This window comes from Pseudarthrobacter sp. TE3704, assembly GCF_056279405.1.
In genome coordinates this window covers 1-56,312 of sequence record NZ_JBWCCJ010000012.1, presented here as the reverse complement: position 1 = coordinate 56,312, position 56,312 = coordinate 1, and the positions used below count along the sequence as shown (strand labels likewise).

At 66.3% G+C, this 56,312-nt stretch carries 50 protein-coding genes and 1 pseudogene (1 of these 51 running past the window's edge); 26 read left to right on the top strand and 25 right to left on the bottom strand.

What is annotated here, in order from left to right; translation table 11 throughout:
• Positions 1 to 1,218, bottom strand: the 5' portion of a protein-coding gene (locus ACZ9BC_RS21795) for an alkaline phosphatase D family protein (protein WP_476247782.1). Its footprint begins 363 nt before the window's first position; 1,218 of the gene's 1,581 nt are visible here — the first part of the coding sequence; it begins with the start codon at positions 1,216 to 1,218; its stop codon lies beyond the left edge, outside the window.
• Between the two features lie 98 nt (positions 1,219 to 1,316).
• Positions 1,317 to 2,609, bottom strand: coding sequence for a GAF domain-containing protein (locus ACZ9BC_RS21790; protein WP_476247781.1), 1,293 nt, complete (start codon positions 2,607 to 2,609; stop codon positions 1,317 to 1,319).
• 149 nt (positions 2,610 to 2,758) lie between these two features.
• Between ACZ9BC_RS21790 and ACZ9BC_RS21785 the strand changes: the two genes are divergently transcribed.
• Genes ACZ9BC_RS21785 through ACZ9BC_RS21775 form a run of 3 tightly spaced genes read left to right on the top strand, consistent with a single transcriptional unit; the run spans position 2,759 to position 6,360 of the window.
• Positions 2,759 to 4,558: an NAD(P)-binding domain-containing protein gene (locus ACZ9BC_RS21785; RefSeq protein ID WP_476247780.1), complete on the top strand. Its 1,800-nt coding sequence runs from the start codon at positions 2,759 to 2,761 to the stop codon at positions 4,556 to 4,558.
• Positions 4,559 to 4,572: 14 nt separating this feature from the next.
• Entirely contained in the window at positions 4,573 to 5,628 is a 1,056-nt protein-coding gene (locus ACZ9BC_RS21780; RefSeq protein ID WP_476247779.1) for a 2,3-butanediol dehydrogenase, read from the top strand.
• A gap of 36 nt (positions 5,629 to 5,664) precedes the next feature.
• A complete protein-coding gene (locus ACZ9BC_RS21775; protein WP_476247778.1) occupies positions 5,665 to 6,360 on the top strand; it encodes an aspartate/glutamate racemase family protein in 696 nt (231 codons plus the stop codon).
• Positions 6,361 to 6,401: 41 nt separating this feature from the next.
• Here ACZ9BC_RS21775 and ACZ9BC_RS21770 read toward each other — a convergent pair whose 3' ends face one another.
• The 3 genes from ACZ9BC_RS21770 to ACZ9BC_RS21760 all read right to left on the bottom strand — a co-directional run bounded on the left by ACZ9BC_RS21770 (position 6,402) and on the right by ACZ9BC_RS21760 (position 7,791).
• Positions 6,402 to 6,800, bottom strand: coding sequence for a TfoX/Sxy family protein (locus ACZ9BC_RS21770; protein ID WP_476247777.1), 399 nt, complete (start codon positions 6,798 to 6,800; stop codon positions 6,402 to 6,404).
• Between the two features lie 90 nt (positions 6,801 to 6,890).
• On the bottom strand, positions 6,891 to 7,160 hold the full coding sequence (locus ACZ9BC_RS21765) for a hypothetical protein (RefSeq protein WP_476247776.1): 270 nt from the start codon (positions 7,158 to 7,160) through the stop codon (positions 6,891 to 6,893).
• A gap of 64 nt (positions 7,161 to 7,224) precedes the next feature.
• Complete coding sequence (locus tag ACZ9BC_RS21760) at positions 7,225 to 7,791, bottom strand: C2 family cysteine protease (RefSeq protein ID WP_476247798.1); 567 nt, start codon at positions 7,789 to 7,791, stop codon at positions 7,225 to 7,227.
• 305 nt (positions 7,792 to 8,096) lie between these two features.
• Here ACZ9BC_RS21760 and ACZ9BC_RS21755 point away from each other — a divergent pair, with 305 nt between their 5' ends.
• Entirely contained in the window at positions 8,097 to 8,300 is a 204-nt protein-coding gene (locus ACZ9BC_RS21755; RefSeq protein ID WP_009372930.1) for a cold-shock protein, read from the top strand.
• Between the two features lie 197 nt (positions 8,301 to 8,497).
• On the opposite strand, the gene ACZ9BC_RS21750 is transcribed toward ACZ9BC_RS21755, so the two are convergent.
• The gene (locus ACZ9BC_RS21750; protein ID WP_476247775.1) at positions 8,498 to 9,232 is read right to left on the bottom strand and encodes a FadR/GntR family transcriptional regulator; all 735 of its coding nucleotides are present in this window, start codon (positions 9,230 to 9,232) and stop codon (positions 8,498 to 8,500) included.
• 191 nt (positions 9,233 to 9,423) lie between these two features.
• Here ACZ9BC_RS21750 and ACZ9BC_RS21745 point away from each other — a divergent pair, with 191 nt between their 5' ends.
• The 3 genes from ACZ9BC_RS21745 to ACZ9BC_RS21735 all read left to right on the top strand — a co-directional run bounded on the left by ACZ9BC_RS21745 (position 9,424) and on the right by ACZ9BC_RS21735 (position 12,395).
• Positions 9,424 to 9,969, top strand: coding sequence for a gluconokinase (locus tag ACZ9BC_RS21745; protein WP_476247774.1), 546 nt, complete (start codon positions 9,424 to 9,426; stop codon positions 9,967 to 9,969).
• Positions 9,970 to 10,016: 47 nt separating this feature from the next.
• Positions 10,017 to 11,420 carry a GntP family permease gene (locus tag ACZ9BC_RS21740; RefSeq protein WP_476247773.1) on the top strand — a complete coding sequence of 468 codons (1,404 nt, stop codon included), beginning with the start codon at positions 10,017 to 10,019 and terminating at the stop codon, positions 11,418 to 11,420.
• A 156-nt stretch (positions 11,421 to 11,576) separates the two neighbouring features.
• On the top strand, positions 11,577 to 12,395 hold the full coding sequence (locus ACZ9BC_RS21735; RefSeq protein ID WP_476247772.1) for an SDR family NAD(P)-dependent oxidoreductase: 819 nt from the start codon (positions 11,577 to 11,579) through the stop codon (positions 12,393 to 12,395).
• Here ACZ9BC_RS21735 and ACZ9BC_RS21730 read toward each other — a convergent pair.
• The gene (locus ACZ9BC_RS21730; protein WP_476247771.1) at positions 12,392 to 13,801 is read right to left on the bottom strand and encodes an aminotransferase-like domain-containing protein; all 1,410 of its coding nucleotides are present in this window, start codon (positions 13,799 to 13,801) and stop codon (positions 12,392 to 12,394) included. The two genes, ACZ9BC_RS21735 and ACZ9BC_RS21730, sit on opposite strands and share 4 nt — an antisense overlap.
• Here ACZ9BC_RS21730 and ACZ9BC_RS21725 point away from each other — a divergent pair.
• The 4 genes from ACZ9BC_RS21725 to ACZ9BC_RS21710 all read left to right on the top strand — a co-directional run bounded on the left by ACZ9BC_RS21725 (position 13,800) and on the right by ACZ9BC_RS21710 (position 18,005).
• Positions 13,800 to 14,735 carry a DMT family transporter gene (locus tag ACZ9BC_RS21725; protein ID WP_476247770.1) on the top strand — a complete coding sequence of 312 codons (936 nt, stop codon included), beginning with the start codon at positions 13,800 to 13,802 and terminating at the stop codon, positions 14,733 to 14,735. The two genes, ACZ9BC_RS21730 and ACZ9BC_RS21725, sit on opposite strands and share 2 nt — an antisense overlap.
• A 17-nt stretch (positions 14,736 to 14,752) precedes the next feature.
• Positions 14,753 to 15,373, top strand: coding sequence for an FMN-binding negative transcriptional regulator (locus ACZ9BC_RS21720; protein WP_476247769.1), 621 nt, complete (start codon positions 14,753 to 14,755; stop codon positions 15,371 to 15,373).
• Positions 15,374 to 15,625: 252 nt separating this feature from the next.
• On the top strand, positions 15,626 to 17,074 hold the full coding sequence (locus ACZ9BC_RS21715; protein ID WP_476247768.1) for an amino acid permease: 1,449 nt from the start codon (positions 15,626 to 15,628) through the stop codon (positions 17,072 to 17,074).
• Between the two features lie 169 nt (positions 17,075 to 17,243).
• Complete coding sequence (locus tag ACZ9BC_RS21710; protein ID WP_476247797.1) at positions 17,244 to 18,005, top strand: IclR family transcriptional regulator; 762 nt, start codon at positions 17,244 to 17,246, stop codon at positions 18,003 to 18,005.
• Here the strand turns inward: ACZ9BC_RS21710 and ACZ9BC_RS21705 are convergent.
• From ACZ9BC_RS21705 to ACZ9BC_RS21695, 3 genes are all read right to left on the bottom strand, one after another.
• Positions 18,002 to 18,769: an IclR family transcriptional regulator gene (locus ACZ9BC_RS21705; RefSeq protein ID WP_476247767.1), complete on the bottom strand. Its 768-nt coding sequence runs from the start codon at positions 18,767 to 18,769 to the stop codon at positions 18,002 to 18,004. The two genes, ACZ9BC_RS21710 and ACZ9BC_RS21705, sit on opposite strands and share 4 nt — an antisense overlap.
• Positions 18,770 to 18,941: 172 nt before the next feature.
• On the bottom strand, positions 18,942 to 19,697 hold the full coding sequence (locus ACZ9BC_RS21700; protein ID WP_476247766.1) for a cyclase family protein: 756 nt from the start codon (positions 19,695 to 19,697) through the stop codon (positions 18,942 to 18,944).
• Entirely contained in the window at positions 19,694 to 20,188 is a 495-nt protein-coding gene (locus ACZ9BC_RS21695) for a hypothetical protein (RefSeq protein WP_476247765.1), read from the bottom strand. Before ACZ9BC_RS21695 ends, ACZ9BC_RS21700 begins: the two co-directional genes overlap by 4 nt.
• A 55-nt stretch (positions 20,189 to 20,243) precedes the next feature.
• Between ACZ9BC_RS21695 and mmuM the strand changes: the two genes are divergently transcribed.
• Positions 20,244 to 21,215 (top strand): homocysteine S-methyltransferase, encoded by a 972-nt coding sequence (gene mmuM, locus ACZ9BC_RS21690; RefSeq protein WP_476247796.1) that lies wholly within the window; start codon positions 20,244 to 20,246, stop codon positions 21,213 to 21,215.
• Between the two features lie 16 nt (positions 21,216 to 21,231).
• On the opposite strand, the gene ACZ9BC_RS21685 is transcribed toward mmuM, so the two are convergent.
• Positions 21,232 to 21,783, bottom strand: a complete 552-nt coding sequence (locus tag ACZ9BC_RS21685; protein ID WP_476247764.1) for a dihydrofolate reductase family protein — start codon at positions 21,781 to 21,783, stop codon at positions 21,232 to 21,234.
• A 226-nt stretch (positions 21,784 to 22,009) separates the two neighbouring features.
• On the opposite strand from ACZ9BC_RS21685, the gene ACZ9BC_RS21680 reads away from it, so the two are divergent.
• A complete protein-coding gene (locus ACZ9BC_RS21680) occupies positions 22,010 to 22,522 on the top strand; it encodes a hypothetical protein (RefSeq protein ID WP_476247763.1) in 513 nt (170 codons plus the stop codon).
• Between the two features lie 31 nt (positions 22,523 to 22,553).
• On the opposite strand, the gene ACZ9BC_RS21675 is transcribed toward ACZ9BC_RS21680, so the two are convergent.
• The 4 genes from ACZ9BC_RS21675 to ACZ9BC_RS21660 form a co-directional block, all read right to left on the bottom strand.
• On the bottom strand, positions 22,554 to 23,462 hold the full coding sequence (locus tag ACZ9BC_RS21675) for a GGDEF domain-containing response regulator (protein ID WP_476247762.1): 909 nt from the start codon (positions 23,460 to 23,462) through the stop codon (positions 22,554 to 22,556).
• Positions 23,459 to 26,488 carry a hybrid sensor histidine kinase/response regulator gene (locus ACZ9BC_RS21670; RefSeq protein WP_476247761.1) on the bottom strand — a complete coding sequence of 1,010 codons (3,030 nt, stop codon included), beginning with the start codon at positions 26,486 to 26,488 and terminating at the stop codon, positions 23,459 to 23,461. Before ACZ9BC_RS21670 ends, ACZ9BC_RS21675 begins: the two co-directional genes overlap by 4 nt.
• Positions 26,489 to 26,629: 141 nt before the next feature.
• The gene (locus ACZ9BC_RS21665) at positions 26,630 to 28,831 is read right to left on the bottom strand and encodes a sensor domain-containing protein (RefSeq protein WP_476247760.1); all 2,202 of its coding nucleotides are present in this window, start codon (positions 28,829 to 28,831) and stop codon (positions 26,630 to 26,632) included.
• 174 nt (positions 28,832 to 29,005) lie between these two features.
• Positions 29,006 to 29,275 carry a GlsB/YeaQ/YmgE family stress response membrane protein gene (locus tag ACZ9BC_RS21660; RefSeq protein WP_079595779.1) on the bottom strand — a complete coding sequence of 90 codons (270 nt, stop codon included), beginning with the start codon at positions 29,273 to 29,275 and terminating at the stop codon, positions 29,006 to 29,008.
• Between the two features lie 209 nt (positions 29,276 to 29,484).
• On the opposite strand from ACZ9BC_RS21660, the gene ACZ9BC_RS21655 reads away from it, so the two are divergent.
• Positions 29,485 to 30,351: an HAD hydrolase family protein gene (locus tag ACZ9BC_RS21655; protein WP_476247759.1), complete on the top strand. Its 867-nt coding sequence runs from the start codon at positions 29,485 to 29,487 to the stop codon at positions 30,349 to 30,351.
• A 10-nt stretch (positions 30,352 to 30,361) separates the two neighbouring features.
• Here the strand turns inward: ACZ9BC_RS21655 and ACZ9BC_RS21650 are convergent, their stop codons facing one another.
• Together ACZ9BC_RS21650 and ACZ9BC_RS21645 are read right to left on the bottom strand one after the other, a co-directional pair.
• Positions 30,362 to 31,735 carry a UDP-glucose dehydrogenase family protein gene (locus ACZ9BC_RS21650; protein WP_476247758.1) on the bottom strand — a complete coding sequence of 458 codons (1,374 nt, stop codon included), beginning with the start codon at positions 31,733 to 31,735 and terminating at the stop codon, positions 30,362 to 30,364.
• On the bottom strand, positions 31,732 to 32,889 hold the full coding sequence (locus ACZ9BC_RS21645; protein WP_476247757.1) for a glycosyltransferase family 4 protein: 1,158 nt from the start codon (positions 32,887 to 32,889) through the stop codon (positions 31,732 to 31,734). The genes ACZ9BC_RS21650 and ACZ9BC_RS21645 overlap by 4 nt, the downstream gene beginning before the upstream one ends.
• Before the next feature lie 280 nt (positions 32,890 to 33,169).
• Here ACZ9BC_RS21645 and ACZ9BC_RS21640 point away from each other — a divergent pair, with 280 nt between their 5' ends.
• The 7 genes from ACZ9BC_RS21640 (at position 33,170) to ACZ9BC_RS21610 (ending at position 42,315) form a co-directional block, all read left to right on the top strand.
• Positions 33,170 to 34,720, top strand: coding sequence for a sugar ABC transporter ATP-binding protein (locus ACZ9BC_RS21640; RefSeq protein ID WP_476247756.1), 1,551 nt, complete (start codon positions 33,170 to 33,172; stop codon positions 34,718 to 34,720).
• A complete protein-coding gene (locus tag ACZ9BC_RS21635) occupies positions 34,717 to 35,760 on the top strand; it encodes an ABC transporter permease (RefSeq protein ID WP_476247755.1) in 1,044 nt (347 codons plus the stop codon). The genes ACZ9BC_RS21640 and ACZ9BC_RS21635 overlap by 4 nt, the downstream gene beginning before the upstream one ends.
• On the top strand, positions 35,753 to 36,910 hold the full coding sequence (locus tag ACZ9BC_RS21630) for an ABC transporter permease (protein WP_476247754.1): 1,158 nt from the start codon (positions 35,753 to 35,755) through the stop codon (positions 36,908 to 36,910). The genes ACZ9BC_RS21635 and ACZ9BC_RS21630 overlap by 8 nt, the downstream gene beginning before the upstream one ends.
• Positions 36,900 to 37,958 (top strand): rhamnose ABC transporter substrate-binding protein, encoded by a 1,059-nt coding sequence (gene rhaS / locus ACZ9BC_RS21625; RefSeq protein ID WP_476247753.1) that lies wholly within the window; start codon positions 36,900 to 36,902, stop codon positions 37,956 to 37,958. Before ACZ9BC_RS21630 ends, rhaS begins: the two co-directional genes overlap by 11 nt.
• A gap of 102 nt (positions 37,959 to 38,060) precedes the next feature.
• Complete coding sequence (locus ACZ9BC_RS21620) at positions 38,061 to 39,509, top strand: arabinose isomerase (protein WP_476247752.1); 1,449 nt, start codon at positions 38,061 to 38,063, stop codon at positions 39,507 to 39,509.
• A gap of 171 nt (positions 39,510 to 39,680) precedes the next feature.
• Entirely contained in the window at positions 39,681 to 40,544 is an 864-nt protein-coding gene (locus tag ACZ9BC_RS21615; protein WP_476247751.1) for a PRC and DUF2382 domain-containing protein, read from the top strand.
• 454 nt (positions 40,545 to 40,998) lie between these two features.
• Positions 40,999 to 42,315 (top strand): cell division protein PerM, encoded by a 1,317-nt coding sequence (locus tag ACZ9BC_RS21610; RefSeq protein WP_476247750.1) that lies wholly within the window; start codon positions 40,999 to 41,001, stop codon positions 42,313 to 42,315.
• Positions 42,316 to 42,339: 24 nt separating this feature from the next.
• Here ACZ9BC_RS21610 and ACZ9BC_RS21605 read toward each other — a convergent pair whose 3' ends face one another.
• Positions 42,340 to 42,771, bottom strand: coding sequence for a hypothetical protein (locus ACZ9BC_RS21605; RefSeq protein WP_476247749.1), 432 nt, complete (start codon positions 42,769 to 42,771; stop codon positions 42,340 to 42,342).
• A gap of 39 nt (positions 42,772 to 42,810) precedes the next feature.
• Here ACZ9BC_RS21605 and purN point away from each other — a divergent pair, with 39 nt between their 5' ends.
• Positions 42,811 to 43,383, top strand: a complete 573-nt coding sequence (gene purN / locus ACZ9BC_RS21600; protein ID WP_476247748.1) for a phosphoribosylglycinamide formyltransferase — start codon at positions 42,811 to 42,813, stop codon at positions 43,381 to 43,383.
• A gap of 132 nt (positions 43,384 to 43,515) precedes the next feature.
• A complete protein-coding gene (locus tag ACZ9BC_RS21595) occupies positions 43,516 to 44,454 on the top strand; it encodes a hypothetical protein (protein ID WP_476247747.1) in 939 nt (312 codons plus the stop codon).
• Between the two features lie 65 nt (positions 44,455 to 44,519).
• Here ACZ9BC_RS21595 and ACZ9BC_RS21590 read toward each other — a convergent pair whose 3' ends face one another.
• On the bottom strand, positions 44,520 to 45,872 hold the full coding sequence (locus tag ACZ9BC_RS21590; RefSeq protein WP_476247746.1) for an MFS transporter: 1,353 nt from the start codon (positions 45,870 to 45,872) through the stop codon (positions 44,520 to 44,522).
• Between the two features lie 142 nt (positions 45,873 to 46,014).
• Between ACZ9BC_RS21590 and purH the strand changes: the two genes are divergently transcribed.
• Positions 46,015 to 47,700, top strand: coding sequence for a bifunctional phosphoribosylaminoimidazolecarboxamide formyltransferase/IMP cyclohydrolase (purH, locus tag ACZ9BC_RS21585; RefSeq protein WP_476247745.1), 1,686 nt, complete (start codon positions 46,015 to 46,017; stop codon positions 47,698 to 47,700).
• A gap of 165 nt (positions 47,701 to 47,865) precedes the next feature.
• Here the strand turns inward: purH and ACZ9BC_RS21580 are convergent, their stop codons facing one another.
• Both ACZ9BC_RS21580 and ACZ9BC_RS21575 read right to left on the bottom strand, forming a co-directional pair.
• Positions 47,866 to 48,081 (bottom strand): hypothetical protein, encoded by a 216-nt coding sequence (locus tag ACZ9BC_RS21580; protein WP_476247744.1) that lies wholly within the window; start codon positions 48,079 to 48,081, stop codon positions 47,866 to 47,868.
• Positions 48,062 to 49,015 carry a trypsin-like serine peptidase gene (locus tag ACZ9BC_RS21575; RefSeq protein WP_476247743.1) on the bottom strand — a complete coding sequence of 318 codons (954 nt, stop codon included), beginning with the start codon at positions 49,013 to 49,015 and terminating at the stop codon, positions 48,062 to 48,064. The genes ACZ9BC_RS21580 and ACZ9BC_RS21575 overlap by 20 nt, the downstream gene beginning before the upstream one ends.
• Before the next feature lie 332 nt (positions 49,016 to 49,347).
• Between ACZ9BC_RS21575 and ACZ9BC_RS21570 the strand changes: the two genes are divergently transcribed.
• The gene (locus tag ACZ9BC_RS21570; protein ID WP_476247742.1) at positions 49,348 to 51,567 is read left to right on the top strand and encodes an NADP-dependent isocitrate dehydrogenase; all 2,220 of its coding nucleotides are present in this window, start codon (positions 49,348 to 49,350) and stop codon (positions 51,565 to 51,567) included.
• 81 nt (positions 51,568 to 51,648) lie between these two features.
• On the opposite strand, the gene ACZ9BC_RS21565 is transcribed toward ACZ9BC_RS21570, so the two are convergent.
• On the bottom strand, positions 51,649 to 52,572 hold the full coding sequence (locus tag ACZ9BC_RS21565) for an EamA family transporter (RefSeq protein ID WP_476247741.1): 924 nt from the start codon (positions 52,570 to 52,572) through the stop codon (positions 51,649 to 51,651).
• Between the two features lie 83 nt (positions 52,573 to 52,655).
• Between ACZ9BC_RS21565 and ACZ9BC_RS21560 the strand changes: the two genes are divergently transcribed.
• Positions 52,656 to 53,555: a LysR family transcriptional regulator gene (locus tag ACZ9BC_RS21560; protein WP_476247740.1), complete on the top strand. Its 900-nt coding sequence runs from the start codon at positions 52,656 to 52,658 to the stop codon at positions 53,553 to 53,555.
• Positions 53,556 to 53,605: 50 nt separating this feature from the next.
• On the opposite strand, the gene ACZ9BC_RS21555 is transcribed toward ACZ9BC_RS21560, so the two are convergent.
• The 3 genes and pseudogenes from ACZ9BC_RS21555 to ACZ9BC_RS21545 all read right to left on the bottom strand — a co-directional run.
• Complete coding sequence (locus tag ACZ9BC_RS21555) at positions 53,606 to 54,121, bottom strand: hypothetical protein (RefSeq protein ID WP_476247739.1); 516 nt, start codon at positions 54,119 to 54,121, stop codon at positions 53,606 to 53,608.
• Positions 54,118 to 55,341 (bottom strand): serine/threonine-protein kinase, encoded by a 1,224-nt coding sequence (locus tag ACZ9BC_RS21550; RefSeq protein ID WP_476247738.1) that lies wholly within the window; start codon positions 55,339 to 55,341, stop codon positions 54,118 to 54,120. The genes ACZ9BC_RS21555 and ACZ9BC_RS21550 overlap by 4 nt, the downstream gene beginning before the upstream one ends.
• A 284-nt stretch (positions 55,342 to 55,625) precedes the next feature.
• Positions 55,626 to 56,312 (bottom strand): annotated as a pseudogene (locus tag ACZ9BC_RS21545) (hypothetical protein); the annotation flags it as partial.

Below are 56,312 nucleotides of genomic sequence, written 5' to 3'. Positions count from 1 at the left end.
CGTGATGCGGCGGCGGGAGGCTGCATACCCGTCCCAGCCGTCCATCGACACGTCGTCCACCGCAGTGGCCTGCGCCCGGTCACGTTCGGCGAAGAACACCTGCTGGCCCAGGATGTCCCAGCGCTGCGTGGAATTCCTGAACCCGTCCAGCAGCCACTTCTCCTGCTCGGCGCCGGTGATGGTGCGGTCCTCGGCTAGGCGTTCGGCCACGTTCTTCTTCCAGCCGTCCCCGGCGAGCTGGTCGTCGCGGTACTGCCGGGTATCCATCATGTGGAAGTTGGCCAGCTGGCCCCACTGGATGGTGCGGTAGATCTTCATGTCGAACCCGGCCGGCACGGACGACGCCCGCAGCGGCATGTTCTCGTAGTACGCCTGGAACGCGGCGGCACGGCGCTGCCGGAACCGCTCCGTTGTGTCGTTCAGCTGCCCGGCGTCGGTGTTCTCCGGGACCTCGTCCGCCCAGTTGTTGTCCACCTCGTGGTCATCCCACACCACCAGCCATGGTGCGATCGCGTGCGCGGCCTGCAGGTCGGCGTCGGACTTGTACTGCGCGTGCCGCTGCCGGTAGCCCTGCAGGGTGCTGGTCTCCGGGCCCTGGTGGTCGCGCGGGTTGCCGCCGCCGATCACGTAGCTGTCCTTCTTGTATTCGTACAGGTAGTCGCCCAGATGCAGCACCAGGTCCGGGCGGTCTTCGGCCAGGCGGGTGTAGGCGGTGAAGTAGCCGTGCTCGTACTGCGAGCAGCTGGCGAAGGCCATGGCCAGCGCGGCGGGCGTCTCGTGCAGTGCCGGGCTGGTGAGGGTGCGGCCCACGGCGCTGACGTGGCGGCCGGTGCGGAACCGGTAGAAGTACTCGCGGCCCGGGCGCAGGCCGCGGAGCTCCACGTGAACGGAGTGGGCGGTTTCGATCCGGGCGTGTTCGACGCCGCGGGCAACGATGGTGCGCATGCCGGCGTCCTCTGCCACTTCCCAGGCGACCGCGACGTTGCGGGAGGGCATGCCGCCCAGGCCGTCTTCGGCCAGCGGGTCCAGGGCGAGCCGGGTCCAGATCACGAAGCCGTCCGGCCATGGTTCGCCGGAGGCGATGCCGAGCAGGAAGGGATCGGTGTGGAGGCCGGCGTCGTCGGCTGTTGAAACAGCTACGGCGGCAGTGGGCAGGGCGGCGACAAGGCCGGCCCCGAGGCCAGCGGAGATCAGGGATCTGCGTGAGATGTTGTCCATGGCTTCGACCGTAGGAAGGCGGGTTGGACAGGTCCTGAGGAGGATATGAATGAACGGTTAACGGCGTGACAAGGGCTGTTGATGTGCGCTTCTGCGGGTTAGCCACCGCAGGAGGCCAGGAACGCCAGGTACCGCGGATCGCCGCGTCCCACCAGTTGTCCGAGCGCCTCAACAGCGGCAAAATCATTGGCGCCCATGTCCGTGGACAGCCAGTGGACCAGGAGCCCGGCGTCACCGCTGGACCGCACGGCCGAGCCCACCGCGAGATCCAGCTGGTCGCGGAGCAGCTGCACCGACAGAACACCGGACCGGCTGAGCAGGGGAGCGCGGTAGGCCTGCAGCGCGTCGGAGACCCGCCCTTCATGCAGCAGCCGAAGCACCCGCCCCGAGTCCGAACTGCCGGCCAGGCCGGCAGCCAGCCGGTAAGGGTTCGACTCCACGGCCTCACCCAGCAGGGAGCGGACCCGGAACATCTCCGTGCGGATCGCCACCGGCGTGCCCGCGTCGCCGTGAAGCTCGTAGGCAAGTTCCTCCGCGCTCCAGCCCTGGTGCCGGGAATCCAGCAACGCCAGGATCTCCGCGCGGCGCAGCGTCAGCGGCACCCGGCTGCCGTCCCGGAACAGGGCGGCAGGCCGGTCGCCCAGCAGCTCCAGCGACTCGACGGCGGCCGCTGGCCGCAGGGACTGCCGGCGCGGGGACTGCCGGGACGCGCGGACCGGAGAAGGGGCACCTGCCGGCTTCCCGCCGTCGGGCGCCACCAGCAGCGACTCGGCAACCCGGACCGCGCACCGCACCATCCGCAGCGTGTCCGCGGTGAGGGTGTCCAGAGGGCCGGAGACGTCAAGTACGCCGAGCAGGCGGCCGGTGGCCGGGTCCGTGATGGGCGCCGCCGTGCAGGCCCACTCATGGTGGGTCCGGACCAGGTGCTCGGCGGAGAACAACTGCACGGGCCGCCCGGTCACCAGCGCCTCGCTGATGGCGTTGGTGCCGATGCCGGCCTCGGACCAGTCCGCCCCTTCGAAAAACTCCAGCCGGTCAGCCCGCCGCAACACTTCAGGGCTGCCAACACGCCACAGGATCTCGCCACTGGCATCCGTAAGCACCAGCAGGTGCCTGCCGGAACTCGAGGAATCCGCCAGCAGCTCGTCAAGGGCCGGCATGACCTGCTGCAGCCGGTGCTCCCGGCGGAGCTCAAGCACCTCGGCTGCGTCATGCAGGTGCCGCGGACTGTGCTGGTCCGGGCTGATGCCCAGGGCCATGGAACGGCGCCACGAATCGGCCAGGACGTCCGGGATTTCCGGGCGCGGGACGCCGGAGATCACCAGCTCGTGGGCACGGCGCAGCGCACGTGCATACTTTGCCGGATCCGAAAACCTCAGGCCGTAGTCCACAGCTTCCTCCTGCCAGCGCCGTTGCCTGCAGTGTGTAACGCGGTTGAAACCCCCGCGGAGTTCCAATGGTGATGCAGCTCACGCCCGGTCCAGCATATCGCAGGGGATTCCACGGACGGAGCTACACGGACCAACACAAAGGAGTGGACATGACCGAAACACCCACGGCAGCCGCGCAGGCCTGGCTGGCGGGTTTGGACGCCGCCCTGCAGCGGGGCGACGTGGACGCCGCGCTGGAGCTCTTCGAGGACGAGTGCTTCTGGCGGGACTTCGTGGCGTTCACCTGGAACCTCAAAACCCTTGAAGGAAAGGCCGACATCCGGCGGATGCTCGAGGCCACGCTGGACCACGTGCAGCCTTCTGGTTGGACCCTGTCTGAGGACGCAACCGGAAGCGACGGCGCTAACGGCACTGTGGAAGCCTGGATCACGTTCGAAACCGGTGCTGCCCGCGGCTACGGCCACCTCCGAATCCGGAATGGCAAATGCTGGACCCTGCTCACCACCATGCAGGAGCTGAAAGGCTTCGAAGAGAAAAAGGGGCCGCGCCGCGACCAGGGTGTGGCGCACGAAATCATCAAAGGCCGCCGTTCCTGGCTGGAGCTCAAGGAGGAACGGGAGGCCCGGCTCGGCTACGACGAACAGCCGTACTGCGTGATTGTGGGCGGCGGGCAGGGCGGCATCGGCCTCGCCGCGAGGCTGCGGCGCCTCGGCGTCCCCACCCTGGTCATCGAGAAAAACGAGAAGCCGGGCGACTCCTGGCGCAACCGCTACAAGTCCCTGCACCTGCACGACCCCGTCTGGTACGACCACCTGCCCTATATGAAGTTCCCGGACGACTGGCCCGTCTTCGCGGCTAAGGACAAGATCGGCGACTGGCTGGAGCACTACACCCGGATCATGGAGCTGAGCTACTGGGGCGGCACAGAGTGCGTGGGCGCAGAGTACGACGACGGCACGCAGGAATGGGTGGTCAGAGTCCTTCGCGACGGGGAGCCTGTGACGCTGCGGCCCAGGCAGCTGGTGTTCGCCCTGGGCGTGTCCGGCTACCCGAATATCCCAACCTTCGACGGCGCGGAGTCCTTCCTGGGGGAGCAGCGGCATTCCTCGCAGCATCCGGGCGGCGGGGACTGGACCGGGAAGAAGGCGGTGGTGATCGGTTCGAACAACTCCGCGCACGATATCTGTGCTGACCTGTGGGAGCACGGTGCCGACGTCACCATGGTGCAGCGCTCGTCCACCCACATCGCCCGGAGCGAGTCACTGATGGACCTGGCACTCGGCGACCTGTATTCGGAGAAGGCGCTGGCTGCCGGAGTGACCACGGAGAAGGCAGACCTGCTGTTCGCGTCGCTGCCCATGCGGATCCTGCCCGTGGCGCAGGTGCCCGTGTACCAGGCGATGGCTAAACGGGATGCCGACTTTTACTCGCAACTGGAGGCCGCCGGGTTCGACCTGGACTTCGGGGTGGACGGGTCCGGATTGTTCGTGAAGTACCTGCGGCGCGGCTCCGGCTACTACATCGACGTTGGCGCATCCCAGCTGATCATCGATGGCCGGGTCAAGCTGAAATCCGGGCAGGTCTCCAAGATCACGGGCAATGCGGTGGTTATGGATGACGGGACTGAGCTCGAAGCGGACCTGATCGTCTACGCCACCGGCTACGGCTCCATGAACGGCTGGCTGGCGGATCTGGTCTCTCCCGAGGTGGCGGACCGGGTGGGCAAGTGCTGGGGCTACGGCTCGGACACCCCGAAGGACCCCGGCCCGTGGGAGGGGGAGCTGCGCAACATGTGGAAGCCCACCAATGTGCCCAACCTTTGGATCCACGGCGGCAACCTGCACCAGAGCCGCCATTACTCCTCCTACCTGGCTCTGCAGCTCAAGGCGCGGATGGAAGGACTGGAGACGCCTGTGTATGAACTGCAGCCCAGCCACCACACCCGCTGAAAGGAAGGACCATCATGAAGGCAGCACGTTTCCATGGCCGCGAGGACGTCCGGATCGAGGACATTCCGGAACCGGAACTCCGCGCCGGGGCGGTGAAGATCGACGTCGCGTGGTGCGGCATCTGCGGCAGCGACCTGCACGAGTACCTGGAAGGGCCCATCTTCGTCCCCGCCCCGGGGCACCCGCACCCGCTTTCCCACGAGGATGCGCCTGTAACCATGGGGCACGAATTCTCCGGGACCGTATCTGAAGTCGGCGAAGGGGTGGAGGGGTTCGCGGTGGGTGACAACGTCGTCGTCGAGCCGTACTTCGTGGATGACGAATGCGACATGTGCCAGGCGGGCAGCTACCACCTGTGCCGGCAGATGGGCTTCATCGGGCTCTCCGGCGGCGGCGGGGGCCTGAGCGAGAAGATCGTGGTTGACAGGAGGTGGGTGCATCCCATCGGCAGCATTCCCCTCGACGAGGCAGCCCTGATCGAGCCGCTGTCCGTGGCGCACCATGCGGTGGAGCGCAGCGGCGTGAAGGCGGGCGACACGGCGCTGGTGGGCGGATCGGGGCCGATCGGGCTGCTGACCGCAGCAGTGCTGAAGGGCATGGGCGTGACCACGATCGTCAGCGAACTGACCCAGGCCCGGAAGGAGAAGGCCACGTCCAGCGGGGTGGCGGACCATGTGCTGGACCCCAGCCGGGAGGACGTGCCGGCGCGGGTGCTGGAGCTGACCGGCGGCACCGGGGCCGACGTCGCGTTCGAATGCGCCGGAGTTAACGCCGTTCTCGACACCATGCTGGACGCCGTCCGGCCCGGGGGAGTGGTGGTCAACGTGGCAATCTGGGGCGCGCCGGCCACCGTGGACATGCAGAAGCTGGTGCTCAAGGAGATCGACCTGCGCGGCACCATCGCCTATGTCCGGGACCACCCCGCCGTGATCAGGATGGTGCAGGAAGGCAGGGTGGACCTCAAGCCGTTCATCACGGGCCGGATCGCCTTGGAGGACCTGGTGGAGCAGGGCTTCGACACCCTCATCAACCACAAGGACACGGCGGTGAAGGTTCTGGTGCACCCGTAGTCGGCGCCCGTCCATGCCCTGATACAGTCAGGCTCCATGACCGAACTTCGCGCCGATGCTGCCGGCACGGTTGGCTTTCTCCACACGGCGCAGGTCCACGTGGCGACATTCGAAGACCTGTCCCGGGAACACCTGCCCAATGCCGCCACGGTCCACCGCGTGGATCCCGGGGCTTTGGAGCTTGCGCGGCAGGAGGGGACGGCGAAAAGCGTTGGGGCTATCGTAGCCGCCCATCTCGTGGAGCTTCGGGATGCTGGATGCGAGGTGGTCCTGTGCACCTGCTCCACGCTCGGCGAGGTGGCGGAGGAACTGTCGGGCAATGGGATGCCGGTAATCCGTATCGATCGGCCGATGCTTCGCCGGGCGGTAGGTCTCGGTCCACGCGTGGGTGTCCTTGTCGCGCTGACGAGCACCGTCGAGCCAACTACCCGCGTCCTCGCTGAGGAAGCCGCAGACGCAGAATCAGATATCTCGGTTGAAGTCAGTGTCGTCGATGGTGCGTGGGACGCGTTCCTGGCCGGCGATGCGGACGCTTACCACTCGCTTGTTGCCCAGGCGGCGTGTGCGCTCGCAGGCCGCTGCGACGTCGTCGTCCTGGCCCAGGCGAGCATGGAACCCGCTGCCGCCCTGCTCAGCGGACTCACGGTCCCTGTCCTCACAAGCCCGCGCTCCGCCGTCGAAGCGGTCGCGGCCGCTATGCCGACAGGGACTGAAACGCTGGACGTGGTTTAGTCCCCGCCCGGCGGCACGGCGTCGCCGGGGTTTCGACAGGCTCAACCACCGGAGCTCGTCTTGGCAGACTTGGCCTTTGGTGCCTTCGGCTCCTTGGGCGGCAGCGTGGCAGCGTACTCATAAGCCTTCGTGACCCATGCCTTTGCCCGGGCGTCGTCGCCGTCGCCCTCTTCATTCCACATCTCAGGCAGGCCGGAGTAACCGGCCATGGGACGCTCCGCAGGGCCGAACGGCAGGGTCCTCTCGGAGGACTCCAGCAGCACCCGGTCGTCCTCGGACAGTTTGACGCCGACGGTGGATCCGAAGAGGCCGGCGAACATGTTGCCGTTCACGAACGCGCCCAGGTTGCCGAACATCGGCTTCACCACCACGTCCGGATGGTCGGGGACAATCGAGCGGAAGCGTTGTTTGTCGGCGTCGGACGCCTTGGGCATCTCCATGGTTATTTCTCCCGTCAGCTGGGCAGTCTGGTTTGCAGGATATGCCTGCACCGCCGCCGGGGTACAGAGGCTTGGGCCTCCTGCCGCAGGTCAGGCGGACGCGACGGCGTCGTAGGCCAGGACGGCCGATGCTGCGGTGCCGGCCCCGGCAGGGCTAATCGAAGCAAAACGCAGGGTCCCGGCGCCGGGCAGGGCCACGGACTGGCCTTCGCGGAACGCCTGCTTGCGTTCCTGCTCCTCAGTCCGGATCCAGACCTGGATGGCCGGGGCGCCGTCGGCCACGCCGATCTTCACGATCCCCACCAGGACATCGCCGAACCTGGGCTGCATGCCCTGTTTCACTGTGACGAGCTGTTCCACGGCCATCCTTACTTCGTGTCCACGGAGTACACGGAGTCGAAGTTTTCCTTGTACTCATCCTCGGTCAGTTCCAGCGTTCCGGACTTGTGGTCGTCGTCGCCGCCCATGTATCCGCCGGAGGGGCCCATGGGTTGGCCAGGACGATGACCTTCTCGCCGTCGTCGTTGGTTTTCACGTCGACTACAACGTAGGCGTGGTTGGGGACAACGTCGGTCCGGTTGACCTCATCGGATTCCCAGACCCAGTCGAAGTCGTCATCCTTGGTGTCTTCGGTCCCCACGGACACGGCCTGGCCATTACCAAGCCTGTCCTCGATCTCATCCAGGTCCAGCTCGCCGTCCCTGTCGGCGGACCTTCCCGTCATGAGCTCCATTGCCTCGTGGCTGAAGCCGCCGTCGATGTCGTCGTAGGAACCGCCCCGGTGTTCCGCCGCCGCGCGTTCGTAGATGGACAGCCAGTTCGGCTGGCCGTCCGCACCCCGGACGCCGCCCTCGGTGGATTTGGCCTCGACGGTGACCTCCACGGGCTCGCCGTCCTCGTAGAGGGTCACCACCCAGTGCGTGGGTGCATCTCCGACAGGTTTCAGGTGTTCGGCGAGGAACTCATCAAGTTTGCCTTCCCGCTCCAGCATCTGGGCCACCGAGCCGATTCCTGGACCTGCTGAACGGCCCCCAGGAAATGCTTTCACAGCTGCCGCGGATATGGCGATGGGGACAACAATCCTGATGGCGGGAGGGCGCCCTGTGACGTAGTTGGCTCGACGCCGGTGGAATCTCCTGTAGTGTGGTTCCTGTTGTTGTGTTTATGCAGTTGGTAGTTCAGGCAGTACGCGCGGTCGAAAGTCCGCGTTCTTCTGAAGTAGCGGTTTTTGAACACCCCACGCCGGAGGGCCCGAAAGTCGGGATTTTCCCTCCACCTTCACGAAGGACAAAAATAATGGCTACTGGTACCGTCAAATGGTTTAACGCTGAAAAGGGCTTCGGCTTCATTTCCCCCGATGACTCCTCACAGGATGTTTTCGCACACTACTCTGCGATCAACTCCAACGGTTTCCGCTCCCTCGAAGAGAACCAGAAGGTTTCCTTCGACACCGAGCAGGGCCCCAAGGGTCCCCAGGCAACCAACATCCAGGCTCTCTAATTTCCTAGAGTTCCGGGACCGTTAGGTTTCTTCAAGCAGGGTCTGCCTCCGGGCAGGCCCTGCTTTTGTTAACCCGGGTGTGCCGAAAGGCAAATGGCATCAGCGGCCCCAAACCGCACAAGCGGCGCTGGGCAGCACCGTTCATGCGGTTCAGGGCCGTTCGTGGTTTCAACAGGCTCAACCACAGTTCAGTCGGGCTACCCCAGCCCCATGGCGTTCCGGACCTCGTCCAGGATGTGGTGCATGGCCCGTTCGGCCACCACCGTATCGCCGCGGGCCACCGCCGCAGCCACATCCTCATGCGCCTGCAGTGCTTCGTTCCGCGGCTTGAACGGCATCAGCCCCTGCTGGGTGCGGCTGGTGAGCACCTCGGCCACCATGCCCTCCAGCGCCCGGAACATCTCGTTGCCGCAGCTCCGGAGCAGCAGCTGGTGGAACTCGATGTCCGCCGCCAGGAAGGCCTGAAGATCACCGGCCTCGCCCAGCCGTCGGAGCTCTGCTCCCAGGGCCACCAGTTGTGCGCGTTCGGCGGCGCTGGCCCTACGCGCCGCCCCGGCCGCGGCGATGGGTTCGACGGCGATGCGCAGCTCCGTCAGGCTGCTGTACTGGATCTCTCGCCGGTCCGACGCCAGGCGCCAGCGCACCAGCTTGGGATCAAAGACGTTCCACTGTTCGGGCTCCTGCACCACGATGCCCACCCGCCGGCGCGAATAGACCAGGTTCATCGATTCCAGGACTTTCATGGTGTCCCGCGCCACCGTGCGGGAAATTCCGTACTCCTGCTGCAGCCCCTCGAGCGTCAGCCTGCTCCCGGGCGGGAGGCTCCCGGACGCGACGGCGATGCCAACCGCCTCCAGGACCCGTTCATGCATTGCGGGGGAGGCCCCGCCCTCGTACGCGTTATCCGCGTCCCCTGCTGTCGCCGTCGACATCGTTTTCGCCGCCTCTCTCCGCGCCGCAGCGCCCTTACAGGATAGCGAAAATCACGAAAGGTATGACTTGTGACACGGAAAGATAGTATCTTTAGATCCAAAAGGTGATACCTTATGGCGTAGCCCACTTCACCACGGGCACGCAGCGAGCTTCTTCGAAAGCCAAAGACGTCTTCTCCGGAGGTATGAACATGCAGTATCCACCCACGCATCTTGTGGTCATGGGCGTTGCCGGGTCCGGCAAATCCACCCTGGCGGCGGCCCTGTCCAAGCAGCTGGGCTGGACCTGCGCCGAGGCTGACGAGTTCCACCCGGAGAGCAACATCGCCAAGATGTCTCAAGGCATTCCGCTGCAGGACGAGGACCGCTGGCCCTGGCTCCGGGAAATCCGCGACTGGATGACCGCCCAGGCCCAAGCCGGCTGCAGTACCGTTCTCACCTGCTCCGCGCTCAAGAAGAGCTACCGCCAGCTCCTGTCCGAAGCCGAAGGCCGTGTCCTCTTCCTCCACCTCGACGGCGGCGCTGACCTGATCAGCCAGCGCATGCAGAATCGCGAAGGCCACTTCATGCCGCCCACCCTGCTGCCCAGCCAGCTGGCCACGCTCGAGGCGCTCAGCCAGGAAGAGCTCGACGCCGGCAGCCTCCGCCTGGATATCTCGCGCTCACCCGAGGAGCTGGTCGCCGCCGTCGTGGAGGCTTTGAAGCTTCCTCACGGCCAGGCGCCCTGCACCCCCTAAGTACCCCCCTAGATCCCCCAACAACAGTTCTGTTTCAAAGGAGAACCATGACCATCGAAGGATGGACCCAGACGCTGGGAGCAGGCCCCCTGCTGCTCATCGCCGCAGCCGCGATCGTCGCCCTGCTGTTCCTGATCATCAAGCTGCGCGTGCACGCCCTGCTCGCCCTGATCCTGGTCAGCCTCGCCACCGCCTTCGCCACCGGCATCCCCGCCAACCAGGTGGTCCCGGTGCTGATCAACGGCTTCGGCACAACCCTTGGCACCGTGGCACTCCTGGTGGGCCTGGGCGCAATGCTCGGCCGTGTTGTGGAGACGAGCGGCGGCGCGAAGGTGCTGGCCGACTACCTCATCGGCGTCTTCGGTGAAAAGCGCGCCCCGTTCGCATTGGGCCTGGCCTCCCTGATCTTCGGCTTCCCCATCTTCTTCGACGCCGGCCTGGTGGTCATGCTGCCCGTCGTCTTCGCCGTCGCCCACCGGCTGGGCGGGGGAGTGCTCCGCTACGGCCTGCCCGCCGCCGGCGCATTCTCCGTGATGCACATCTTCCTGCCGCCGCACCCGGGCCCGGTCTCCGCGTCCGCGTTCTTCGAAGCCAACGTTGGCCTGGTGACCATCGCCGGCCTCATCGTCGCCATCCCCACCTGGTACGTCACCGCCTACCTCTACGGCCTCTACACCGGCAAGAAGCTGGTCCTGCCCGTGCCGGAAATCCTGGGCCACGCCACCGCCGAAGCCGAATCCCACCCGCCGCGCTTCCGCACCATCGTTGGCCTGCTGCTCCTGCCGCTGGTCCTGATCTTCATCAACACCGGCCTGAACACCCTGGCCTCCTCCGGTGTCCTGTCCGACGAGGTCAAGAACGAACAGTGGTTCCAGATCCTGCGCACCATCGGTGAAACCCCGGTGGCCCTGCTGATCGCCGTGCTCGTGGCCATGTTCGTCCTGGGCGCCAAGCGCGGCAAGGACGCCGGCGCGCTGGAGAAGCTGCTCGAGTCCTCCCTGGGCCCGGTCTGCTCCGTCATCCTGATCACCGGCGCCGGCGGCATGTTCGGTGGCGTGCTCCGCACCTCGGGCATCGGCCAGGCCCTGGCCGACGTGCTCGGAAACCTGGGCATTCCGCTCCTCCTGGCCGGCTTCCTGATCTCCGCCATCCTCCGCATCGCCCAGGGCTCCGCCACCGTTGCACTCACCACCACCGCCGGCCTGATCGCACCGGCCGTGGCCTCCGCTGGACTGAACGGCATGCAGGTGGCCGCGATGGTCATTGCCGTGGCGGCCGGCTCCGTGGTGGTCTCCCACGTCAACGACTCCGGCTTCTGGCTGGTGGGCCGCTTCTTCGGCATGGACGTTAAGACCACGCTGAAGACCTGGACCGTGATGGAAACGCTGATCGGTGTGATGGGCTTCGCCATCGCCGCAGTCATCTTCCTGGTGGCCGGGGCAGTGGGCTAGCCTCCCATCCCCAACTAGGTAGCGCCAAGTGCCGTTTTGACCCCTCAGAACGACACTTGGCGCTACTTGCATGTGGGGCCAGGGGAACGCCGGCCGGCCCGGCGTCGTTGTGCCAGAGTCACCCCTACCGGGATTGAACCGACCAAAGGACACCCCTTGACCCAACGCACCATCGTGATCACCGGCGCCAGCGACGGCATCGGCGCAGCAGCCGCGCGGACGCTGAGCGAGGCAGGGGAGCAGGTGGTCGTCGTCGGCCGTTCCGAGGAAAAGACCCGAGCCGTTGCCAAGGAGATCAACGCCGACTACTTCGTGGCTGACTTCGCAGAACTGGGCCAGGTCCGCACCCTCGCCGCGCAGTTGACCTCCGACTATCCGCGCATCGACGTCCTGGCCAACAATGCCGGTGGCATCATGGGCAAGCGCCAACTCACGGTGGACGGCAACGAGTCCACGTTCCAGATCAACCACCTGGCGCCGTTCCTGCTCACCACGCTGCTGATGGAAACCCTCACCGCCAGCAACGCCAAGGTCATCAACACCGCCAGCGGCGCCAACGGCATCGGCAAGCTGGACCTGTTCGACCTCAACTCCGAGCACAGCTACTCCACCAACCGCGCCTACGGCACGGGCAAGCTGGCCAACATCCTCTTCACCTCGGAGCTGCACCGCCGCTTCAGCGAGCAGGGAATTACGACGGCGGCCTTCCACCCGGGCGTGGTCCGCACCAACTTCGCGGCCGAGTCCACCAGCCCGTTCCGGCACGCGTACAAGACGCTGCTGAACCGCTTTATGCTCACCCCGGACCAGGGCGCCGACACCATGCTCTGGCTGATCAACGGCACCCCGGGCACCGACTGGATCTCGGGGGCCTACTACGCCAAGCGCGCTCTGGCCAAGGCCAACCCGCAGGCGTACGACGCCGAGCTGGCGCGCGGCCTGTGGGAGAAGAGCGAAGAGCTGGTCACGCCTTAGGACTGCCTGGCTAACGCCTCCCCGATAATCCGTGCACCTTCCGGGTACGCGCCGGGGTTCGGGCCGGAGTAGTTGAGCCGCACGAACGGGCCGGCAGGCTCGGCCGGGAACCATTCGGTACCGGCGGCAATCATCACGCCGGCGTCCTCACAGTCCCGCGTCAGCCGCGGCAGGTCCGTCCCGTCCGGCATCCGCAGCCACAGGTTCAGTCCGCCCTTCGGCAGCAGCTCGATATGCGCCTGCGGAACATGCTCCCGCACACTGGTCACCAGCAGATCCCGCCGCGACTGCAGCTGCTGCCGCAGGCTTCGCAGGTGTGTCTGCCACCCCGGCTGCGTCACCACATCCAGCGCCGCGGCCTGCAGCAGCCCGCTCACATACATCGACTCCGCTGCCCGGTGGGCAAGGATGCGCTCGCGGGCGGGACCGCGCGCTATCACCGCCGCGACGCGGATGGCCGTGGAGACGCTCTTAGTCAGGGAACGGACGTAAATGACATGCCCGGAGTCGTCCCGTGTGGCCACCGGCACCGGGTTGGAGGTGATCCCAAAATCATGCGCCCAATCGTCCTCCACCAGGAACGCCCCGTGCCGGCGCATCACCTCCAGGACCTCCTCGCCACGTCCCGGGGCCCACTGCGCTCCCGTGGGATTCGCATAGTTGGGTTGCGCGTAAAAAGCCCGGGCGCCGGTCTCCTCAAAAGCACGGTCCAAAGCCACAGGATCAGGACCATCAGGCCCGCTGGGCACCGGAACTACCCGGACCCCCGTCTGCGCCGCCGCCAGAATCGCACCCCAGTATGTGGGCGACTCCATCAGCAGCGGCTGGCCCGCGCCGACCAGCGCCCGGAAAATCGAGCTCAGCCCACTCTGGCTTCCCGGCAGCACAATCACATCGCTCGGCGTCGGGGGAGAGACCCCGGCCGGCGTGGCGGACCCGAGCTCCTGCGCAAACCACTGCTGAAGCTCCGGCATGCCGGCTGCTGGCGGGCGAGACAGGGCAGCATCACCCCGGGCCGCACGGGTCAGGGCCGCCCTGACAAGGCGCTCCGGCAACAGTTCCCGGTCCGGGTAGCCGGAGTGGAACGCCATGACGCTGTTGGGAACGTCCCGCATGGTGCCGGACGCGGAGGGAAGGGCCGACGGCGGTGCCCCCAGCGCCGCAGTCTGCCAGCCGTAGTCGGCCGGCCGCGCAGTACGGACCGCCCGCACGAACGTCCCCACTCCGGGCCGGCTCTCGATCAGCCCCTGAGAGGTCAGGGTCTGTAGCGCCTTCTGCACTGTCACGGGGCTCGCCTGGTACTCGGCCACCAATGACCGCGTGGACGGCAGCTTGGCCCCAGGGGCAGCTGCAGAAATCCACTGCCTTAGTGCCAAAACGATGCGGGAACTGCTATCGTTGTTCATGAAAGAATATAGTAGCGCTACTGTCGCCGAACGGCCAGTGATACTGCCCGACACCCCGACGGGGATCTGGTGGGGGCTCCTGGGCGTGGCGGCCTTTTCATTCACGGTACCCTTCACCCGTGTGGCGGTAGCCGGCCTGTCTCCGCTGTTCATCGGATCCGGCCGGGCCGTCATCGCAGCGACCCTCGCCGCCGCAGCCCTCCTGCTGGCCAAGCAGCGACTCCCGTCCGCCCGCACCTGGGCGAGGCTGTCACTCGTGGCCGGGGGCGTCGTCGTCGGCTTTCCGCTACTCACTTCGTATGCCCTCACCGCTGTTCCCGCCGGACATGGCGCCGTGGTCATCGCCCTCCTGCCCGCCGCGACGGCGACGGCCGCTGTGCTCCGCACCCGTGAGCGTCCGCCCGCAGCCTTCTGGGCCGTCATGGTGCTTGGCTCACTGGCCGCCATCAGCTTCGCTTTCCTGCAGTCCGGCGGGTTCGGGCATCTGCACTGGGCCGACTTGTTGCTGCTGGGTGCTGTCATTTGCGCCGCCGTCGGGTACGCCGAGGGCGGCCTGCTGGCGAGGGAAGTCGGGTCGTGGCAGACCATTGCCTGGGCGCTCGTCCTCGCCCTGCCGCTGATGCTGGTCCTCGCCGTTATCTCGGTTGCAGCCCAGCCGCCGTCAGCCACTCCGGCCGAATGGGCCGCCTTCGCCTACCTCGCCGTGGTCAGCATGTTCCTCGGCTTCTTCGCCTGGTACCGCGGACTCGCCATTGGACCCATCGCGCAGGTCAGCCAGATCCAGCTCCTCCAGCCCGTCCTCAGCATCTGCTGGGCCGCGCTCCTGCTGGGCGAGGCGCTGACCTGGACCACCATCATCGGCGGCCTGGCCGTGATCGCGTGCGCCGGCGCCGCGGTCCGTGTCCGGCTCAGCCGGCCCGCCCCCATCTCGTAACCCAAAAGGACCACACCATGTACATTCCCGCCCACTTCGCAGCAGACGCCGACGCCGTCCGCCATCTCCTCACAAGCCCCGGCGCCGCCAACCTGGTCACCATGACGGACCAGGGCCTGCTGGCCACCCTGCTCCCCTTCGTCTACGAGCCCACAGTGGGGGAGCGTGGGGCACTGCACGCCCACGCCGCACGGAACAACCCACAGTTTTCCGCCCTGCCCCACGGTGAAGCGCTCGCCATCATCGAGGGCCCGGACGCCTACATCTCGCCTTCCTGGTACCCCTCCAAAGCCGAGCACGGCCGCGTGGTGCCCACCTGGAACTACTCAACCGCGCACGTCTACGGCGAATTGATCATCCATGACGACGCCGACTGGCTGGGACGGCACGTCCGCCGCCTGACGGGGCTGCACGAGGGCGGCCGGGAGCAGCCCTGGGCCGTTGACGACGCCCCAGAGCGGTTCATCACCGGGCAACTGCGCGCCATTGTGGGCGTCGAGCTGCTGATCACACGGATCGAGGCCAAGGAAAAGCTCAGCCAAAACCGCTCCGCCGCGGACGCCGCAGGGGTAGTCCAGGGACTTCGGGCCAGCGGGCAGGAAGCCAGCGCCGCCGCGGTCGAGCGCGTGCGCGGCTGACCTGCCGGGAGGGACGCACGACGGCGCCGCCCGCCTCCACGCGATGGGCAGGTGGCGCCGTCGTACTTCAGCATGGGTGGGTCACCGAACGTCATAGCGTGCAACATAAGCATGCCCTTATGTCTTTAGTGACTGAAAATTCGGCAGACGTGCTACTTTCAGCACTGTCGACGTGCACTTCTTCGTTTCCCGGGGGCGGAACCAAAGGACTGTGCGCGCCCCATCGCACCGACCCCCACCTTGGAGAAGCCCGTGGAACCCTCAGCACCGCTCACGCTGGATGAGCAGTCCGCCGGATCACAGCCGGCAACGCAACAACAGGCAGAATCAGGGCTCCGCCGGTCCATGGGGCCGCGCCACCTGGTGATGATCGCCATGGGCGGCGTCATCGGCTCCGGGTTGTTCCTCAGCTCCGGGTACACCACCTCCCAGGCCGGCCCGCTCGGCGCCGTGATCGCCTACCTGGTAGGCGCCTTCGTGGTGTACCTGGTAATGGCCTGCCTGGGTGAACTCGCCATCGCCTACCCGGTCTCCGGCGCGTTCCACATCTACGCTGCCCGCTCCATCGGCCCCGCCACCGGCTTCGCCACCGCCTGGCTGTACTGGCTGTGCTGGGCGGTGGCCATCGGCTCGGAATTCACCGCCTCCGGCCTGCTCATGCAGCGATGGTTCCCGGACGTCGATGTCTGGGTCTGGTGCCTCATTTTTGCTGCATTGCTCTTCGGCTTCAACGCCGTGTCCTCCAGGTTCTTCGGCGAGTCCGAGTTCTGGTTCGCCATCGTGAAAGTTGCCGCGATCATCGTCCTCATCGTCCTGGGCGGCGCGGCCCTCTTCGGATTCCGGCCGCTCAGCGGCGGGGGAGAGCACCCGTTCCTCTTCGAAAACTTCGCCACCGAGGCCGGCCTGTTCCCCAACGGCTTCACCGGCGTCCTGGTCACCGTGCTCGCCGTTTTCTACGCCTTCTCCGGCTCCGAACTCATCGGCGTCGCGGCAGGCGAAACCAAGGACCCCGCCACCAGCATCCCCAAGGCCATGCGCACCACCGTGCTCCGGCTGCTCATCTTCTTCGTCGGCGCCATCGCGGTCATCGCCGCCACCATCCCGTACAGCGAGGTGGGCCTGGACGAGAGCCCGTTCGTGACGGTCTTCTCCGCCATCGGCCTGCCGTTCGCCGCCGACATCATGAACTTCGTCATCATCACCGCCCTCCTGTCCGCCGGCAACAGCGGTCTCTTCTCCTGCGCCCGCATGCTCTACTCGCTCGCCGATGAAGGCCACGCGCCGCGGGCGTTCAAAAAGCTGACCCGCCGCGGCATCCCTCTGATCGCGCTCTCGGTGAGTATGGTGGGCGGCCTCGCTTCCCTGATCAGCAGCGTGGTTGCCCCGGAAACGGTCTACCTGGTCCTGGTCTCCGTGGCCGGCTTCGCCGTGGTGGGCGTGTGGATGTCCATCACCGCATCGCACTTCTTCCACCGCCGCGCCTTCGTCCGCAATGGCGGCGACGTCTCCGCCCTGGCCTACAAGGCCCCGCTGTTCCCGCTGGTGCCCATCCTGGCGTTCTCGCTCTGCGTCGTCTCCCTGATCGGCATCGCCCTCGATCCCACCCAAGCCGCCGCGCTCTACTTCGGCATCCCCTTCGTGGCCGCCTGCTACATCTGGTTCCACTTCCGGCACGGCCGCAAGGCACTGCCGGCGAAGTAACCGCGCGCCAAGTAACGGAAGTGGACGACGGCGGCAGTCCGGCAGGTGCGTTGCGCACCTTCCCGGACGGCCGCCGTCGTTCCTTCCTGGCCGGTTCCCGGCTCGCCGTTTGGGGAGTGGCGCCGTGGAAGAATGGGGCGAGGTTACCGGCCGGGAGGGGCAGATAAGCGTGGATTCGTCCGCTGAGGCGTCGTCGATGGCGCAGGGGCTCCGCATCGTCCGGTTGGTGGCCGACCGGGAGAAACGGGGCCGTCAACTGCTGGGCGTTTCGCAGCTGGCCGCCGAGCTGGACATGGAGCAAAGCCGGGTCTCCCGGCTGACCCAGGAACTGTGCGATCTTGGGATGCTGGAGCGCGTGGACCGCGGGCCCTTCCGGACCGGGCAGCGCTTTTTCAGCCTCGCCGCGTCACTGAACACCGGCTGGGTACGGGAAGCCAAGAGCGAACTAGAGGCGCTGGTGGCCGCCCTGGGTCTCCGCGCACGGCTCTCCGTCCGCGACGGATACCGCGTTATCCTCGTCCGGAGTTCAAGCAATGACGCGGTTCCCGGAAGCTTCGTGAAGCCGGGCATGGTGACTCCGGTCTGGTGCACCGGCGCCGGCCGGGCGTTGCTGTGGGACCTTGACCGTCCCGCCCTCGAGTCCCTGCTGGCCGACGTAAACTACATCGGCATCGGCGGCCCGGGTGCTGCCCACTCAACAAGTGAAGTCTGGGACCTGATGGTCCGGGACCGTGCCGGCGGGTTCATTGCCGCCGACGAAGAATTCGAGCACGAGGTAGTGGAACTCGCCGTGCCCGTCCGGGACTCCGGCGGCACCATCCTCGCGTCGCTCAGTGTGCTGGGACGCCGGGCCGAGATCGGGCCCGGTGCCGAAGCTGCCGCGGCAGTGCTTCACCAGGCCGCCGACCGGATCGGAGCCCATCGGGCTTAATCCTGCGGCTGGTACCCGAGCCTCTGCTCGAGCCACTCACCCTGGGCCACAAGCGCGGCCGCGCATTCTTCCCGGCGCGGCTCCATCCGGTCCTTGATGCCCACGATCTGGAGCGCCGCCACCACATCGCCCTTGAAATCGTGGATGGGAACGGCCAGCGAGTAGAGGCCCGGTTCGGCCTCCTCATCCACGATCGAGTAACCCCTCGCGCGGGCTGCCTCGCGCCGTGCCAGGAAGTCGTCCACGTCGCCCGGCGTGTTCGGGCCGTGCTGCACGAAGGCGACATCCGCGAACACGGTGCGCACCTCTGCCTCCGACGCCTCCCACAGGACTGCCTGCCCGGCGTCGCTGCAGTAGGCGGGGTACGGCCTGCCCAGCCAGGAGCCCACCAGGTTGCTGCTGGCCGGGACGCTTTCGCCGATGGTCACCGTGCTGTCTGCGTCGAGCACCCCAAGGAAGCAGGCCTCATCGGTTTCGCGGGCCAGCGCGTCCAGGGCGGTGCCGCCGTCGGTCTCTAAGCGGCGCTCAGTCAGCAGTTGCGCATCGGTGAGGACGGACCAGTCCAGGCTGTAGGTGCGCTGGTTGGTGCGGGTGAGGAACCCCTCCAGCTCCGCGCCACGCAGATAACGCGACACCTGGCTGCGGTCCTTGCCCAGGCCGGCGGCGATGTCAGCCACCGTTCCGCCGGCATGTCCGGCCTCATGGCGGGAACCAACAGCCAGGACGGCCATGATTCCGCGGCCCATGCTGGAGGTTTTTGACATGGGGTTGAGTCTAGTGGAGCCGGCTTCCCGGTCCAGATTTCCGTGGAGCGTCGGAATCGCCGGAATGCTGCCAGGACGCCGGAATGTTCCGGCGACCTCGCAGTGTTCCGGCGACTTCGGCGCGGTGATGCGGCTTCGGTGGAGCGGAAACGGGACGGCCCGGCAGCCACGTTCAGCAGATGGCGAATACCCGCGCCGGAAAGCCGCTGCCGCCCTGCGGTTTGGCCCATGTGGCGACGACGGCGGCGCCCGCCTCGGGCAGCCCGTCGAGGTTGGCCAGCAGCTCAATTTGCCAGCAGTCCTGCTCCAGGACGTAGGTTTCCAGGCTGAAATCCTGGCGGGAGGTGGCGAGGCCCGGGTCCGTGTCGGTTTGCTCGTGGCCCACTGCCGCAACGGACCGCTCGTTGATCAGGAAGGACAGTACCTCGAGGGACCAGCCGGGCGTGTGGCTCAACCCGTCGCTGTCCCGGTTGGCCATGGCCGCGGCGTCAGGCCAGCGGCGGCTCCATCCGGTGCGCAAGGCTACGAAGGCGCCCGAGGGGATGGCGCCGTTGCGGCTTTCCCAGTCCCGCACGTCCTGCAGTGTGGGGGTGGCATCAGGATTGCCGGCCACCCGTGAGGTGATGTCCAGGACCACCAGCGGAAGGATCATTTCCTTCACCGGGATCTCGTCGAGGGTCCTGCCGCCGCGAATGAAATGCGACGGCGGGTCCACGTGGGTTCCCCACTGGCCCACAATCGAATAGCGGTGGACGGTGAACCCGTCGCCCCGCTCCATGTCGAAGAGGGCTTCCCGCTCCTCATCAGGGAACGCGGCGAAACGGGGCTGGCCCGGGTGGAAAGCATGCGTCAGGTCCACGAACCGCCTGCCTGCGAGGACGGACTGCAGGCCTTCCCACAAGGATGCGGTGATGGTGGTTTCCGTCATGATGCTGCACTTCCTTCGGTGGTCGGTGCCAGTGCCGTGCTGGAGACGCTAATGGGTCCGGTGAGTTCAATCACCGGGACCTCCCACGGGTGGATGTCCACAATCTGACGCATAAAGCGCTCGACGGCGGCGTCTTCCAGGGAAGCGTCAAAGTACGTGGTGAAAACGAAGGTGGGGGACAGGGTCTGCTCGCCGACACGTCCCAGGGTGGGGTTGGCGCCCTCCGCGGTGGTGAAGCCCTCGAAGCCAAGTCCCGACTCAAACACGTGCTTGTAGTTGCCGAAGTCGCCCAGCTCCCGGAACTGCGTCAGGGCCTGGAGCAGATGGGCGATGCCCGGATCATCCCGGAAGGCACTCGCTTTCCCCTTGGCCAGCTGCGCAAAGGTGGTGCCGCTGATGGGCCAGTGCACGCGCAGCTTGCGTACCGGATGCAGTTGAACGTCCAAGAACCTGTCCTCTTTCCTCCCGCCGGGCTGACGGATGCCTGCCATCGTGACAGAAAGAAATAATCATTACAAGCATATGAAAATGCGTATTATGACTACTATGCCTTCAACCGCGCCGTTGTCCTCCTTGCTGCAATCCGGGGAGCACCTTCCCGCCGATGGCGCCCTGGCCACCGAACTTGAGTCTCGCGGCTGCAGTTTGGACGATCCCTTGTGGTCAGCGAAGGTCCTGCTGGAACAGCCCCACCTAATCAAGGACGTCCACCGCGACTACTTCGCGGCGGGCGCCAGGATTGCCACCACCGCCAGCTACCAGGCCACGCCCCAGGGGTTTGCACAGCGGGGGCTGGGAGACCAAGAGGCCTTGGAGCTCGTGGCGTTGTCCGTACGGCTGGCAGACGAGGCCCGCCGCGAACACCTGGCGGTCAATCCTGACGCCGGGCCCTTGCTGGTGGCCGGATCTGTTGGCCCCTACGGCGCATACCTGGCGGACGGCTCTGAATACAGGGGCGACTACGTCCTGACGCCGGCGGAGTTCCGGGACTTCCACCGCCCCCGGATCGCGGCGCTCGTGGAAGCCGGTGCGGACTTCCTCGCGTGTGAAACACTCCCGTCCTACGCCGAAGCCCAGGCGCTGCTGGCACTGACGCAGGAATACGACGTCGAATCCTGGTTCTCCTTCTCGCTGCGGGATGGCGCACACATCAGCGACGGAACGCCCCTGGCGGCCGTGGCTGAACTCTTTGACGCGCAGCCGCAGGTTGCGGCGGTCGGCGTGAACTGCGTGCCGCTCCACCTGGTCACCCCTGCACTCACAGCGCTGCGCGGGGCAACCGACAAACCCCTTGTCGCCTACCCGAACTCCGGCGAAACCTACGACGCCGGTACCAAGACCTGGAGCCCTGCCACACCGTCCGGGAGCGCGGCCTGGGAGGGGAATCCGGCCACCCTCGCCGAGGGCGCCGCAACCTGGCAGGCCCTTGGCGCCCGCATCATCGGCGGCTGCTGCCGGACCACCCCCGGCGACATCTCCGCCGTCGAACGCGTTCTTACCTCAGCCCGCCAGGCGTAGTCGCGGCCGGGCGGTCCTAGCCTTCCAGCCGACTGTAGGTGCTGATGACGTTGCCCTTGCTGGTGCTCCGCTGGTCCTGAAGCACCAGCCGGGTGGTCGGGTCACCGTCCTCGAACAGGCGGCGCCCGGTGCCGGCCACCACGGGGTGGGTCATCAGGGTGAGCGAGTCCAGGAGCCCGGCGAACAGCAGCTGGCGGGTCACGGAGATGCTGCCGCACACGGCGATCTCGCCGCCGTCGCGCTCCTTCAGCTTCGCCACGAACTCCTCCAGCGGGGCGTCCATCAGGCGCGAGTTCTGCCAGTCCAGCGGCCCGGTGAGCGTCCGGGAGGCCACATACTTTTCCACCGGGTTGATGAAGGCGGCGAAGTCCTCGTCCACGGACGCGTTCGGCCAGTAGCCTGCCCACTCCTGGTAGCTCACGCGCCCCAGCACCACGGTGTCCACTGTTTCCATCATCTTGGTGAGGCCTTCGCCCAGTTCGTCGTCGAAGCTGTCGAACTGGAACTTGTAGGGGTCCGACACCACGCCGTCAACGGAATGGAACAGGCCTGCGGTCACTTTGCGCATTCAAAAACCTCCAGAAATCGAGTGGACAAAACCAACCGTAACGGGGCGTCCGGACGGGCGGAAGACGCGCCGAAAAATGCACGACGGCGGCGCGTTCAGTTAGCTTCATCACTCGCGGTGGCGTCTTGCAGAGTTTTCGTGATAACCGGCTTCATACTGGTGTTGATGCGGCCACTTTCGGCAGCCGCCGGTGTTCGGCCATTTTGCGCCAGGCAGGAGGAAGTGCATGGAAACCCTGAAAAAGATCGTGAGCAACCAGTATTTTCCCGCCGGCGCCGTCCTCACGGCGGTGATCCTTTTTTGGGCCGTGGGAATGCTGGGAGGGCTGTCCCTCCTGCACAACAACCAGCCGCCACTGACCACTCTGACCTGGATGTTGTTCGTTTACATGGCCGCCGTCCTCACCCCGATCGCGGGCCTGATGGCCGCCGTCGACCTTTACCGTCGCTGGCGCCGCAACCGCGCCGCAGCCGAAAGCGCTGCGGCCGAAAACGCCGCGGCCGAAACAAGTCCGGCAGCTTCAACCGCCAGCACGGAGGCCATCCTGGTCGGCAGCCAGCGGGCGGAAGCGCAGGTCCCTGCCGAGGCGGCCGGGCCGCACGCCCAGCAGCAGCCCGTCGCAGAGCAGCCCGCGCGGCAGCCGCCGGTTCAGAATAAGCCCGCGCAGCAGTCGCCGGTTCAGAATAAGCCGGCCCCGAAGAAGCCCATCCAGAAGAAGCAAGGCAAAAAGGCCGCCTGACCCGCCGCCAACCCGGCCTGCGGACCTGCGGCTACCCGGCCACCTCAACCCGGTTCCGGCCGGCCGCCTTCGCCGCATAGAGGGCGGCGTCTGCCTCACCCAGCAGCGTGTCGGCGTCGGCGGGGTGCTGTGCCGAGAAAGTGGAGATTCCCGCGCTGAGCCGCAGCTGGCCGGACGGGTCGCCCACATGGGGGATTCCCAGCTCCCGCACGGCAGCCAGCGTCCGTTCCATCAAAGCCTTCGCCCCGGGCAGGCCTTGTTTGGGCAGCACCAGCAGGAACTCCTCGCCCCCGTACCGGTAAACGCCGTCGCTCTTCCGTGCGTGGCGTGCCAGCGCGGCTGCCACGGCCCGCAATGCAAGGTCCCCCGCCTGGTGGCCATAAATGTCGTTGTAGGCCTTGAAGTTGTCCACGTCGCACATGGCCAGGCTGTATTCCTCGCCGTAGCGGGCGCTGCGGGCGTGCAGCTGCTCCAGGTCCTCGGCGAGTTTCAGCCGGTTGTGCAGCCCGGTCAGGGGATCAGTCCGCGCCTGCTGCGAGAGCACCTTCCGGTAGTGGGCCAGGTCCGCGTGCAGGGTGGTGATCCGCAGGGCCACCAGGAGCCGGGCCCGCAGCACGAACGGGTCAAGCGGCTTGGTCACGTAGTCGTCCGCGCCGGCCTCGAGGCCCGCCAGCACATCGTCCCGGGACCCCTGCGAGGTCAGCAGCACAATGTAAGTGTAAAGGTCCGTCTCCCGCGCCCGGATGGCCCGGCACAGCGCCAACCCGTCCATGCCGGGCATCATCCAGTCGGTGACCACCACGTCCGGCTGGTGTTCCAGGAACAGGGCCCAAGCCTCGTCACCGTCCGCGGCCGCCAGGCAGTCGTGTCCCGAGCGTTCGACGGCGGCTCTGGCCACCAGCAGCGAGCCCGGGTCGTCATCGGCCACCAGCACTTTCACTTCGGCACCTCCAGCGTGATCTCCAGTTCGGTGTCCACCTGCAGCAGTTCCGCTTCCAGCCGGGCGAGAAGATCCGTGGCGCCGCCGCTTGTTCCGCTGCGGCCCACGCCTTCCAGCTCCGCACAGGTGGCGGCGACGGCGCTGGCGCCGATGTTGGCTGCGGATCCTTTCAGGGCGTGGGCGGCCTGCACCAGTGCCGGCCCGCCGCCGCCGTCGTCAACCGCTCTGCGGATCGCCGCGATGCGTCCCGGCGCGTCCTTGCGGAATGCTTCCGCCGCCGCCCGCAGCAGCCCGTCGCCGGGCCCAAGCTCCCGCAGCATGGCGAGCCGGTCCTGGTCGAGCGCCGGGCGGCTGCTCCCCGCGGTTGCCGGGCGCCCGCCCGTCACGGCCAGCGGCTGGGGGACCTGCTCCGGAACCCAGCGCGTCAGTGCCGCCTGCAGCGCTGCGGCATCCACCGGTTTGGCCAGGTAATCGTCCATGCCTGCTGCCAGGCAGCGTTCCCTGTCCCCGTCAAGTGCGCCTGCGGTCATGGCGATGATCGGCAGCCGGTAACCCAGCTCCCGGCCCCGGATCACCCGGGTGGCCTCAAAGCCGTCCATCACGGGCATGTGGCAGTCCATCAGGACGGCGGCATAACGGGTGGCATCGGTGGCGGCAACGGCTTCGGCGCCGTTGGCCACCACGTCCACCGCATACCCGAACTTGCTGACCGTTGCCTTGGCCACCAGCTGGTTCACTTCGTTGTCCTCCACCACCAGGATGCGTCCACGGGCGGGTCCGTTCATCGGGTCGGCGACCCGGGCAAGGTGGCTGGCCCCGCCTGCCGGGAGCGCAGGGTCCCGGGTGGACATCAGGCGGACCAGGCGGTTGTAGAACTCGGAACTGCGGACCGGCTTCATCAGCCACTCGCGCACCCCTGCACCCGCTATCTCCGCCGGGTCCACCTGCATCGTGGAGGTCAGCATGATGAGCTCGATCCCCGCCAGCCCGCCGTCGGCCTTCATCTGCCGGGCCAGCTCCAGACCGTCGGTGTCCGGCATGCAGAAGTCCAGCACGGCCAGGTGGAACGGTTTTCCGGCCGCGTTCGCCTCCCGCGCCCTGGCCAGCGCCGAACCGGCATCCGGCACGGCTTCGGGCTGCATCCGCCAGCCCCGCAGCTGGGATTCGAGCACCAGCCGGTTGGTGGCGTTATCGTCCACCACCAGCACCCGCAGGCCGTTGAGGAAACCCGCGGCGGGCACGGGGTCCGTGGACGGCGGAGCCACCGGCAGCGGCAGCCGGAACCAGAACGTGCTGCCCTCTCCCGGCACGCTCTGCAGGCCCACCTCGCCGTCCATCGCTTCCGTCAGCCGGCGCGAGATAGCCAGGCCCAGGCCGGTCCCGCCGTAGCGGCGCGTGGTGGAGGCATCCGCCTGGGAGAAGGACTGAAAAAGCTTCGGGTGGTGGGCGGGGTCGATGCCGATGCCGGTATCCCGCACCTCGAAGTACACAGCGGCGGTGCTGCCGGGACCCGCGCCGGGGTTCTCCGTCGTCACCCGGATGGCAACTTCGCCGGATGCGGTGAACTTCACCGCGTTGGAGGCAAGGTTCAGCAGGATCTGCCGGATCCGGCCGGAGTCGCCCTGCAGCCGCGCCGGGACCTCCGGCTCGCAGTAGGCGATCAGCTCCAGGTTCTTTGCCAGCGCCGGTTCGGCAAGCAGCCCCGCCACTTCCTCCACCAGGACGCGCGGATCGAAGGGGCGGATATCCAGGTCCACCTTGCCGGCCTCCAGCTTGGAGAAGTCCAGGATGTCGTTGATGAGTGCCAGCAGCGCCTCGCCCGCGCCCTTGACGCCCTGGGCGTACTGCTTCTGCGTCTCATTCAGAGGGGTTTCCAGCAGCAGGGCCGTCAGGCCCACCACGCCGTTCATGGGAGTGCGGATCTCGTGGCTCATGGTGGCCAGGAACTCGGACTTGAGCCGGCTTGCCTCCAGGGCCGCTTCCCGGGCGGCCTCCAACTCCCGGGTGCGGACCGCCACTTCCTCCTCGAGGCCGCTGGTGAGCCGGATGTTCTCGAAGACGATCAGTACCTGCCGGATCAATACGCACACCAGTACCGCGGCCCCCACACCCAGCAGGAACGGTTCCAGCTCCTCAAGATGCGGCCCGGCGAACATGATCACCGCAACCAGCAGCGGCGCGTAGGGCAGCAGCTCCAGCGCCAGCGTGTAACCCTGCCGGTCCGGCCCGGCGCTCTCCACGGACGGTGCCAGGGGCGACAAGGCGATGAGGAGGAAGGCGATGATCCAACCGAGGGCGAGCGGCGAACCCGTGGCGCCCGTGACGCCGTCGAACGTCATCCTCACGTAGATGCTGTCCGTGACGGCGAGGACCAGCAGGCCGCCGCCGAAACACAGCCACGGAAGTCGCTCACCCGGCTGGCGCCGCATGGCAAGGACCAGCACCAGGGACGTGATGATCGCGTCCACCACCGGGTAGGCCATCCCGGTGAGGCGGGCCAGCGGGTCACCCACTGAACTGAACGCGGGCCCCAGCGCCGTGTACCAGCTGACCACCAGCACCGAGCCGGCGATGACCGCTGCGTCCATCACCGCCCGGTACAGCGCCACCGGGCTTCCGGCGCGCCTCTTGAAGGAAAAGAGCGCGGCGACGGCGGGCACCGAGTACGCGATGAACCCGGCGTCCGCAAGCGACGGGAAGGGATAGACGTGGCTGTAGGCGAGGCCATAGTAGGTATAAAGGGCCATGCCCGCGGCCCACACGAAGGCAGCCACGGACATGAACATCCAGGCCCTGGCGTTGACTCCGCCACGCGCGGCAGCACGGGCACAACTTGTCCCGGCCAGCAGGGAAGCCGCGAGGATGAGGACATCCCCCGTCACCAGTGCTGGGGGAGTGCCGCTGTTGGCTGCGAAATACAGGACAAGCGCGGCCAGCGCCACGGCAGTCAGCAAAGCCGGCAACCCCAGCCGGACCCCCCTGTTACCGATGGCAGGCCGGTGCTCGAAAAGACCGGTGCGAGACACGAAGGTCCCCTTCCCTCCAGCTGCGCCCAGAACCCCCAAACCTGAGACCGGAGCCCGCCCGAGACCTGGGCGGAGACGCACCCCCCATGATATCCCTCACACCCCTCGGCGGGGGTGGCCGGCAGGCGCCCGTATGCCCCGCTACCGCGCCTTGAGGGCGTTCAGGGCTTCCTCGGCATGGTGCAGGGCGTGTTCCAGCCTTTCGCCCGGCTCGGGAAGGGAGAAAAGGTATCCCTGCAGGGAATCGCAATCCAGTGCCGTGAGGTAGTCCGCCTGGGCGGCCGTTTCGATGCCTTCTGCGATGACTGCAAGGCCCAGGCTCTGGGCCATGTTGATCATGGAGCTGAGGATGGGCAGCCGCTCGGTGCCGGTACGCACCATGGAAACGAAGGTTTTGTCGATTTTTACGGTATCCACGGGCAGGTCCTGCAGCCTGCCCAGCGAGGAATAGCCGGTGCCGAAGTCATCCAGGGCTACCCGGGCTCCGGCGTCCCGCAACGTGCTGAGCTGCTTGATCAGGCTGCAGTCGGCATCAAAAAATACGCTCTCGGTGACTTCCAGGACCAGCTGGAAGGGCGCCACCCCGGCCGCTTCCGCCAGGCGCAGGACAGTGTCTGCAAAGTCCCGCTCCTGCAGCTGCACACCGGAGACGTTCACGGCGAGGGACCGCGACGGATCCTCGCTCAGCCAGCCTGCCAGCTGGACCATGCCGGCTGCCATGACTTCCGACCCGATTTCGCTGATCAGGCCGGTCCGCTCAGCGAGCGGGATGAAGACCGACGGCGGCACCCGCTCGCCGCCGCGGTCCCACCGTGCCAGCGCCTCGAACATGACCACCTGGCCCATGCGGTGCGAAACGATGGGCTGATAGTCCACGGTGATCTCGCCATTCGCCACAGCCTGCTGCAGCCCGCTTTCCATATCGGTCCTTTTCACCAAAGCTGTCATCATGTCGGGGTGGAACCGGAGGAAGCGGTTCTTGCCCGCCGCCTTTGCCGCATACATGGCGATGTCCGCCTGGCGCAGGAGTTCGGACGGGCCCACGCTGTCCTGGCCGAGCGACGCGAGCCCCAGGCTCAGGCTGGGCCGCAGCACGGTGCCGCTGATGGTCACGGGAACGTGGAGGCAGCGGACAATGCAGGCGGCGATCTCGTCGGCGTCGGGGCAGGCCGTCAGCAGGACCACAAATTCGTCACCGCCGAGCCTGGCCACAACATCTGCCGTGGGGACGCAGCCCCGAAGCCGGCGGGCAACCTCGATCAGCATGTCGTCGCCGGCCTGGTGGCCAAGGATGTCATTGACCTCCTTGAAGTCGTCCAGGTCCAGCAGCAGCACGTCCACCGCCTTCAGCCGCGGCTCCTGCAGGGCCTCGGCCAGCCCGTCATTAAACACGGCCCTGTTGGCCAGCCCGGTCAGCGGATCCTGGAACGCCATGGCCCGGAGTTTCTCTGCCTGGGCAGCCAGGTCAAGCATTGCCTGATGGGCCTGCTCCTGGGCTTTACGGCGCGGAGTCACGTCCCGGAAGCTCCAGACCCGGCCCACGATGTTGTCTCCCACCCGCTGCGGCCGCGAGTAGCGCTCGAAGGTGCGTCCGTCCTTGAATTCCAGGACGTCGTGGCTCTCTGCCGCAGGATCGTCCTCCACTTCGGTGAGCCGGGCTATGAACGCCACGGGGTCCGCCACCTGGGCGAGGATGAGCCTCATCACGGGTTCTTCGCTGTCGCCGTCCAATAACTCCGGCGGGATGTTCCACATGGTGAGGAACTGGTCGTTGAAACCTGCAACGTGTCCGTCTGTGCTCATCACCAGGATGCCGTCCGCCGTGGATTCCAGCGTGGCCGTCAGCAGGGACATGGCCTCCCGCAGGTCGGCGTCCGCGGCCTGGCGGTGTGAAGTACCCCGGACGGACAGGAGCATCCGCGCGCCGGCCGGAACGCCGTCGTGGTGGCGTGTCTGTCCTCGCGGCGATCGCGGCGGGACTGAACCATGCACTGCGTCCTGCGCCCCATCGGGCGGCAGGAGCGAGCCTGCCACTTCCGCGGAGAATTCGGTGCCGTCGCTGTTTAAACCGTTAATCTCCCGGGGCGGCGGATATTCGCCGGGGCTGGCCACGAGTTGGCGGATGAGCTGGTCCACTTCGTCCTCGAAGCCGGGAGCCAGGAGCGTCCGGTAGTTGCGGCCTGCCAGTTCTTCCCGCGGTAACCCGAAGAGCCTCGCTGCCGCGGCGTTGGCAACCGTGATGGTGCCGTCCGCTGCCACGGCCAGGAGGGCGTCGGGGTTGGCGTCCAGGACCGCCCCGAATGTTCGGACCGCCACCTTATTGCCGTGGCTGGAATCAGCCATTACACCACCCCCCTCGCACATCATAAACGCGAACGCGGAAATTTAGCGGTGCGGGAAGGAGTCGGTTTCCAGGGAATTGCCCGGGACAGTGCCCCGCCGTTGCCAGTGGTACGCAGAAACGCCGTCCTCCCGGTGGGAGGACGGCGTTGGAGGTTGATGAAATATGAGGTGCTGTTACACCCTGCGGTGGCTGCGGTTGGTGATTGCGCCGTAGACCAGCAGTACGACGATGGAGCCGAGAATGGCCAGCAGCCACGTACGGATATCGAAGAATTCCGCCAGTCCGCCGCCAAAGATCAGCGAACCGATCCAGCCGCCCAGAATGGCGCCGACAACGCCAAGGACCATGGTTACCACCCAGCCTCCGCCCTGGCGACCCGGCAGGATTGCCTTCGCGATGGCTCCGGCGATCAGGCCCAAAATGAGAAATCCGAGAATGCCCATGTTGTCACTCCTTAATCAGTAAGTTGTGCCGGGCCCCCATTTCCGGTGTCCTAATTCAATCAGCGTGCTTACTTCTCTGCAAGGCTTTGTTTATTACAGGATGACTGTCACTTCGTCTCAAGGAATGCCGCTCATTTATCGTGCGAACCCGCATAAATGTGCGCCTTCGATAGGATTGGGTGTCCCCGCAGCAGACCAAGGAGCCCGGCATGTCCAGCCAGCAAACCGTCCGGCCACGTGCCATCTTCCTCGACATCGACGGCACGTACGCGGACCACGGGCTGGCACCTGCAGCGCACGTTGAGGCTGTCCGAACAGCACGCGCGCTCGGCCACCTGGTTTTTGTCTGCACCGGGCGGCCGCTGTCCATGGTTCCCGGCCACATCCTCGAAACGGGATTCGACGGCGTCATCACCGGGGCCGGTGCCCGCGTGGAGCTCAACGGCGAGATCCTGAAGGACACCCGCTTTGCGCCGGACCTCGCCGCCCGCCTGGTGGAAACGCTGGACGCCAATAACGCCGCCTACATATTGGAAGCACCGGAGGCGCTGCATGGCCGCACGGGGGTCGACCAGCGGCTGAGGCAAGTGCTTGGTCCTGTCTTCGCCGGCCGGCCGCGGCATGACGGAGTCCTCAGTACCGACGTCGATCCCCTCGAGGACATCCTGGGGCCCATGCAGTACAGCGACGACCTGCGTTCCGCCTCGTTCGCCAAAATTTCCTGCTTTGACTCGCCGGTGCCGCTGGCAGAACTCCTGGGCACCTTCGGCCCGGAGGTGGGCCTGATCCCGAGTTCCCTGTCGGCGCTGGGTGACCGCGCGGGCGAGATCTATATGGCCGGGACCCACAAGGCGGTGGGCATCCAGGTTGTGGAAGCCCGCCTCGGGCTGGACCGGGCGGACATCGTGGCCATCGGCGACAGCGCCAATGACATCGAAATGCTGGAGTACGCGGGAATCGGGATTGCCGTTGAAGGCGGACATCCCGACGTCCTGGCCGTCGCTGACAGGTTCACCCCCGGCCCCGCCGGCAATGGTGTGGCACTGGCCTTTGCCGAACTGGGACTCCTGGACTGATGCGCCAGGGTCAGCGGGAGGCGGCCGGTTGCACCATAGGTGCGCCAGCCGATGTGCCCAGCCCGCGCACCAGCCAGCCTTCCGCCTGCCAGGCAGCGGCGTCCAGCGCGTTGCGCGCATCCAGCACCACCCGCCGTCGGACCAGTGAAGCGGCCACTGCGGGGGAGAAGCGGCGATAGTCTTCCCACTCGGTGAGGAGCAGCACCAGTTCGGCGCCCTCGAGGGCGCGCTCGGTGGAGGCTTCGAAGCGCATCCGCGGGTAGCGCCGCCAGGCGTGGTTTACGGCCTTGGGATCGGTCACCGTCACATGCGCGCCGGCCGCCGCGAGCCGGTCTGCCACGTCCAGGGCGGGGGAGTCACGGATGTCGTCGGTGTCCGGCTTGAAGGACGCGCCGAGCACGGTGATGGAGCGGCCGGCGAGGCTGCCGCCGCAGAGCTCTGCGGCCAGTCCGACCGTCCGGGTGCGCTGTCCCAGGTTCACCGAATCCACCAGCCGCATCCAGTCCTCCACCGCTGCAACGCCATGGTCTGCGGCCTGGCTCCGGAAACTGCGGATGTCCTTGGGCAGGCAGCCGCCGCCGAAACCTAGCCCGGCGTGCAGGTACCGGCTCCCGATCCGCGGGTCCAGGCCCATCGCCTCGCTGAGTTCCGCAACGTCCGCGCCGGAGGCCTCGCATAATTCGGCCACGGCGTTAATGAAGCTGACCTTGGTGGCCAGGTACGCATTCGCCGCCGACTTGATGAGCTCCGCCGTGGCAAAGTTGCAGACAAGGCGCGGGATCCCTGCCCGGAGCAGGGGCTCGTACACGGCGTCCAGCGCGGCCGTGACCCCAAGCGGCGCTCCCGACGACGGGCCGAAGGCAGCGGCGCGCCCGCCCTCCACGCCATAGACCAGGCGGTCCGGCACCAGGGAATCCTTCACAGCTGTACCCTGCCGGAGGAATTCCGGGTTCCATCCCAGCCGCACGTCCGGGCGCGGAGACAGCACAGCGTTGAGCATCGCCACCGTGCCGACGGGCACAGTCGATTTGCCGACAACGACGGCGCCCGTGGCCAGGTGCGGGAGCAGCGATTCCGTGGCGGAGACCAGGAAGGTGAGGTCGGCGGCGTCGGACATTTTGTCCTGCGGGGTGCCTACGCAGAGGAAGTGGACCTGTGCGCCCTTGGCCTCCGCCATGTCGGTGGAGAACCGCAGCCTTCCGCTGGCCCGCCCGTCCTGGAGGAGTTCGTCCAGGCCCGGTTCGTGGAACGGGGCTACACCGCCGCCCAACTGGCCGACCTTGGCCGGATCGACGTCGATGCCCACCACGCTGTGGCCCATGGATGCCAGGGTGGCGGCGTGGACGGCGCCCAGGTAGCCACAGCCGATGACGGAAATTTTCATTGGATTGCCCCTGCCCGTGAACCCGATTCCTGTGTTGCCGGCCTGTCCGCCACCACGTCCGTATAGTGCCCCACCAACTCGGTGCACAGCGCCGGCCAGGTCCTGTTTTGAACCGACGCATGGGCAGCGGCCGCGAAGGCCCGGCGCTTGGCGTCATCGCCCATGAGGTCCAGCACCTGGGCGCGCATGCCTGCCAGGTCGCCGGGTTCGTAGAGCCAGCCCGTCCGCGAGTTTTCCACCAGGTCCAGGGGACCACCGCGGCCGGTGGCCACCACGGGCACACCCGATGCCATGGCCTCCTGGATGGTCTGGCAGAACGTTTCGAACTCGCCCGGGTGGACGAACAGGTCGAAGGACGCAACGGCGCGTGCCAGCTCGTCACCGCCTAGGAAACCGGTGAAAACGGCATCCGGCAGCGCATCTTCCAACGCTGCACGCTGGGGCCCGTCTCCCACGATCACCAGCCTTGTGTTCGGCACCCCGGCCAGGGCCGCCAGGTCCTCAACCTGCTTTTCCACGGCAAGCCTGCCCACATAGCCGATGATCCGCTGACCGCCGGGCGCCACCGCAGCGCGCCACCCGTCGTCGCGCTTTTCAGGTGAGAACCGGGCGGTGTCCACGCCGCGGCGCCACATCTGCACCCGGGGAATGCCGCGGCCGCGCAACTGGTTCAGCGCGAACGTTGAGGGCACCAGGGTGCGGGAGGCAAGCAGATGGATGTTTTCCACCCGGTTCCAGGCCCAATTCTCCAGGAACGGGACCCCGTACCGGGCGGCATAGCTGGGTACCTCTGTCTGGTAGATGGCCACCGTGGGGATACTCAGCTGGTGGGCCGCCTGGGCCGCCCGCCAGCCGAGGACGAACGGCGATGCCAGATGGACCACGTCCGGTGCGTAGTCGGCAAGGATTCGCTTGACCCGGTACACACCGCCCATCGCAACGCGAACGTTCGTGTATCCCGCCAGCGGGACGGCCGGAAGCCGGTGGATGTGTGCGCCCTTGACCTGGTCCGGTGCCTCACCGTCCTGCGTGGACGGTGCAATGACCAGGACGTCGTCGCCCCGTTCCTGCAGGTGGTCAAGCACCCGCAGGATGGAATGTGTCACCCCGTTCATCAGTGGCAGGAATGATTCAGCAACAATTGCGATCCTCACCCCTCCACGCTGGGCGCCCGGCCTGACACGGCGGGGGAGAAGGCGTTACCCCGAGGGAAAGGTTGGGTGAACAGGAAGGTCGCCGGGTGGCGCGCCGTGCGGGCCAAGGGGCCCGGGCGAAACTGCCGCCGATGCCGTCCCAGCACAGATCGATTACGAATGCCTGCGCAGGCCCCTGATTCTATTGACGGCGCTGGTGCGCGGTCTTATGATTCAAGTCACGCAGGAGTTCTGAAACGATTCATTCCAAGCTCGTAAACCTCGAAGGCGCGGTTACTATATGCAGCAAACTCCGGATGCACATGCGGTTCCCGGTTCTCAGGAACGGCCGCAGGAGGCAGTGCTTTCGCTGACCCACGCCGCCAAGACATTCGGCCCGGTGGTCGCGCTGGCGGACGGCACCATTGAAATCCGGGCCGGGGAAATCCACGCCCTTGTGGGCGAAAACGGTGCCGGCAAATCCACCCTGGTGAAGATCCTCGCCGGCCTCCACCACCCGGACTCCGGGGACTTCCGGCTCGGCGGGGAGCCGGTCCATTTCCGGAATGTGGCCGAGAGCAAGGCAGCCGGAATTTCGGTCATCTACCAGGAGCCCACGCTGTTCCCGGACCTGACGGTCGCGGAAAACATCTTCATCGGCCGGCAGCCGAAAGGGCGGTCGCGCCTCATCAGCCGCAGCGAGATGAGGCGCCAGGCGGCGGAACTGTTCAGGCGGCTGGGGGTCCCCATCGATCCGTCCCGGGTGGCAGAGGGACTCTCCATTGCCGACCAGCAGATCATTGAAATCGCAAAAGCCATTTCCCTCGATGCGAAAGTCCTGGTGATGGACGAGCCCACCGCCGCGCTCAGTGGAGTGGAAGTGGACAGGCTCTTCGCCGTGGCCCGCGCCCTGCGGGACAAGGGAACCGGCATCCTGTTCATCTCGCACCGCTTCGATGAGGTGTTTGACCTCTGCGACCGGATCACCGTTATGCGGGACGGGCGGTACATCGCCACCCACCGCACCGCCGACGTCACGGTTGAACGGATTGTCCGCGAGATGGTGGGCCGGGACATCGCCACGCTGTTTCCCAAGGCGGAGGCGGAGATCGGCCACACGGTGCTTAAGGTCGAGGGACTTAGCAGTGCCGGGGTTTTCCGTGACATCAGCTTCGAGGTCCGCGCCGGCGAAATTGTTGCCCTTGCCGGACTGGTGGGGGCAGGCCGCACCGAAGTTGCCCGCGCCGTGTTCGGGATCGATTCCTACGATTCGGGGCGGATCGAAGTGGAGGGCAAACCGTTGAAGGGCCGCGATCCGCAGGCCGCCATCGCGGCCGGCCTCGGGTTTGTCCCGGAGGACCGCCGCAAGCAGGGGCTGGTGATGAACCTGTCGGTGGCCCGCAACGTCACCCTGACGCTGCGGGAAAAATTCCTGACGGCGGGACTCATCAATGGTGCCAAAGAGCGCCGCGCCGCCCAGGAATGGAGCAAGCGCCTGCAGGTCAAAGCCGGTTCCCAGGAGCACGCCGTCTCCACCCTCTCCGGCGGGAACCAGCAAAAAGTGGTGCTCGCCAAATGGCTGGCCACGGACCCCCGGCTGCTGATCATCGACGAACCTACGCGTGGCATCGACGTCGGCACCAAGAGCGAAGTCCACCGGCTCATCTCAGACCTCGCGGTGCGGGGAATCGCCATCCTGATGATCTCGTCCGAACTGCCTGAGGTCCTGGGCATGGCGGACCGGGTCCTCGTCATGCGCGAGGGCCGCATCACAGCCCAACTGGACCGTGCTGCCGCCGATCCCGAATCCGTTATGCACGCCGCAACATCATCCACGGGAGTGACGGAATGAGCTCCACCATCGACCACCGGGAACCAGGCACGACGGCGGTGCGCGCCGGCGGAGGTGCGCTTGGCTCCGTGCTGCGGCTGCGTGAGCTTCCCGTCCTGGTTGCGCTGGCCCTGCTGGTGCTGATCACGTACCTGAACAACCCGCTGTTCCTGTCGCCGCAGGGGGTCAAGGACCTCCTGTTGAACGCGACCATCATCATGATCCTCGCGGCCGGACAAACCCTGCTCATCATCACGCGGAACATCGACCTCTCGGTGGGCTCCATGCTGGGGCTGGTCGCGTTCGGCACGGGGTCCATCTTCGCGGCGATGCCGGACCTGCCCATCCTCGCCGTCCTCGTCGCCGGGATGGCCTTCGGTGCGTTGCTCGGATCGGTCAACGGGCTGCTGGTGACCCTGGCCAAGGTACCGGCGCTGGTCATCACCCTCGGCACGCTCTACGTGTTCCGGGGCCTCAACAACGCGTGGGCCGGAGGCAAACAGTACTTCGCCGGAGACCGGCCGGAAGCCTTCGGTGCCCTGTCCGTGGACACCGTGCTCGGATTCCCCATCATCACCCTGCTGGCTATCGCGGTGGTGGTTGCCGTGGCGGTCTACATGGCCGGGACGCGCCCCGGCCGGGACCTGTACGCCATCGGCTCGGACCCCGACGCTGCCACGGTCTTCGGCATCAAGGTATCCAAGCGGGTGTTCCTGGCATTCCTGGCCAACGGCGCGCTCGCAGGCCTCGCCGGGGTGCTCTACGCCAGCCGCTTCAACTCGGTGGGGGCAACCACCGGAACCGGCATGGAACTGGACGTCGTTGCGGCGGCGGTGGTGGGCGGCGTCGCCATCTTCGGCGGCAGCGGAACCGTTGCCGGCGCCGCACTGGGTGCACTGCTCCTGACCACCATCACCAGCTCCCTCACCGCCTTGCGGGTGGACAAGTTCTGGCAGCAGGCGATTGTGGGCATCCTCATCCTCACCGCCATCATCATCGACCGCCTGGCCAGCCTTCGGACAGCGAAGAAACTGCGGATAAGCGAGGCACGCAATGTCTGAAACCACCACCCCCAGGAGCAAGCCGGCGCCGGCCGAGGCGGTCGCGGACAGCACCAAGCCGCTTGCGGACGAGCCGAAAGGCAGGACAGGCGCAGCCCGGATCCTGGCCAGCCGCGACGCCATCACCATCTACGCCCTCCTGGCGTTCCTGATCTACGCAGCCATCGCCATCCCACGGTTCGCCTCCCCGGTCACCACCGGCTTCCTGCTCCTGGATGTCATACCGGTGCTGCTCATCGCTATGCCCATGACGCTGATCATCATTACGGGCGAGATCGACCTTTCGGTGGCCAGTACCGCCGGGCTGACCAGCGCCCTGATGGGTGTCCTGTGGGCGGGCGGAATGGACATCTGGCTGGTGCTCGCCATCTGCCTGCTCGCAGGAACGGCAGCAGGCATGTTCAATGGCTTCCTGATCGCCGTCCTGGGCCTGCCGTCACTGGCAGTCACCATCGGAACCCTGGCGCTGTTCCGTGGACTCGCCCTGGTGGTGATTGGCGACAATGCCGTGGCCAACTTCCCGAAGGAACTGACCGCCTTCTTCACCTCCAAGCTGGGCGGGACGGGCATCCCGACGGTGATGATCGGCGTCGTGCTTGTCATGCTGTTTTTCGGGATCCTGCTGCACTTCACGCCCTTCGGACGTGGTCTTTACGCGATGGGTTACAGCAAGGAAGCCGCCACGTTCGTGGGCATCAAGGTGGCACGCAGCAAGTTCTGGCTGTACGTGGCCTCGGGCGTGGTTGCATCCCTGGCCGGGATCTACTGGACGCTGCGGTACACGAGCGCCCGCAGCGACAACGCCTCCGGCCTGGAACTCGCCGTGATCGCCGCCGTCCTCCTGGGCGGCGTGTCCATCTTCGGGGGCAAGGGGACCATTCCCGGCGTCATCGCCGGCGTCCTGCTGATCGGCACCCTCAACTACGCCCTGCGCCTGGGACGCGTGTCCGACGTCGTCCTGATCACCGTGACCGGACTGCTGCTCATCGCTTCCGTGGTGGCTCCCAGCATTGGGTCGGGCATCAAGGAGTGGCGGCACACCCGGCGGGTCCGCCGCAGCTTTTCCCGGGATACCGCCGGAGGCGGCACAGCCCCTCACCGCGTCCAGAAATCCGACCGCACCAAGGAGAAGGAAAACAATGATGTTTAACCGCAAAAACACCGGACTCGGCGGGCGCATGGTCCCGCTGGTCACCCTGACTGCTGCGGCAGCGCTGGCCCTGACAGGGTGCGCCGGCGGCGGGGGGACCCAGGGGGAGACCTCCGCCCCCGTCGAGGAGCAGAAGATCACGTTCATCCCCAAGCAGTTGAACAACCCGTATACGGACGTTGTCCTCGGCGGCGGCAAGAAGGGATCGGAGGAAGCAGGATTCGCGTCCTCGCAGGTGGTGGGCCCGCTTGAGGCCTCTGCCTCCAGCCAGGTGTCCTTCATCAACGCCGAAACCCAGGCGGGGACGAACGTCATCGTCATCGCCGCCAACGATCCCGACGCCGTGTGCACCGCCCTCGGCGAGGCACGGTCCGCGGGTGCCAAGATTGTGGCGTTCGACTCTGACGCGAACCCCGACTGCCGCGACGTCTTCATCAGCCAGGTTGTGGCCAAGGAGGTGGCACTCATCCAGACCAAGCTGATCGCGGAGCAGATCGGCGGATCCGGCGAAATCGCCATCCTGTCCGCCACCGCCAACGCCACCAACCAGAACGAGTGGATCAAGTTCATGGAGGAGGACCTCAACACCAACCCGGCCTACAAGGACATCAAGCTGGTGGCCAAGGTCTACGGCGATGACGACGACACCAAGTCCTTCCAGGAAGCCCAGGGCCTGCTGCAGGCCCACCCGAACCTGAAGGGCATCATCTCGCCCACCACCGTGGGCATTGCCGCCACGGCCCGCTACCTCTCCACGTCGGCCTACAAGGGCAAGGTGGCACTGACGGGCCTGGGGCTGCCCAATGAAATGCGGCCGTTCGTCAAGGACGGAACCGTATCGGAATTCGCGCTGTGGGATCCGGCCCAGCTCGGCTATGTGGCTGCGTTTGCCGGCAAGGCCCTGGTGGAAGGAAAAATCACCGGAGCCGCAGGGGACACCTTCACGGCAGGCGAACTGGGAGACCGCACGGTTGAAGAAGGCGGACTGGTCATCGTGGGCCCGCCCACCGTCTTCAACAAGGACAACATCGACCAGTACGACTTCTAGCGCCACACGGGGTCCATTCCGGGCGGGATTGCCCGGTGTGGACCCCTGTTGTTGCGTCGACTGTATTTCCGCTGAAAATTCCGAGACGGAAGGCCGTGCACGTTGGCAGCTACGAACCGCTCAGCAGAGTTATTGAAGCCCCACCGGCGCCGGCCCACCCGGATCGGGCTGGTCTCAGGGGGACTGGGCGCCTACTGGCCGCAGTTCCCCGGGCTCCTGCCGCAACTGCAGGAATCGGCCCGGTACGTCACCGGCCGGCTGCGGGAACTGGACGCCGAAGTGGTCGACGCCGGCTTCATTTCGGACGCGCCCGAAGCCTCCAGGGCAGGGGAGAAGCTGAGGGTGGCCGACTGCGACCTGATTGTCATCTTCCTGGCCACCTACCTCACCTCCTCCATGGTCCTTCCGATCGCCCAGCGCTCAGGCACCCCGGTGCTGGTCATCGATCTCCAGCCCACGGAGGCAATGGACCACGCGAATTTCGGCACCGGACAATGGCTTGCCTATTGCGGACAGTGCCCGGTGCCCGAGGTTGCCAACGTGTTCCGCCGCGCGGGGATCGAATTCCGCTCCGTCTCGGGGTACCTGAAACAGGAAGCAGCCTGGGACCGGATCAACCAGTGGGTGCACGCCGCCGGGGTCCGCGCGCGGCTTCGGAATGCCCGGCACGGCCTGATGGGGCACCTCTACCCGGGCATGCTGGACGTCTCCACAGACCTGACGAGGGTTTCAACCACCTTCGGTTCACACGTGGAAGTCCTCGAATTTGATGACCTGCGCGAACGCGTGAACGCGGTGACCGACGCGGAAGTCTCGGAGCGCCTTGACCTGGCCCGGAGCCTGTTTGTGCTCGATGAGTCCGTCAACGACGACGACTTTGCCTGGGGTGCCAGGGTTTCTGTGGGGCTGGACCGGCTGGTGGAGGACTTTGACCTGGACTCCGTGGCCTACTACCACCGCGGGCTGGCCGGGGAGCAGCACGAGCGGCTTGGGGCGGGCATGATCCTGGGTTCCTCCATCCTCACGGCCCGCGGAATCCCGATGGCGGGGGAGTACGAGCTGCGGACCTCGATCGCCATGCTGGCAGCGCAAGCCATCGGAGCCGGCGGTTCGTTCACCGAGATCCAGGCACTCAACTTCTTTGACGGGGTGGTGGAGATGGGGCACGACGGCCCGGCACACCTGGCCGTCTCCGCCAGGGAGCCCCTCCTGCGCGGGCTGGGCACCTACCACGGCAAGCGAGGTTGGGGAGTTTCGGTCGAATTCGACGTCCGGCAGGGCCCGGTCACCACCTTTGGCCTCGGCCAGGACCCGGACGGCACCTACGTCTTCGTCACGTCGGAAGGCCAAGTGGTCCCGGGACCGCTCCTGGAAATCGGAAACACCACCTCCCGGGTACATTTCGGCGGCGACCCGGGACTTTGGGTTGACCGCTGGAGCCAGACCGGCATAGGCCATCACTGGGCCCTCTGCCTGGGCCACCGGGCCGCCGATTTCGGCGCCGCCGCCTCGCTTCTGGGCGTTGAGCACAGGCATGTCTCCCTGAAATAGGAGAAAATTTACTAAGTAGGCTTTCCTTTTGATGCTAAGCATGCTTAGTGTAGAGGAGCAGCGAACACGAAGCCTCAAGCAGCCGGGGCAGAGGCCGTGTGCCGGGAACCCCCGGCGCCGGTCAACACCATTGCTGCCGACCCAGCGCAACGACACATCCAAGGAGACGTCATGCTCAACAGGGAAAACATTGAAGACCTGCTCAACAGGAACGGCAACGTCATCGGTTCAGACGGCGAGAAGATCGGCTCGATCGGTCAGCTCTACGCGGACGACGACACCGGTGAGCCCACTTGGGTGACCGTCAAGACGGGACTTTTCGGCACCTCCCAGTCCTTCGTCCCCGTCGAAGGCGCGCACAGCCAGGGCGATGACCTGGTGGTGCCTTACACCAAGGAACACGTCAAGGACGCGCCGCGGGTAGACGTGGACGGCCACCTCACACCCGAGGAAGAGGACCGCCTCTACACCTACTACGACCGCGGAGCCCGCACGTACTCCGAGACCCGGGACGTTGACTACCAGGGCGACGCCGACCTGAATGCCGGCACCCCCACCGCCGGCCTGGGCCGCGACAGGGACTACGACACGGACCGCGGCACCGTCGGACACGACACGTCCGGGCCCACCACTGACGATGCGATGACCCGTTCCGAGGAACGGCTGCACGTCGGCACCGAACGCGAGGCCACCGGCCGGGTCCGGCTGCGCAAGTACGTCACCACGGAGAACGTCACCAAGACCGTGCCCGTGCAGCGCGAAGAGGTCCGCCTGGAGCGCGAACCCATCACCGACGCCAACCGCGGCGCAGCGCTGTCCGGACCGGACATCAGCGAAGAGGAGCACGAGGTGACCCTTCACGAGGAGCGCCCCGTGGTGCAGAAGGAAACCGTTCCGGTGGAGCGGGTCCGCCTCGACAAGGACGTGGTCCAGGACGACGTCACGGTCAACGAGGAAGTCCGCAAGGAACGCATTGAGGCAGACGGCATCGACGATGACCGGCGGCGCGGCACCGATGATGACCGCCGGATCTGACGCAGTACTGAATGGTGTCCTGATGCGCTGACAACGGAAGCCGCAGATGGACGGTGGCGAATCGCCGCCCAGAGCAGACGACGCCGGGAGCTACTTGGAGGCTCCCGGCGTCGCTGTGCTTGCGGTCATTGAAAACGCTGGTGCAGCCGTGCCGAAGCGGCGACTGCACCAGCCAGTAGGACGAATATCTTCAGAACTTATTGTTCATCTTTCATTCGCGGCTCCTGTTTCCCGGCTTACGGATTCCGGGCCCCTCGCTGGCCCTGCTCTCCGCTGAGCGGCCAGCCACACTCCCGATGCACCCTTTGCAGGTGCCGGCGCTTACAGTAAGTCCAATTTTACGGCGGACCGTTCAAAAAAGCTCCGTGACAGTTGGCCCTAAGTGAGTTTCAAGGCAAGTGCGGAGCCTGTCGCTTCCGGGCAGGCCGGTCCGGGCGTGACACCATGGAACACGATGAAACTGCGCGCTGATCAGACCGGAGACCGTGGCCTTCCCATGCCCCTGTGGCTGCAGGGTGCCCTCGAAACGGCCCAGGCAGCGTTCATTTCCGCGCTGGTGGTGATGGTTCCGATCATTGCCGTCTGGGCCACCGCCGGCTTCCAGAACGCGCAGTTCGACGTTCTTGCGCGGCTGGCCGGCCAGTCCTGGCTGCTGGTTCACGGGGTACCGCTGGAGCTCACCGCCGCAGGATCCGGCGCAGCCAACCAGGCGGACAGTAAATTCCTGACGCTCATACCGCTGGGCCTGACTTTGATCCCGTTCCTCCTGGCCTGGCGCGCCGGACGACGCCTGGCGCGCGCCTCGTATACTGACCAGCTCTGGCAAGCCCTGCTGGGATCGTGGGTGGTGTATGCAGCCTTTGGCGCGGCCACCGGTTTCGTCTGCCGCACCACCGACGTCGCGATCAACCTGGGATACGCCCTGCTGGTTCCCCTGATTCCCTACGCCCTGGGAATGGTCGTCGGCGCCCGCCGCGAAGCCGGGTCGTGGAGCAGGCTCATCGGCGTCGACGCCGTGGACTGGATTTCGCGCACCAGCCAGCACTCACGCTGGGCGGGCTCCTACCTGGCGTCGGCGGCGAAGGCAGGTTTTGTGGCCATCGTGTCTGCCCTGGCACTTGCCTCGGCGCTGCTGGCGGTGGACCTGTTCATCCACTGGAACCTTGTGGTTGCCGTCTACGAAGCGCTCGACGCCGGCGCTGTCGGAGGTGCCGCCCTCACCGTTGCACAGCTCGGCTACCTGCCCAACCTGGTGGTCTTCGCCCTCGCCTGGATATCGGGCTCGGGCTTTGCCGCCGGCGTCGGTTCCCAGGTGGGTCCGCTGGGCACCGCCGTCGGGCCGCTGCCCTCCATTCCCGTGCTGGCGGCGATCCCCAGCGGGCCGCTGGACTACGCCTTCGTTGCCCTGGTGGTCCCCGTGCTGGCCGGTGTTTTGGCCGGCTGGTGGTTCCTGCGCGAAGGCGAGAACCACTTCGACGAATGGCTGTCCATCAAGATCCGGGCACGGTGGTTCACGGCGGCTGCATCCACCGTGGTGCTGGGGGTGCTGACTGGACTGGCCGCGGGACTGCTCACCGTAGCGCTCGCTTGGCTGGCCGGGGGCTCGGCCGGTATTGGACGCCTGACGGCCATTGGTCCTGACCCCTTCTGGACGGGAGTCTGGGTGGCGGCGGAGGTGGGTGCCGGCGTCGTTATCGGTTACGCGGCCGGCCCATGGCTGGAGCGCGAGCGGGCTGTCAACGTGGAGGACGCGGCGGACCTGGTCCGCTAAATTGCTGGGCTTTTCCCTGCTGTCCTACGGGAGCTGGGTGGGCAGTGAGCGTTCCAGCTGCACCCGGCATGCGGACTGGGCCTGGTCCGTGAGGGCCCGGCCCACACATTCCTGGTAGGTGCGCACTTCGTCGAAGAACACCGCTGTCACCACAATCAGCAGCACCAGGATCGCGGAGACCACCATGCCCGAGATGGTGCCGATGAGGACCAGCCTGGACTCCTTCAAGCGTGCCGAGCGGACCAGCAGGAGTGCTCCCAAGACCAGGCTGGCGACGGTGAGGATGGTTGTCAGCCAGAGGTAGTTGACGTCGAGCTGGTAGACGAAGAACGCGCCAAGCACCGAAACGACGAACATCCGGAACAGGGTGTGGGTCCGGGCGAGCGAGGCTTTCGCCGCATCGCTGAGCGGAGGTTTGGTCCGCTGCTGCTGGGCCGGTTCCGGGGTGCTGTTCATGTTTTCCAGCCTACGCGAGCGTGCCCATAAGCTAGACCAATGCGCATCGTAGTCCTCGTTTCCGGAACCGGGTCCAACCTCCAGGCAGTCATCGACGCGGTCAAGGCGGGGGAGCTCGACGTCGAGATCGCTGCCGTGGGCGCGGACCGCGAGGGGACGTACGGCGTCGAGCGTTCCTCGGAAGCCGGGCTGGAGACGTTCGTGGTCAACTTCAACTCGTTCCCCACCCGCGACGAATGGGATGCCGCGCTTACCGCGCGGGTGGCCTCCTACGCCCCGGACGTGGTGGTCTCCTCGGGGTTTATGCGGATCGTCAGCGCAGACTTCATCGACACCTTCCACGGCCGCTACCTCAACACCCATCCGGCGTTGCTCCCCGCCTTCCCGGGAGCCCACGGCGTGCGGGACGCCATGGCGTATGGGGTGAAGGTCACCGGCTGCACGGTGCACTGGGCCGACGCCGGTGTGGACACCGGGCCAATCATCGCCCAGGAAGCCGTCACCATCGAACACGGCGACACCGAGGAAACCCTTCACGAGCGCATCAAGGTGGCGGAACGCCGGCTGCTGGTATCCACCCTGGCAAGCCTCGCCGCCGCCCCGCCCAACTAGTCTCCCAACTAGGTAGCGCTAACTGCCGTTTTGACCCCTCAAAACGGCAGTTAGCGCTACCTAGTTGGGCAGACGGGGGCCTACCTGTGGATAACCGCCGGAGCGTTGGCTCTCGGCTGTAACGATGGGCTCATGAAGGTTCCAGCCCCTCTTCCCGAACCCTTGGCTTCGCTTCCATTCACTTTGCAGGAAGCGGCCGACGCCGGCATCAGCCAGCGGAGGCTCCGTCACCAAGGGCTGCAGCGTCCCAGCCGCGGAGTCCGGGTGCCGGAGGCCACCGATAGCCCCGACCTTGGGCCGCAAATCCGCCCGTACACCCTGGTGACGGAGTTCGCGGCCGCCTCCCACGCCTCCGCATTCCTGTTGTGGGAGTTTCCTGGATACATGCCGGGAACAGACGTCCCGCTGCTCCACGTCTCCCGCCCTGACTCCGTGGCGATCATGCGCCGGCCCGGCGTGAAGGGGCATCGCGGCCAGTTCTTTGCGGATGAAATCACCACGCTGCATGGGCTGCTGATCACCACACGGGCCAGGACATGGCTCGACTGCTCCCGGTTGATGAGCATCAATGAGCTGACAGTTGTGGCTGACCACCTCCTGCGTATCCCGCGACGGGACTTGGAGGGCCGCTCGGACCCCTTCGCAACCCTTGAGGTTCTGGAAGACATGCTGGACCGGCACAAAGGCACGCCGGGCATCAGGAAAGCCCGGCTCGCTCTGGAGCAGGCGAAAGTCGGCTCGGACTCTGCGCCCGAAACGCGTCTGCGGCTTGCCATAGGGGACAGCGGACTGCCCGAACCGGAACTGAACGTACCTACCGCCTTGAGGCCCGGCGTCGTACGCCAACCTGACATGAGCTACCCGCAACAGAAGGTGGCTGTGGAGTACGACGGTGAGGTGCACTCGGACCCCGGCCGAATCGTGCGGGACATAACCCGTGAGGAGGACTACTGCCGCGCAGGCTGGTTGCTGGTCCGCATCTCAAAGCTGCATATGGAAAACGATGCGCGGACGGCCGTGGGCAAGGTGCGGCAGGCCCTGCTTTCCCGGGGCTGGTTCCCAACTAGGTAGCGCGAAGTGTCGTAATGGGGCTCCAAAACGACAGTTTGCGCTACCTAGTCGGGAAGGGGCGGGGGCTACTCGAGGCGGCGCTGTTTGGTTTCGGGGGAGAAGAACGCCATCCACAGGACCGCCAGCAGGACCAGTCCGCCGGCCAGGGCGAACGACGTGGCCAGGCCCAGTTCCGGCCAGAAGTAGTTCGCGAAGATGAGCGGGCCGAATCCTGCACCCAGCCGCGAGAAGGTGGATGCCCAGCCGAAGCCGGTGCCCCGCAGTTCGGTGGGGTAGAGCTCGGACACGTAGGCGTAGAGCACCGGGATGGCCACCTGGACCACGAAGCCGAACACCAGCAGCCAGAACACCGCGGCCGTGGGAATGTCCACCACAAAGGCGACGATCACCAGGGTCAGCGCGGACAGGGGACCGGTGACGGCCAGGATCCACTTGCGGCCCACCCGTTCCACCAGGAGGGCGGCAACGATCACACCGAGCAGTCCGACGGCGGCCATGGACGCGGTGGTGACGAACGCCTTGTACTCAGCGAACCCGGCACCGATCAGGATGCGCGGCATCCAGGTCAGTGACAGGTAGTAGACCAGCAGGATGCTGAAGAACAGGGCCCAGGCCGCGGCCGTGATCTTCCAGTTGAACTGCCACACGGAACGCAACTGGGTCCAGGCGCTGCCGGCCGAGAGCCGCGGCACGTCCTGGGCGTCCGGCAGGCTGTACGCGCGGGCTTCCGCGCCGGTGGCGGCCACCAGGCCGTCAATCACCTTGGCCGCTTCCTCGCGCCGGCCCTTGCGGATCAGGAACAGTGGAGACTCCGGCACGCTGCGCCGGACCCAGAACACCAGCAGTGCGGGCAGCACCATCACCAGCATGGTCAGCCGCCAGTCGCCGTACAGGGCCATCAGGCCTGCGGAGACGAAACCTGCCAGCGCCGCGCCAATGGGCCACCAGCCGTCCATGGCAGTGAGAACCTTGCCGCGTTGCTTCCGAGGCGTGAATTCACCCACCAGCGCATAGTCCACCGGGATGCATCCGCCCAGGCCGAAACCGGCCATGAACCGGAACACGCAGAACCACATGAAATCGGGGGAGAAGGCCCCGAAGACGGTGAAGAGGGAAAATATCAGCAGCGTGGCGGTGAACGCTTTTTTACGTCCGATGGTGTCGGCGATGGTTCCCCACACGAAGGCGCCGAGGGCCATCCCGATGAGGTTGGAGGTGCCCACCCACGCCACCTCGCCCGGAGTCAACGCCCAGTGGGTGGAGAGCAGCGGGATGAGGATGCCGTTCAGCGTCACATCCCAGGCATCGAACATAAAGCCCAGGCCGCCGATCAGAAAGATCCGGCCCTGGACTTTCCATCGCCAGGGCAGTTCCTGGACCACCTGTTCGCCGCTCGGCACAGTGGTGTAAGTATTCATCGCAGCCTCCTGTGAAAAACTCTAGCCCCGCCCAACGGCGTTCACACTCCGGCTGACACGCGGGGCAACCTGCGCTTCGCGATAAACTGGGCCTATCCCCACCAACCGCGGCACTGTTCCGCGAGATAAGACGGAGACATTTGTGAGCTTCACGCAGCATGAGCGCGTATCCATTGACCGTGTTCCCATCCGCCGGGCGCTGATCTCGGTTTACGACAAGACCGGTCTGGAGGAGCTCGCCCAGGGCCTGCACTCAGCTGGGGTCAAGCTGGTGTCCACCGGCTCCACGGCCAAGAAGATCGCCGCCGCCGGCATCCCCGTCCAGGAGGTCGAGGAAGTCACCGGTTCGCCGGAGATGCTGGACGGGCGCGTCAAGACCCTACATCCGCGGGTCCACGGCGGCATCCTGGCCGACCGTCGCGTGGCGGCGCACATGGAAACGCTCACCAGCATGGAGATTGAACCCTTCGACCTGGTGGTGGTGAACCTCTACCCGTTCGTTGAGACTGTGAAGTCCGGCGCGGCGCAGGACGACGTGGTGGAACAGATCGACATCGGAGGCCCCGCCATGGTGCGGTCGGCCGCGAAGAACCACGCCGCCGTCGCCATTGTGGTGGACCCCTCCTTCTACGCCCAGGTAGTGGAAGCGGCCGCAGCAGGCGGCTTCGACCTGAAGACCCGCCGCCGCCTGGCGGCAAAAGCCTTCGCGCATACGGCGTCCTATGACAATGCCGTGGCCACCTGGACGGCCAGCCAGTTCCTTGATGAGGACGGCGACGGCGTCATCGACTGGCCTGCTTACGCCGGCGTTTCTTTGGAGCGCTCAGAGGTCCTGCGCTACGGCGAGAACCCGCACCAGCAGGCCGCACTGTACGTGGACAAGGCTGCGCCGGTGGGCATCGCCCAGGCTGACCAGCTGCACGGCAAGGCCATGAGCTACAACAACTTCGTGGACGCCGACGCCGCGCTGCGGGCGGCCTACGATTTCAGCGAACCTGCAGTGGCCATCATCAAGCACGCCAACCCCTGCGGCGTAGCGGTAGGGTCCGCGGACGCCGCCGACCCCATCGCCGACGCACACGCCAAGGCGCACGCGTGCGATCCTGTCTCTGCCTTCGGCGGCGTCATCGCAGCCAACCGTACCGTGACCGCCGGGATGGCGAACACTGTCAAGGACATCTTCACCGAAGTGGTTATCGCGCCCGGCTTCGAGCCGGAAGCCGTGGAGATCCTCTCGAAGAAGAAGAACATCCGCCTGCTCGCGCTCCCCGAGGGCTATGGCCGCTACCCGGCCGAAATGCGCCAGGTCTCCGGCGGCATGCTGGTCCAGGTCAGCGACAAGGTGGACGCCGACGGCGACAACCCCGCTAACTGGACCCTCGCCGCAGGTGAAGCCGCTGACGAAAAGACCCTCGCGGACCTGGCCTTCGCCTGGACCGCCTGCCGGGCAGCAAAGTCCAACGCCATCCTCCTCGCCGCTGACGGTGCCGCCGTCGGCATCGGCATGGGCCAGGTCAACCGCCTGGATTCCTGCCGCCTTGCCGTGGAGCGGGCCAACACGCTCGGCGTGAAGGTGGAGTCCGACGTCGAAGGGGCAGGCGGTGCCTCCAACACCGATGCGAGCGGCGCGCCGCAGCGGGCCCGCGGCGCCGTTGCTGCCTCCGACGCCTTCTTCCCGTTCGCTGACGGCCTGCAGATCCTCATCGACGCCGGGGTCCGCGCCGTGGTGCAGCCCGGCGGTTCCGTGCGGGACGAGGAAGTGATAGCGGCAGCGAACGCCGCCGGCGTGACGATGTACTTCACGGGCTCCCGCCACTTCTTCCACTAATCCCACAACGATCTGGCCCCATCGATTGCTCCCTAACGGTCGTTTTCGCTTCTGAGAAGGACCGTTACGGAGCAGTCGATGGGAACATACGACGACGGCGCCTGTCCCCGCGAAGGGGACAGGCGCCGTCGTCGTATGGAGGGTTAGCCCTGGCCGGGTGCGTGCCTAGGGTTCAACCTCGGTGATATCCGAGCCGGAGGGGGCTGCGTCCCCGCCACTCTGCTTCGGGTTCGGACCCTCCGGCGGCAGACGGATCTCCCGGGGCTTAGCTTCCGCCATCCGCTGCTCCGTCCAGTACTCGAGGATCTCCTCGTGCGTCTGGGGAACATCGATACGGCTGACGGAATCCTCGCCCGACGGCTTATTGGGAGAGTTCTGCAATGTGGTACGTCGACTTGATGACGTCGCCCCAGTAGGGGCCGTACATGACCTTGGAGCCGCTATAGCCGTAGCTGTTGACGGAGTTCTGCACCTGCTCGGTGCCGCTGCCGGTCAGCCACGGGCCGCCGGACGCGCCGCCGTTCATGTTGCAGGGAATGCCCTGCGTATTGAAGTTATTGGTGGTGTCTGCGGTGGCTGTGCCTGCGCAGCTCTGCAGCGTCAGGCCGTTGAACTGTTTATCTGCCGGGTAGCCGTAGGACGTGTAGAAGAGGCCCCGGGGCTGGTTGAACGCAACCGGGGAACCGCCTACTACGTCGGTGAGGAATCTGCCGGTTTCGTCCGGGTTCATCACCGCAAATGCCGTGTCGAAGGAGATGTTGCCGTTGGCGCTCCACTCGATGGGTGTGTAGAGGTTACGCGCCGTCCACGTGCCATAAGGAGTCGCGCCGTTGTCGTAGGCAGGGACAAACGCGAAGTTCTCGGCTTCCTGGCCGGGCCCGCCAACGGCGCAGTGGCCTGCGGTCGCGACCGTGCTCTTGTTGAATGACTGGACGGCATTGCCGGAGCAGACGTAATTGGAGGTTCCCATCGTGAAGAAGATCTTGCCTACGTGGCTCACTATCTGTGGTTCACCCTTGCCGCTGCCCTTAGTGGCGGCGGGTTTGCCCTTCTCCACCGCTGCGGCGTTGGAGCGGTTGCCACGTTCCAGAGCCTTGCCGGCCAGGACGTCACCGGGAATGGCACTTTTCATTTTGTCGGCGGTCCAATAGTCGGCTGCCCCGCGGCCTTCGACCGCGATGCTGGCGACCGACGGATCCTTTTTGTCTTCCGAGGCGGCCGGCGCGGCGGTGGCTCCGCCGGCTGCGCCAAGTACCAGAGCGGCCGCTGCTGAGAGGCTCAAAAGGCCGGTGGCCAAGGACCTGGTGCGTGTCATTGTTGTCCTGTCTTGAACGGGGTGTCGGCCCCGGGGTGGGCCGGAATATGCCGTAGCGAATTTATCGTCATTTGACAACTATGTAAATAGTAGTGACGTATCATGTAGGGCCTCCTGCGAGTGTCCCTCGGCTCTTGACCAGGAACGCGCGACGGCGGCGGCGCAGCCGGGTGCGTGCCGCCGTCGTCCGTTCTCCAGCGCTGTAATCCTGCTCACCGGCAGGGTAATCCAAGGGCGCCGGTAGGGTTCAACGCGGCGTCCTCGGGTAAGTTGTAGATGGTGAAATAGACCGGATTTCATAACCAAGCCGACCTTCAGGGAGACGCCCGCGCATGTCCAAGATTATCTACACCCACACCGACGAAGCGCCGATGCTGGCTACCTATTCGTTCCTGCCCATCATCGAGGCGTTCGCTTCGACAGCAGGTGTGGAGGTGGAGACCCGCGACATCTCGCTCGCCGGCCGCATCATCGCCGTGTTCGGTGACTACCTCACCCCGGAGCAGCAGATCGGTGACGCCCTTGCTGAACTGGGTGAACTGGCGAAGACGCCGGAAGCCAACATCATCAAGCTGCCCAACATCAGCGCCTCCATCCCGCAGCTGAAGGCCGCCATTGCAGAGCTGCAGGGCCAGGGCTACGCGCTGCCGGACTACCCGGACAACCCTTCCTCGGACGAGGAAACGGCCATCCGCTCCCGCTACGACAAGATCAAGGGCTCCGCCGTGAACCCGGTCCTGCGCGAGGGCAACTCGGACCGCCGCGCACCGCTGTCCGTCAAGAACTACGCACGCCAGAACCCGCACTCCATGGGTGCCTGGACCGCGGACTCCAAGACCAACGTGGCCACCATGGGCAAGGACGACTTCCGCTCCAACGAGAAGTCCGTGGTCATTGAGTCCGAGGGCACCATCGCCATCCAGCTGGTCCGCGAGGACGGCTCCGTGAAGGTCCTGAAGAAGGCGTTCCCCGTCCTGGCCGGCGAGGTCATCGACGGCACCGTTATGCGCGCCGCCGCCCTGGATGAGTTCCTGCAGGCACAGGTGGCCCGTGCCAAGGAAGAGGGCGTGCTGTTCTCCGCACACCTGAAGGCCACCATGATGAAGGTTTCGGACCCCATCATCTTCGGCCACGTGGTCAAGGCCTACTTCTCCGAGCTCTTCGAGACCTACGGCAAGCAGCTCACCGCCGCCGGTATCAGCCCCAACAACGGCCTGACCGCCATCCTCAGCAGCCTGGAGGACCTTCCCGAGGACGTCCGCGAAGGCGTGCAGAACCTCATCAAGAAGGGCCTCGAAGAAGGCCCCGCCCTGGCCATGGTGGACTCGGACAAGGGCATCACCACCCTGAACGTCCCCTCCGACGTCATCGTGGACGCCTCCATGCCCGCGATGATCCGCTCCTCCGGCCACATGTGGGGCCCGGACGGCAAGGAAGCAGACACCCTGGCGGTCCTGCCGGACAGCTCCTACGCCGGTATCTACCAGGTGGTCATCGATGACTGCCGCGCCAACGGCGCCTACGACCCCACCACCATGGGCACCGTCCCGAACGTCGGCCTGATGGCGCAGGCCGCCGAAGAGTACGGCAGCCACGACAAGACCTTCGAGATCCAGGAACCGGGCACGGTGCAGATCGTGGACGGCGAAGGCAACGTGCTGATCGAACACCAGGTCTCCGTCGGCGACATCTGGCGTGCCTGCCAGACCAAGGACCTTCCCATCCGCGACTGGGTCAAGCTGGCCGTCACCCGCGCCCGCGCTTCCCAGACCCCCGCCGTGTTCTGGCTGGATGAGGAGCGCGCCCACGACGCCAACCTCATCGCCAAGGTCAACGAGTACCTGAAGGAGCACGACACCGAGGGCCTGGACATCCAGATCATGTCCCCGGTGAAGGCCATCGCGTTCACCCTCGAGCGGATCCGCAAGGGCGAGGACACCATCTCCGTGTCCGGCAACGTCCTCCGCGACTACCTCACGGACCTGTTCCCCATCCTGGAACTGGGCACCAGCGCCAAGATGCTCTCGGTTGTCCCGCTGATGAACGGCGGCGGACTCTTCGAAACCGGCGCCGGCGGCTCCGCCCCGAAGCACGTCCAGCAGCTGCTCAAGGAAAACCACCTGCGCTGGGACAGCCTGGGCGAGTTCCTGGCACTGGCCGTCAGCTTCGAGCACCTGGCCACCACGGCAGGCAACGCCCGCGCCCAGGTCCTGGCCGACACCCTGGACCGCGCCACCGGCACCTTCCTGCTGGAAAACAAGTCCCCGAGCCGCCGTGCCGGCGAGCTGGACAACCGCGGCAGCCACTACTTCCTGGCCCGTTACTGGGCAGAGGAACTGGCCAAGCAGACGGACGACGCCGACCTGGCCGCCGCGTTCAGCTCCGTCGCCGACGAGCTTTCCTCCAAGGAGGAAACCATCGTGGGCGAGCTGGCTGAGGTCCAGGGCTCCCCGGTGGACATCGGAGGCTACTACCACCCGGACGACGCCAAGGCTTCGGCCGTGATGCGCCCTTCGGCCACGCTGAACAAGGTTATTGCGACCCTCAGCTAGGTGATCCGCTGCTTCGGCAGTTGAGCATTAGAAGAGGCGGTGCGCCGGTATAGCCGGCACACCGCCTCTTTTGTCGTATTTTCAGGAACGGGCAGCGGGTGCCTCTGCTGCCAGCGGGCCGCCGTCGTCCTGATGTTGAATGCCTTCCTGTTGTTCCCGGCCGCTCTGAAGCGTGACGCCAATGCCTGCCGCCACAACTAATACGATGCCCAGGACGGCACTGAGACCGGGAACCTGGCCCAGGACGGCGAAGCCGATCACCACTGCGATGGCCGGTTCCAGGCTCATCAGCGTCCCGAAGGCCGAGGCCTTCAGGCGGCGCAGCGCCAGCAACTCGAGGCTGAAGGGGATCACCGGCATCAGCAGGGCCAGGCCTGCTCCGGCAAGCAGCAGCTGCCAGTCGAGGTGTGCGAAGACCGCCGGTCCCGCCACCACCGTTGTGGCAGCCGCGGCCACAGGTATGGACACCGCCAGTGCCTGCAGCCCGTTCACCTCGTCACCGGCACGCTGCGTCAGCAGTATGTAGGCGGCCCAGCAGGCCGCCGCACCCAATGCCAGGAGAACCCCGACAGGATCGATGCCGCCATGCCACGGCTCGGTCAGGGCTGCCACTCCGGCTGCTGCCGCCAGGGCCCACCACCGTCCTGCGCGGCGCCCCCGGATGACGGCCACTGACAGGGGACCCAGGAATTCCAAGGCTGCTGCCGTGCCCAGGGGGATTCGCATCGCAGCGGCCATGAACATCAGTGTCATGGCCGCGGTGGCGAGGCCCAGCAGGATGCAGGTGGCCAGGCCGGTCCGGCTGATCCGCGACCGCCAGGGACGGGTGAAGGCGACCAAAATGACGGCGGCCCAGGCAAGGCGCAGCCAGGAGACGCCTTCGGGACCAAGTTTGTCCGTGAGACCCACTGACGCGGCAAGGCCAAGCTGGACGCAGCACATGGCAGCGCCTGCCATTGCTGTCCCGCTCCGTACACGGTTGCCGTGGTGTTGAGAAAATTCCATGCGTTCAGTAGACCGTCCCGCTACTGTCCTCGTCCACGTGATATTCGTTCACAAATTGTTCGTGAAATATGGACAATGGACGGATGGAAACCCGCCGTTTGGAAGTCCTGCTGGAACTCGCCCGCCAAGGCTCGATGCGGAACGTCGCGGATGTCCTCCAGACCACCACGTCCACCGTGTCCCAGCAGATCGCGGCCCTTGCCCGGGAGACCGGCACGCCCCTCCTGGAACCGGTTGGACGCGGAGTCCGCCTGACGCCGGCCGGCCGGCGCCTGGCTGATCATGCGGCGACCATCCTCGCCGCCGTGGACGCCGCCACGGCGGAGCTGGACCCTGGAGCCGAGCCCGCAGGCACCGTCCGGGTGGCCGGTTTCGCCACCGCAATCCGGTTGGTCCTCATGCCGGTTGTGCGGGAGCTTGCGGGGAGCCATCCGGACGTGAAGATCGAAGTTCGGGAACACGAGCCTGCCGAAGCCCTTGCCCTGCTTGGCTCCGACGCCGTGGACCTCGCCCTGACATACGACTACAACCTGGCGCCGGATGGCAGCGGTAAAGCCTTTGACTCGCTCTCTTTGTGGAGCACGCCGTGGAGCCTCGGTGTTCCTGAAGGCGCGCCACTGCAAGGTGGCAGTGCAACTGACATTTTCCGCGGCTTCCAGGACTGGGACTGGATCGGCAACTCTCGCAACCAGGCGGACGAGCAGGTTCTGCGGCTCATCTCATCGATGGCCGGTTTTGAACCCCGGATGCGGCATCAGGCAGACAGCCTGGACCTGGTTGAGGACCTGATCCTCGCCGGGATGGGAATCGGACTCCTGCCGGCGGACTGGAAGCCGCGCAGCGGTGTCACCCTCGTACCGTTGGCCGAACCTGACGTGGTGGTGCGCGCCTATGCCCGTACACGGCGGGGCAACAACAGATGGCCGGCCCTCGCCGCAGTCCTCAACCACATCGAACGGAAGGCGGGGAACCTGCCCGGGTGAAGCCTGCCGCGGAAGGCGGGGCCGTCGTCGTGCGTTCTGATTCCGCGGGCTTAGTCGCTGCCCTTGCCCTTGCCGCCCTTTTTGTCGTCATCCCTGTCCGGACCAGGTGCCGGCTCAGGTTCCGGTGCGGGTTCCGGTTCGGGTGAAGGGGCCGGTGTTTCAACCGGAGCGGCGTCTCTTCCGGCGGCCGCCGCAGCCTGAGCGGCCACTGCTTTGTCAGCTGCGGCCTTGTCAACCGCTGCCTGCGCGGCGGCAACCGCATCGTCCAGGTCTGCACGCACGGCTGTGGCAATGGTGGTGATGCTGCGGCGCCGGTCGTCGGAAATCTGGCCCTTCGCCTGGGCAGCCTGAAGCTCTGCCTCAAGTCCTTCAAGGGCTTTCAGCGCGCTGGCGGGATCATTTTGCGAGGACGCCTGGGTCACCTCGAGTACTCGGGCCTGGAGCTGCCTGGCGGCGTCACGCTGGAGGCCTGAATCAGTGGTGCCGCAGCCGCTCAGCAGACCTGCTGCCAGCAAGGTGGCCGAGCAGAGGACCAAGCGGCCGGCGCCTCCCTGCTTCAGCCTCACGGCTCCACACTCTTCTGGAGTTCCTCCAGATGTTCGCCCAGGACCCCGGTCACCGTTGGGTAAGGCACGACGTCGGCGGGAGACTGCGCGGATATTGTCATCATCACCGCTGCCACCGCCGCCGCAACCGCCACGAGGCCGAGGACCACAGCAAGCCAGAAGCGTTTGGTCCGGGTTTGCGGGTGTGGCTGTGCGGCAGCCGGAGTCGTCGCCGCCTCCTGCACGTTCCCGGCCGGGGCCGGTTCACTTGAGGATGCTGCTGCTTCACGAAGCTCGTCTACCGATTCCTCCGCCGTGATGGAGGGAGGATGGAACGGCATAGCGGGAAGCACCCGGGTGGTCTCAGGTGCCAGTTCCCCGGGAGTCGACGCGGGCGACACCAGGGCCTGCCGCAGCGCGGTCTCTATGTCTGCGGCGGCAGGACGCTCCATCGGTTCGATGGCAGTCATGGAGCGGAGCAGATCGGCCCATTCGGCGGGGACCTCATCCGGTATCTCGGGCGCGCGGTGCAGCCGGGCCACGGCGGACTCCACCGCGCCTCCCGGGTATTCCACCACGCCCTTGATGCACTCCAGGAGCACGAGCCCCAATGAGTAGATGTCGGTTGCGGGGGAGAGGGGCTGGCCCATCGCCTGCTCGGGGCTGAGGTAGGCAGCGGTGCCCACCATGGTTCCCGTGGCCGTGAGCCGGGTTGCATCCACGATGCGGGCTATGCCGAAGTCTGTCAGCTTTGGGCGCAGCGGCTCTCCGGGGCGGATCTGGACCAGCAAAATGTTGGCGGGCTTGATGTCACGGTGGATGATGCCCAGTCCGTGGACATAGGCCAGTGCATCGGCGATGCCGGCGCCGATGACAGCAAGCTCCTCAAGGGGGACAGTGCTGTGCCGGATCCGGGTCCGAAGGTCCTGCCCCTCCACCAGTTCCATGGTGAGAAACGGCCGTGGCTCGTCCGGGATGCGTGTGTCGATGCCTGCGTCGAAAAGGGTAACCAGGCCCGGATGGTTCAGCGTGGCCAGAAGCTGAATTTCTGCTTCCTGGCGCTTCAATTCCTCCGCATCAGGGGCCTGCGGTGCGAAGAGTTTGAGGGCTACATCACGGCCCAGGTTTTCGTCCCTGGCGCAGTAGACCGAGGACATCCCTCCACGCCCGATGACCTCACCCAGCCGGTAACGTCCGCCAACAACTTCATTCGTGATGGAGCTCGGCGATTCCGCCACCATGACCCGTTCCTCCCGGTGCCCTGCGGCACTGTCGTACTCAAATTATACCGGCGGGGTGGCACTACTCGCGATTGGCGGCGGCTGGATGGGGGATGGCACGCCAGCGGTCCGGCGGCGAGTTTGAATCATTTCGCCACCGGACCACCGGTCACAAGGACATGTGTGCTGAGGACATGTTTTGCGTGTAATATCGCGCTTCTTCGGGCGGACCTCCTTCCCTCAGCCTGCGGGCTGCAGCCGCCTCAGGCGCATGATGCAGGCGCTGGCAGATGCCTTTCAGATGGCTAGGACACCTTGCGCTTGCGCAGCATCAGGAGTCCGGCCACCAGGATCAGCAGGGCGAGCGGGATGAGCGAGGTGTCCACGCCCGTGTTGGCCAGTGCTGTGGCGCCCTGGGCCGGAGTGCTGCGGGGGGCAGCGTCGGCAGCAATGACGCCACCAACTGCGGTGGACCCGGCGGATGCTAGCGAAATGCTGCCGGTACCCGCGGTGCCGGCGCCGTTACCGGCGCTGTTTCCGTTGTCGATGCCGCTGGTGTCGGTCCCGTTTCCGGTCCCGGTGCCCGGGTTGCTGGTGCCGGGATCAACGGCGCCCACGCCTCCGGTGTTGCCGTCGACCGGGTCGGTACCCGGGGTTTCAGTGCCGGGGTTGTCGGTTCCCGGGGTTTCCGTCCCGGTGCCGTTGTCTCCGCCGATCAGGCCGAGGCCAAGGTCAATCCCCAGGTCCAGGCCGAGATCAAGACCTCCATTGCCGCCGGTGCTGCCATCGGTGCCACCAGTGGTGCCGTTGGTGGTGGTGCCGCCCAGGTTGAGGTCGAGGGCTGCGTCTACGGCGGTGTCGAGTCCGTTGGTGTTGCCGTTGGTGGTGGTGCCGCCGAGGTTGAGGTCGAGGGCTGCGTCTACGGCGGTGTCGAGTCCGTTGGTGTTGCCGTTGGTGGTGGTGCCGCCGAGGTTGAGGTCGAGGGCTGCGTC

Coding starts and splice junctions, on each gene's coding strand:
- ACZ9BC_RS21785 (WP_476247780.1), top strand. CDS start 2,759: ATGACCGAAACACCCACGGCAGCCGCGCAGGCCTGGCTGGCGGGTTTG.
- ACZ9BC_RS21780 (WP_476247779.1), top strand. CDS start 4,573: ATGAAGGCAGCACGTTTCCATGGCCGCGAGGACGTCCGGATCGAGGAC.
- ACZ9BC_RS21775 (WP_476247778.1), top strand. CDS start 5,665: ATGACCGAACTTCGCGCCGATGCTGCCGGCACGGTTGGCTTTCTCCAC.
- ACZ9BC_RS21770 (WP_476247777.1), bottom strand. CDS start 6,800: ATGGAGATGCCCAAGGCGTCCGACGCCGACAAACAACGCTTCCGCTCG.
- ACZ9BC_RS21760 (WP_476247798.1), bottom strand. CDS start 7,791: ATGCTGGAGCGGGAAGGCAAACTTGATGAGTTCCTCGCCGAACACCTG.
- ACZ9BC_RS21755 (WP_009372930.1), top strand. CDS start 8,097: ATGGCTACTGGTACCGTCAAATGGTTTAACGCTGAAAAGGGCTTCGGC.
- ACZ9BC_RS21750 (WP_476247775.1), bottom strand. CDS start 9,232: ATGTCGACGGCGACAGCAGGGGACGCGGATAACGCGTACGAGGGCGGG.
- ACZ9BC_RS21745 (WP_476247774.1), top strand. CDS start 9,424: ATGCAGTATCCACCCACGCATCTTGTGGTCATGGGCGTTGCCGGGTCC.
- ACZ9BC_RS21740 (WP_476247773.1), top strand. CDS start 10,017: ATGACCATCGAAGGATGGACCCAGACGCTGGGAGCAGGCCCCCTGCTG.
- ACZ9BC_RS21725 (WP_476247770.1), top strand. CDS start 13,800: ATGAAAGAATATAGTAGCGCTACTGTCGCCGAACGGCCAGTGATACTG.
- ACZ9BC_RS21730 (WP_476247771.1), bottom strand. CDS start 13,801: ATGAACAACGATAGCAGTTCCCGCATCGTTTTGGCACTAAGGCAGTGG.
- ACZ9BC_RS21720 (WP_476247769.1), top strand. CDS start 14,753: ATGTACATTCCCGCCCACTTCGCAGCAGACGCCGACGCCGTCCGCCAT.
- ACZ9BC_RS21705 (WP_476247767.1), bottom strand. CDS start 18,769: ATGTCAAAAACCTCCAGCATGGGCCGCGGAATCATGGCCGTCCTGGCT.
- ACZ9BC_RS21700 (WP_476247766.1), bottom strand. CDS start 19,697: ATGACGGAAACCACCATCACCGCATCCTTGTGGGAAGGCCTGCAGTCC.
- ACZ9BC_RS21695 (WP_476247765.1), bottom strand. CDS start 20,188: ATGGCAGGCATCCGTCAGCCCGGCGGGAGGAAAGAGGACAGGTTCTTG.
- mmuM (WP_476247796.1), top strand. CDS start 20,244: ATGCCTTCAACCGCGCCGTTGTCCTCCTTGCTGCAATCCGGGGAGCAC.
- ACZ9BC_RS21685 (WP_476247764.1), bottom strand. CDS start 21,783: ATGCGCAAAGTGACCGCAGGCCTGTTCCATTCCGTTGACGGCGTGGTG.
- ACZ9BC_RS21680 (WP_476247763.1), top strand. CDS start 22,010: ATGGAAACCCTGAAAAAGATCGTGAGCAACCAGTATTTTCCCGCCGGC.
- ACZ9BC_RS21665 (WP_476247760.1), bottom strand. CDS start 28,831: ATGGCTGATTCCAGCCACGGCAATAAGGTGGCGGTCCGAACATTCGGG.
- ACZ9BC_RS21660 (WP_079595779.1), bottom strand. CDS start 29,275: ATGGGCATTCTCGGATTTCTCATTTTGGGCCTGATCGCCGGAGCCATC.
- ACZ9BC_RS21655 (WP_476247759.1), top strand. CDS start 29,485: ATGTCCAGCCAGCAAACCGTCCGGCCACGTGCCATCTTCCTCGACATC.
- ACZ9BC_RS21650 (WP_476247758.1), bottom strand. CDS start 31,735: ATGAAAATTTCCGTCATCGGCTGTGGCTACCTGGGCGCCGTCCACGCC.
- ACZ9BC_RS21640 (WP_476247756.1), top strand. CDS start 33,170: ATGCAGCAAACTCCGGATGCACATGCGGTTCCCGGTTCTCAGGAACGG.
- ACZ9BC_RS21635 (WP_476247755.1), top strand. CDS start 34,717: ATGAGCTCCACCATCGACCACCGGGAACCAGGCACGACGGCGGTGCGC.
- ACZ9BC_RS21630 (WP_476247754.1), top strand. CDS start 35,753: ATGTCTGAAACCACCACCCCCAGGAGCAAGCCGGCGCCGGCCGAGGCG.
- rhaS (WP_476247753.1), top strand. CDS start 36,900: ATGATGTTTAACCGCAAAAACACCGGACTCGGCGGGCGCATGGTCCCG.
- ACZ9BC_RS21615 (WP_476247751.1), top strand. CDS start 39,681: ATGCTCAACAGGGAAAACATTGAAGACCTGCTCAACAGGAACGGCAAC.
- ACZ9BC_RS21610 (WP_476247750.1), top strand. CDS start 40,999: ATGAAACTGCGCGCTGATCAGACCGGAGACCGTGGCCTTCCCATGCCC.
- ACZ9BC_RS21605 (WP_476247749.1), bottom strand. CDS start 42,771: ATGAACAGCACCCCGGAACCGGCCCAGCAGCAGCGGACCAAACCTCCG.
- purN (WP_476247748.1), top strand. CDS start 42,811: ATGCGCATCGTAGTCCTCGTTTCCGGAACCGGGTCCAACCTCCAGGCA.
- ACZ9BC_RS21595 (WP_476247747.1), top strand. CDS start 43,516: ATGAAGGTTCCAGCCCCTCTTCCCGAACCCTTGGCTTCGCTTCCATTC.
- ACZ9BC_RS21590 (WP_476247746.1), bottom strand. CDS start 45,872: ATGAATACTTACACCACTGTGCCGAGCGGCGAACAGGTGGTCCAGGAA.
- ACZ9BC_RS21575 (WP_476247743.1), bottom strand. CDS start 49,015: ATGACACGCACCAGGTCCTTGGCCACCGGCCTTTTGAGCCTCTCAGCA.
- ACZ9BC_RS21570 (WP_476247742.1), top strand. CDS start 49,348: ATGTCCAAGATTATCTACACCCACACCGACGAAGCGCCGATGCTGGCT.
- ACZ9BC_RS21565 (WP_476247741.1), bottom strand. CDS start 52,572: ATGGAATTTTCTCAACACCACGGCAACCGTGTACGGAGCGGGACAGCA.
- ACZ9BC_RS21560 (WP_476247740.1), top strand. CDS start 52,656: ATGGAAACCCGCCGTTTGGAAGTCCTGCTGGAACTCGCCCGCCAAGGC.
- ACZ9BC_RS21550 (WP_476247738.1), bottom strand. CDS start 55,341: ATGGTGGCGGAATCGCCGAGCTCCATCACGAATGAAGTTGTTGGCGGA.